This window comes from Mesorhizobium sp. CNPSo 4684, assembly GCF_057784315.1.
On sequence record NZ_JBWLUX010000035.1, the window covers coordinates 1 to 56,161 of the forward strand.

General features: G+C 61.0%; 56 protein-coding genes and 3 pseudogenes (1 of these 59 cut by a window edge). 41 read left to right on the plus strand and 18 right to left on the minus strand.

Annotation, left to right across the window (positions count from 1 at the left end; all coding sequences use genetic code 11):
* The coding region (locus tag AC04SG_RS26640) for a TCP-1/cpn60 chaperonin family protein (RefSeq protein WP_488553471.1) at positions 1–732 on the plus strand (732 nt) is incomplete at its 5' end.
* Between the two features lie 311 nt (positions 733–1,043).
* Here the strand turns inward: AC04SG_RS26640 and AC04SG_RS26645 are convergent.
* The 11 genes from AC04SG_RS26645 to AC04SG_RS26695 form a co-directional block, all read right to left on the minus strand.
* Positions 1,044–1,202, minus strand: coding sequence for a hypothetical protein (locus tag AC04SG_RS26645; protein ID WP_488553472.1), 159 nt, complete (start codon positions 1,200–1,202; stop codon positions 1,044–1,046).
* A 994-nt stretch (positions 1,203–2,196) separates the two neighbouring features.
* Positions 2,197–2,649, minus strand: a complete 453-nt coding sequence (gene panD, locus AC04SG_RS26650; RefSeq protein WP_488500030.1) for an aspartate 1-decarboxylase — start codon at positions 2,647–2,649, stop codon at positions 2,197–2,199.
* Between the two features lie 55 nt (positions 2,650–2,704).
* The gene (locus tag AC04SG_RS26655; RefSeq protein WP_488553473.1) at positions 2,705–3,688 is read right to left on the minus strand and encodes a beta-ketoacyl-ACP synthase III; all 984 of its coding nucleotides are present in this window, start codon (positions 3,686–3,688) and stop codon (positions 2,705–2,707) included.
* Positions 3,685–4,950 (minus strand): adenosylmethionine--8-amino-7-oxononanoate transaminase, encoded by a 1,266-nt coding sequence (locus AC04SG_RS26660; protein WP_488553474.1) that lies wholly within the window; start codon positions 4,948–4,950, stop codon positions 3,685–3,687. The genes AC04SG_RS26655 and AC04SG_RS26660 overlap by 4 nt, the downstream gene beginning before the upstream one ends.
* Positions 4,950–5,585 (minus strand): dethiobiotin synthase, encoded by a 636-nt coding sequence (bioD, locus tag AC04SG_RS26665; RefSeq protein WP_488553475.1) that lies wholly within the window; start codon positions 5,583–5,585, stop codon positions 4,950–4,952. The genes AC04SG_RS26660 and bioD overlap by 1 nt, the downstream gene beginning before the upstream one ends.
* Positions 5,582–6,736, minus strand: coding sequence for an 8-amino-7-oxononanoate synthase (locus AC04SG_RS26670; protein ID WP_488553476.1), 1,155 nt, complete (start codon positions 6,734–6,736; stop codon positions 5,582–5,584). Before AC04SG_RS26670 ends, bioD begins: the two co-directional genes overlap by 4 nt.
* A complete protein-coding gene (gene bioB / locus AC04SG_RS26675) occupies positions 6,733–7,674 on the minus strand; it encodes a biotin synthase BioB (protein WP_488553477.1) in 942 nt (313 codons plus the stop codon). The genes AC04SG_RS26670 and bioB overlap by 4 nt, the downstream gene beginning before the upstream one ends.
* A gap of 153 nt (positions 7,675–7,827) precedes the next feature.
* Complete coding sequence (nadC, locus tag AC04SG_RS26680; RefSeq protein WP_488553478.1) at positions 7,828–8,682, minus strand: carboxylating nicotinate-nucleotide diphosphorylase; 855 nt, start codon at positions 8,680–8,682, stop codon at positions 7,828–7,830.
* Positions 8,682–10,223 carry an L-aspartate oxidase gene (locus tag AC04SG_RS26685; protein WP_488553479.1) on the minus strand — a complete coding sequence of 514 codons (1,542 nt, stop codon included), beginning with the start codon at positions 10,221–10,223 and terminating at the stop codon, positions 8,682–8,684. The genes nadC and AC04SG_RS26685 overlap by 1 nt, the downstream gene beginning before the upstream one ends.
* Complete coding sequence (gene nadA / locus AC04SG_RS26690) at positions 10,220–11,194, minus strand: quinolinate synthase NadA (RefSeq protein ID WP_488553480.1); 975 nt, start codon at positions 11,192–11,194, stop codon at positions 10,220–10,222. Before nadA ends, AC04SG_RS26685 begins: the two co-directional genes overlap by 4 nt.
* A 67-nt stretch (positions 11,195–11,261) precedes the next feature.
* Positions 11,262–12,230, minus strand: coding sequence for an NUDIX hydrolase (locus tag AC04SG_RS26695; RefSeq protein WP_488553481.1), 969 nt, complete (start codon positions 12,228–12,230; stop codon positions 11,262–11,264).
* Positions 12,231–12,373: 143 nt separating this feature from the next.
* Here AC04SG_RS26695 and panB point away from each other — a divergent pair, with 143 nt between their 5' ends.
* The 9 genes from panB (at position 12,374) to AC04SG_RS26740 (ending at position 18,853) form a co-directional block, all read left to right on the plus strand.
* Positions 12,374–13,234 carry a 3-methyl-2-oxobutanoate hydroxymethyltransferase gene (panB, locus tag AC04SG_RS26700; RefSeq protein WP_488553482.1) on the plus strand — a complete coding sequence of 287 codons (861 nt, stop codon included), beginning with the start codon at positions 12,374–12,376 and terminating at the stop codon, positions 13,232–13,234.
* Positions 13,235–13,569: 335 nt separating this feature from the next.
* The gene (locus AC04SG_RS26705; RefSeq protein ID WP_488553483.1) at positions 13,570–13,866 is read left to right on the plus strand and encodes a pantoate--beta-alanine ligase; all 297 of its coding nucleotides are present in this window, start codon (positions 13,570–13,572) and stop codon (positions 13,864–13,866) included.
* Between the two features lie 32 nt (positions 13,867–13,898).
* On the plus strand, positions 13,899–14,618 hold the full coding sequence (locus AC04SG_RS26710; RefSeq protein WP_488553484.1) for a LuxR family transcriptional regulator: 720 nt from the start codon (positions 13,899–13,901) through the stop codon (positions 14,616–14,618).
* A gap of 101 nt (positions 14,619–14,719) precedes the next feature.
* Positions 14,720–15,352 (plus strand): acyl-homoserine-lactone synthase, encoded by a 633-nt coding sequence (locus AC04SG_RS26715; RefSeq protein ID WP_488553485.1) that lies wholly within the window; start codon positions 14,720–14,722, stop codon positions 15,350–15,352.
* 22 nt (positions 15,353–15,374) lie between these two features.
* A complete protein-coding gene (locus tag AC04SG_RS26720) occupies positions 15,375–15,758 on the plus strand; it encodes a transcriptional regulator domain-containing protein (protein ID WP_488553486.1) in 384 nt (127 codons plus the stop codon).
* Positions 15,751–16,218, plus strand: a complete 468-nt coding sequence (locus AC04SG_RS26725; protein WP_488553487.1) for a DUF2285 domain-containing protein — start codon at positions 15,751–15,753, stop codon at positions 16,216–16,218. The genes AC04SG_RS26720 and AC04SG_RS26725 overlap by 8 nt, the downstream gene beginning before the upstream one ends.
* A 217-nt stretch (positions 16,219–16,435) precedes the next feature.
* Positions 16,436–17,410 (plus strand): hypothetical protein, encoded by a 975-nt coding sequence (locus AC04SG_RS26730; protein ID WP_488553533.1) that lies wholly within the window; start codon positions 16,436–16,438, stop codon positions 17,408–17,410.
* Between the two features lie 115 nt (positions 17,411–17,525).
* On the plus strand, positions 17,526–17,801 hold the full coding sequence (locus AC04SG_RS26735; RefSeq protein ID WP_488553488.1) for a hypothetical protein: 276 nt from the start codon (positions 17,526–17,528) through the stop codon (positions 17,799–17,801).
* A gap of 362 nt (positions 17,802–18,163) precedes the next feature.
* Positions 18,164–18,853, plus strand: a complete 690-nt coding sequence (locus AC04SG_RS26740; protein WP_488553489.1) for a sce7726 family protein — start codon at positions 18,164–18,166, stop codon at positions 18,851–18,853.
* Here the strand turns inward: AC04SG_RS26740 and AC04SG_RS26745 are convergent.
* A pseudogene (locus tag AC04SG_RS26745) lies at positions 18,794–19,723 on the minus strand (beta family protein); the annotation flags it as partial. The gene AC04SG_RS26740 and the pseudogene AC04SG_RS26745 sit on opposite strands and share 60 nt — an antisense overlap.
* Positions 19,724–20,179: 456 nt before the next feature.
* Here AC04SG_RS26745 and queC point away from each other — a divergent pair.
* Genes queC through queE form a run of 3 tightly spaced genes read left to right on the plus strand, consistent with a single transcriptional unit; the run spans position 20,180 to position 21,965 of the window.
* Positions 20,180–20,878, plus strand: a complete 699-nt coding sequence (gene queC, locus AC04SG_RS26750) for a 7-cyano-7-deazaguanine synthase QueC (protein WP_488553490.1) — start codon at positions 20,180–20,182, stop codon at positions 20,876–20,878.
* Positions 20,878–21,234, plus strand: coding sequence for a 6-carboxytetrahydropterin synthase QueD (gene queD / locus AC04SG_RS26755; protein WP_488553491.1), 357 nt, complete (start codon positions 20,878–20,880; stop codon positions 21,232–21,234). The genes queC and queD overlap by 1 nt, the downstream gene beginning before the upstream one ends.
* Positions 21,231–21,965, plus strand: a complete 735-nt coding sequence (gene queE / locus AC04SG_RS26760; RefSeq protein WP_488553492.1) for a 7-carboxy-7-deazaguanine synthase QueE — start codon at positions 21,231–21,233, stop codon at positions 21,963–21,965. Before queD ends, queE begins: the two co-directional genes overlap by 4 nt.
* A 535-nt stretch (positions 21,966–22,500) precedes the next feature.
* Here queE and hemN read toward each other — a convergent pair.
* Positions 22,501–23,853: an oxygen-independent coproporphyrinogen III oxidase gene (gene hemN, locus AC04SG_RS26765; protein WP_488553534.1), complete on the minus strand. Its 1,353-nt coding sequence runs from the start codon at positions 23,851–23,853 to the stop codon at positions 22,501–22,503.
* Positions 23,854–24,024: 171 nt separating this feature from the next.
* On the opposite strand from hemN, the gene AC04SG_RS26770 reads away from it, so the two are divergent.
* Positions 24,025–24,807 carry a Crp/Fnr family transcriptional regulator gene (locus AC04SG_RS26770; RefSeq protein ID WP_488553493.1) on the plus strand — a complete coding sequence of 261 codons (783 nt, stop codon included), beginning with the start codon at positions 24,025–24,027 and terminating at the stop codon, positions 24,805–24,807.
* Here the strand turns inward: AC04SG_RS26770 and AC04SG_RS26775 are convergent.
* Positions 24,804–25,064, minus strand: a complete 261-nt coding sequence (locus AC04SG_RS26775; protein ID WP_488553535.1) for a ribbon-helix-helix domain-containing protein — start codon at positions 25,062–25,064, stop codon at positions 24,804–24,806. The genes AC04SG_RS26770 and AC04SG_RS26775 overlap by 4 nt on opposite strands.
* Positions 25,065–25,341: 277 nt before the next feature.
* Between AC04SG_RS26775 and AC04SG_RS26780 the strand changes: the two genes are divergently transcribed.
* Positions 25,342–25,692, plus strand: coding sequence for a hypothetical protein (locus AC04SG_RS26780; protein WP_488553494.1), 351 nt, complete (start codon positions 25,342–25,344; stop codon positions 25,690–25,692).
* A 375-nt stretch (positions 25,693–26,067) separates the two neighbouring features.
* On the opposite strand, the gene AC04SG_RS26785 is transcribed toward AC04SG_RS26780, so the two are convergent.
* A complete protein-coding gene (locus AC04SG_RS26785; RefSeq protein WP_488553495.1) occupies positions 26,068–26,295 on the minus strand; it encodes a hypothetical protein in 228 nt (75 codons plus the stop codon).
* A gap of 985 nt (positions 26,296–27,280) precedes the next feature.
* Here AC04SG_RS26785 and ccoN point away from each other — a divergent pair.
* The 9 genes from ccoN to ubiM all read left to right on the plus strand — a co-directional run bounded on the left by ccoN (position 27,281) and on the right by ubiM (position 36,969).
* Entirely contained in the window at positions 27,281–28,912 is a 1,632-nt protein-coding gene (gene ccoN, locus AC04SG_RS26790) for a cytochrome-c oxidase, cbb3-type subunit I (protein ID WP_488553496.1), read from the plus strand.
* Positions 28,903–29,634 (plus strand): cytochrome-c oxidase, cbb3-type subunit II, encoded by a 732-nt coding sequence (gene ccoO, locus AC04SG_RS26795; protein ID WP_488553497.1) that lies wholly within the window; start codon positions 28,903–28,905, stop codon positions 29,632–29,634. The genes ccoN and ccoO overlap by 10 nt, the downstream gene beginning before the upstream one ends.
* A 13-nt stretch (positions 29,635–29,647) precedes the next feature.
* Entirely contained in the window at positions 29,648–29,797 is a 150-nt protein-coding gene (locus tag AC04SG_RS26800) for a cbb3-type cytochrome c oxidase subunit 3 (protein WP_488481539.1), read from the plus strand.
* A 2-nt stretch (positions 29,798–29,799) separates the two neighbouring features.
* Positions 29,800–30,663: a cytochrome-c oxidase, cbb3-type subunit III gene (gene ccoP / locus AC04SG_RS26805; protein WP_488553498.1), complete on the plus strand. Its 864-nt coding sequence runs from the start codon at positions 29,800–29,802 to the stop codon at positions 30,661–30,663.
* 178 nt (positions 30,664–30,841) lie between these two features.
* Complete coding sequence (ccoG, locus tag AC04SG_RS26810; protein WP_488553499.1) at positions 30,842–32,401, plus strand: cytochrome c oxidase accessory protein CcoG; 1,560 nt, start codon at positions 30,842–30,844, stop codon at positions 32,399–32,401.
* A complete protein-coding gene (locus AC04SG_RS26815; RefSeq protein ID WP_488553500.1) occupies positions 32,398–32,913 on the plus strand; it encodes a FixH family protein in 516 nt (171 codons plus the stop codon). Before ccoG ends, AC04SG_RS26815 begins: the two co-directional genes overlap by 4 nt.
* Positions 32,910–35,195, plus strand: coding sequence for a cation-translocating P-type ATPase (locus AC04SG_RS26820; protein WP_488553501.1), 2,286 nt, complete (start codon positions 32,910–32,912; stop codon positions 35,193–35,195). The genes AC04SG_RS26815 and AC04SG_RS26820 overlap by 4 nt, the downstream gene beginning before the upstream one ends.
* The gene (gene ccoS, locus AC04SG_RS26825) at positions 35,192–35,341 is read left to right on the plus strand and encodes a cbb3-type cytochrome oxidase assembly protein CcoS (RefSeq protein WP_488481534.1); all 150 of its coding nucleotides are present in this window, start codon (positions 35,192–35,194) and stop codon (positions 35,339–35,341) included. The genes AC04SG_RS26820 and ccoS overlap by 4 nt, the downstream gene beginning before the upstream one ends.
* Positions 35,342–35,787: 446 nt before the next feature.
* Positions 35,788–36,969 carry a 5-demethoxyubiquinol-8 5-hydroxylase UbiM gene (ubiM, locus tag AC04SG_RS26830; protein ID WP_488553502.1) on the plus strand — a complete coding sequence of 394 codons (1,182 nt, stop codon included), beginning with the start codon at positions 35,788–35,790 and terminating at the stop codon, positions 36,967–36,969.
* A gap of 499 nt (positions 36,970–37,468) precedes the next feature.
* Here the strand turns inward: ubiM and AC04SG_RS26835 are convergent, their stop codons facing one another.
* Positions 37,469–38,521: an ATP-grasp domain-containing protein gene (locus AC04SG_RS26835; protein WP_488553503.1), complete on the minus strand. Its 1,053-nt coding sequence runs from the start codon at positions 38,519–38,521 to the stop codon at positions 37,469–37,471.
* Between the two features lie 770 nt (positions 38,522–39,291).
* Between AC04SG_RS26835 and AC04SG_RS26840 the strand changes: the two genes are divergently transcribed.
* The gene (locus AC04SG_RS26840; RefSeq protein ID WP_488553504.1) at positions 39,292–39,417 is read left to right on the plus strand and encodes a hypothetical protein; all 126 of its coding nucleotides are present in this window, start codon (positions 39,292–39,294) and stop codon (positions 39,415–39,417) included.
* A 106-nt stretch (positions 39,418–39,523) separates the two neighbouring features.
* Here AC04SG_RS26840 and AC04SG_RS26845 read toward each other — a convergent pair.
* Positions 39,524–39,910: pseudogene (locus tag AC04SG_RS26845) on the minus strand (DUF6088 family protein); the annotation flags it as partial.
* A gap of 97 nt (positions 39,911–40,007) precedes the next feature.
* Between AC04SG_RS26845 and AC04SG_RS26850 the strand changes: the two are divergent.
* From AC04SG_RS26850 to AC04SG_RS26865, 4 genes are all read left to right on the plus strand, one after another.
* The gene (locus tag AC04SG_RS26850; protein ID WP_488553505.1) at positions 40,008–40,628 is read left to right on the plus strand and encodes a type IV toxin-antitoxin system AbiEi family antitoxin domain-containing protein; all 621 of its coding nucleotides are present in this window, start codon (positions 40,008–40,010) and stop codon (positions 40,626–40,628) included.
* Complete coding sequence (locus AC04SG_RS26855) at positions 40,621–41,499, plus strand: nucleotidyl transferase AbiEii/AbiGii toxin family protein (protein WP_488553506.1); 879 nt, start codon at positions 40,621–40,623, stop codon at positions 41,497–41,499. Before AC04SG_RS26850 ends, AC04SG_RS26855 begins: the two co-directional genes overlap by 8 nt.
* Complete coding sequence (locus AC04SG_RS26860) at positions 41,496–42,329, plus strand: hypothetical protein (protein WP_488553507.1); 834 nt, start codon at positions 41,496–41,498, stop codon at positions 42,327–42,329. Before AC04SG_RS26855 ends, AC04SG_RS26860 begins: the two co-directional genes overlap by 4 nt.
* A gap of 210 nt (positions 42,330–42,539) precedes the next feature.
* Positions 42,540–42,719, plus strand: coding sequence for a hypothetical protein (locus AC04SG_RS26865; RefSeq protein WP_488553508.1), 180 nt, complete (start codon positions 42,540–42,542; stop codon positions 42,717–42,719).
* A gap of 184 nt (positions 42,720–42,903) precedes the next feature.
* On the opposite strand, the gene AC04SG_RS26870 is transcribed toward AC04SG_RS26865, so the two are convergent.
* The gene (locus tag AC04SG_RS26870; protein WP_488553509.1) at positions 42,904–43,206 is read right to left on the minus strand and encodes a hypothetical protein; all 303 of its coding nucleotides are present in this window, start codon (positions 43,204–43,206) and stop codon (positions 42,904–42,906) included.
* Between the two features lie 713 nt (positions 43,207–43,919).
* Here AC04SG_RS26870 and AC04SG_RS26875 point away from each other — a divergent pair.
* The 12 genes and pseudogenes from AC04SG_RS26875 to rlxS form a co-directional block, all read left to right on the plus strand.
* Entirely contained in the window at positions 43,920–44,882 is a 963-nt protein-coding gene (locus tag AC04SG_RS26875; RefSeq protein WP_488553510.1) for an ArdC family protein, read from the plus strand.
* Between the two features lie 119 nt (positions 44,883–45,001).
* The gene (locus AC04SG_RS26880) at positions 45,002–45,403 is read left to right on the plus strand and encodes a DUF2958 domain-containing protein (protein ID WP_488553511.1); all 402 of its coding nucleotides are present in this window, start codon (positions 45,002–45,004) and stop codon (positions 45,401–45,403) included.
* 91 nt (positions 45,404–45,494) lie between these two features.
* Complete coding sequence (locus tag AC04SG_RS26885) at positions 45,495–47,225, plus strand: ParB/RepB/Spo0J family partition protein (protein ID WP_488553512.1); 1,731 nt, start codon at positions 45,495–45,497, stop codon at positions 47,223–47,225.
* A 538-nt stretch (positions 47,226–47,763) separates the two neighbouring features.
* Positions 47,764–48,087 (plus strand): DUF736 domain-containing protein, encoded by a 324-nt coding sequence (locus AC04SG_RS26890; RefSeq protein WP_488553513.1) that lies wholly within the window; start codon positions 47,764–47,766, stop codon positions 48,085–48,087.
* 828 nt (positions 48,088–48,915) lie between these two features.
* Entirely contained in the window at positions 48,916–49,572 is a 657-nt protein-coding gene (locus tag AC04SG_RS26895) for an antitoxin Xre/MbcA/ParS-like domain-containing protein (protein WP_488553514.1), read from the plus strand.
* A 316-nt stretch (positions 49,573–49,888) separates the two neighbouring features.
* Positions 49,889–51,040: a porin gene (locus AC04SG_RS26900; protein WP_488553515.1), complete on the plus strand. Its 1,152-nt coding sequence runs from the start codon at positions 49,889–49,891 to the stop codon at positions 51,038–51,040.
* Positions 51,041–51,517: 477 nt separating this feature from the next.
* The gene (locus tag AC04SG_RS26905) at positions 51,518–51,913 is read left to right on the plus strand and encodes a hypothetical protein (protein WP_488553516.1); all 396 of its coding nucleotides are present in this window, start codon (positions 51,518–51,520) and stop codon (positions 51,911–51,913) included.
* 311 nt (positions 51,914–52,224) lie between these two features.
* Positions 52,225–52,533, plus strand: a pseudogene (locus AC04SG_RS26910) (DUF736 domain-containing protein); the annotation flags it as partial.
* Positions 52,534–52,704: 171 nt separating this feature from the next.
* Positions 52,705–52,974 carry a helix-turn-helix transcriptional regulator gene (locus AC04SG_RS26915; RefSeq protein WP_488553517.1) on the plus strand — a complete coding sequence of 90 codons (270 nt, stop codon included), beginning with the start codon at positions 52,705–52,707 and terminating at the stop codon, positions 52,972–52,974.
* Positions 52,971–53,519, plus strand: coding sequence for a S26 family signal peptidase (locus tag AC04SG_RS26920; RefSeq protein ID WP_488553518.1), 549 nt, complete (start codon positions 52,971–52,973; stop codon positions 53,517–53,519). Before AC04SG_RS26915 ends, AC04SG_RS26920 begins: the two co-directional genes overlap by 4 nt.
* Entirely contained in the window at positions 53,507–54,196 is a 690-nt protein-coding gene (locus AC04SG_RS26925) for a lytic transglycosylase domain-containing protein (protein ID WP_488553519.1), read from the plus strand. Before AC04SG_RS26920 ends, AC04SG_RS26925 begins: the two co-directional genes overlap by 13 nt.
* A 200-nt stretch (positions 54,197–54,396) precedes the next feature.
* On the plus strand, positions 54,397–56,161 hold the 5' portion of the coding sequence (gene rlxS, locus AC04SG_RS26930) for a relaxase/mobilization nuclease RlxS (RefSeq protein WP_488553520.1). The gene runs 206 nt beyond the window's last position; 1,765 of the gene's 1,971 nt are visible here — the first part of the coding sequence; the start codon lies at positions 54,397–54,399; its stop codon lies beyond the right edge, outside the window.

Sequence of the window (56,161 nt, forward strand, 5' to 3'; positions counted from 1 at the left end):
CTCAACATGCTCGGCCGCGCCAAGAAGGTGTCGATCTCCAAGGAGAACACCACCATCGTCGACGGCGCCGGCAAGAAGGCCGAGATCCAGGGCCGCGTTGCCCAGATCAAGCAGCAGATCGAAGAGACCACGTCGGACTACGACAAGGAGAAGCTGCAGGAACGTCTCGCGAAGCTCGCGGGCGGCGTTGCGGTGATCCGCGTCGGCGGCGCGACGGAAGTCGAAGTCAAGGAAAAGAAGGACCGCGTCGATGACGCCCTCAACGCGACCCGCGCGGCCGTGGAAGAAGGCATCGTTGCCGGCGGTGGCGTGGCCCTGCTGCGCGCTTCGCTGGCCATCACCGTTACCGGCGTCAATTCCGACCAGACCGCGGGCATCGCCATTGTGCGACGTGCTCTGCAGGCTCCGGCCCGCCAGATCGCCTCGAACGCCGGTGCGGAAGCTTCGATCGTTGCTGGCAAGATCCTCGACAACAAGGGCGCGACCTTCGGCTACAACGCCCAGACCGGCGAATATGGCGACATGATCGCCATGGGCATCCTCGACCCGATGAAGGTCGTGCGCACAGCACTCCAGGACGCGGCTTCGGTCGCCGGCCTGCTCGTCACCACCGAAGCCATGATCGCGGAGGCTCCGAAGAAGGAGTCGGCTGGCGGCGGCATGCCTGGCGGCATGGGCGGCGGTGGCATGGGCGGCGGTGGCATGGGCGGCATGGGCGGCATGGACTTCTAAGGTCCACGCAACTCGACGATCACTGAGGGGCGGCAAGCAATGCCGCCCTTCGCGCCCATTGCGCCGGTTTCGGCGGCTTTCAAGCCGGGGTATGCCCGCCAAGGGTTGTGCTCTTTTTTGCTGGGCTGGCTTTGCCGTTGGGCAGTGGCTGCGCGCGCAGCGATGACGGTACGGTATTATTCCGAGACCACTTGATTCCAACTACTCTTTGACAAAGAACCCCCACGTCTGCAGCAGCAACCGATCGAAACCAGCGTGTTTCCGGTTGCGCCATAGGAGCCAGAAAGGCTCGAACTGCGCCGTGCGGCAGGTCACAAGACATCAAACAGGCGCGCATCACGGTCGCCAGTGTTACGCTCTCTTCTTCCGAGCCGCATAAGCCGCTGGTCTGCAAGAACGTCAGCCAGCCCGGCAAGCAACACCGTGTGCTTTGCAAATAGGACCTTGGGCTTCGCCAGAATTTCCACCATCAGAGCGTCGCGCCGTCTTCCCGGATCAGGTTGTCATGCGGTAACTGTTCGCAAAAGGGCTCTCTCGAAGGGCGTGCGACACCGCTGTTTTGGCGTCCTCTGCGCGTCGCCCCTGAACAGGCTGATCCGCGGCAGCATAGGAAAGGGCTGTCGTGACGGGCCGCGCGGCTTGACGACTTATGGATCCTGTAAACCGCGATCGTGCTGGGGCAGCATCCGCACCGACAGCGCCAGCGTCTCTCAGCGGAAAAAGCCCGCCACTCTAGACGGGAGAGTGGCGGGCTTTTTGCAGTGGTACTCGAACTGAATACGCGTTCCCACTGACATTAGCTGTGGATAATTAAGGCAGCATTAACGCGCAAAATCGGGCCATCTAAATCGATCCGAATGCAAGATGCGGCGGGCGCGGAGGGTCCGGCCCTGAGCTGCTGTCGACGACGAATCCATAGCGCGCGAGCTGTCAGAAAATCCGCGCTTGACGTTACGTAAGGTCCCATGTTTTTCGAGGTACTGGGGACGACTTCCAGTCCTAGTCCAGGCGACGAAAATGAGGCAGCGATGGTGGCTGGCGAACCTAACGACGTGCGCGTCAAACGTCGCGGTGGGGGATGGGCCGTTCATATTGTTGAGGACGGCAAACTGACGGTTCATCGGTTCAGCACACAGTGTCCCGCTGAGAATTTCGCCGATGGCCAACGAGCCAGGCTCGGCCTTCCTAGCAAGCCACCGATTGACGAAATCTGATATCTTTACCGAATTGGGGAGACGTCGGATAGCTGGTGAATCGCTGGCCCGGCGCGAAGGGTCTTTTCAATGCTGCTTGCGGCCGTTCGGCTGCCCATATTTGCGATCTCGCGAAAGCCCGCCGTATCGAAAGGCCACGGGACTCGTCCTTTCGAAACCGGAGGGTCAGCGGCTCGGGCAGGTTTAGATACTCTCTTAGCGCCGAGTAAGTTGCAACGGGGGAGAGGCCTGCACATATGTGGAGGCCAAGTCACGCTCCGGAGACCAGGGCAGGAATGGCCAAAGCCTCACCCGCTTCGTCAAGGATCGAGAAACTGTAACGGCCATCGGCGTCGAGATCGACGGAGTAGCTCAGGCGGTCGAGTATGTTGTTGTCCTGGTCGAACGTAACGATCCGCGGCTTCAGCGACGTAATGTGCGCTTCGTCCAGGTAGATGGAGTTGCAGACAATGATCTGGTCGTCCGGCTGGCAGGTACGGGCGGCCGCACCGTTGAGGATACAGCATCGTGAGCCGCGCTCGCCCAGAATGACATAGGTCGAGATCCGCGCGCCGGAGTTCTTGTTCCATATCTCCACGAATTCCATGGGCAGGATCCCGGCTTCTTCGCAGTGGTCAGGGTCGAGCGTTATCGAACCGTGGTAGTTGAGGTTTGCTTCGGTGACGTGGATGCCGTGTAGCTTGCCGGCGACTAGTTTTCGCATTGATCCGTTGTCCTATCCATCGTGAATGACCCGTCCTTATGCAACCCATGCCTGGCTAAATTCCAACGATGAGTGCACCGCCGCTGAGACCCGCACCCGCTGCCGCCAGCAGGATTTTCTCGCCCGGCCGAAACGGCTCCGTTTGATGGGCGAGCGACAGAGAAAGTGGAATCGTCGCGGCGGAAGAGTTGCCGTACTCGGCGATCGTCTTGACGATCGCATGATCGGCAATGCCCAGGTTTCGCCCGACCGCATCGAAAATCCGAGCATTGGCCTGATGTGGCACGAACCTGCCGACATCTTGTGGTTGGACTCCGGCAGCGGCAAGCGCGCTTATCGAGCAATCAGTCATCATCTCGACCGCCTTAGCGAACACTTCGCGGCCGTCGGTCATCGTCATGAGGGTTTGCCCGAGATCCAGGCCGCCACGGAACGGGATGTTGCTTCCACCCGCCGGGATCTGGATCAGCCCGTAGCGCGAGCCATCCGAATCCACGGAAGCGCCGAGAATCCCCCGATCGGCATCCTCGCACGGACCAATCACCACGGCGCCGGCGGCATCGGCGAAAAGAACCGAGCTTGCGCGCTCGGCCGGATTGATGCGGCGGCTGAGGATGTTGGCGGCAATGACAAGGCTCGCCTTGCCGTGTAGGCGGGTGAAGCCGTCCGCGAACATCAGCGCATAGATGAAGCCGGCGCAAGCGCCGGTCAGGTCGATCGCGCCCGCACGCCCCAGCCCAAGCCGATGCGCGACCAGCGGCGCACTGGGCGGCAGGAGATGATCGGGTGTCGAAGTGGCGAGCAACAGCAGGCCGATGTCGCTTCGGTCAATAGCGGCGTTCGCCAGCGCCATCTCGCCCGCCTGCGTGGCAAGGCCCGACAGCGTGTCTTCATCTGTCGCCCAGAAGCGCGAACGAATTCCGGTGCGCCGCTCGATCCAACCAGGTTCGAGCCCGAGATTGTTCTCGATCTCGGCATTCGCCACTTTGCGCCCAGGCGCATGATGGCCAAACCCGAAAATGCGCGACGATCGGTTCACGGCCTCGAGCCAAAGCGTTCGCCGGCCTCCTCGATGGCGTCATAGAGTCCGTCGAGCTCATCGCCGGTGATGCAATAGGGCGGCAGAAGATAGAGGACATTGCCGAGCGGGCGCACGAGCAGGCCTCGCTCGAGGAAGAATGCGCGCAGCTTCGGACCGATCTCGGCGAGGTAGCCGGCTGAGCCGGCGCGCAAATCGAGTGCTGCGATCGTGCCCGTCGCCCGGCTGTCGGTGAAGCGAGGGTTGTCCCGAAAGCGTTGAAGCCCGGCGGCCTGTCGCGCGCTCAGGGCCGCGATACGCTCGGCCACCGGTTCGTCATGCCAGATCTCGACATTGGCGAGTGCGGCCGCGCAGGCTATCGGATTGGCCGTGTAGGAGCTCGAGTGGAAAAACGTCCTTTTGCGGTCCGTCGAATAGTGGGCGTGGAAGATGGCATCGGTGGCAAGCGTGGCGGCCAGCGGGATCACGCCGCCCGTCAGCCCTTTCGAGGTGCAAAGGATGTCCGGAGAGATGGACGCCTGCTCGCAGGCGAACATGCTGCCGGTGCGCCCCCAGCCGGTCATCACCTCGTCGGCGATCAAGAGCGTACCGGAGGCTTCGGCGATCTTCTTCAATTCGGTGAGAACCCAGGCCGGATACATCAGCATGCCACCGGCGCCGAGCACCAGCGGCTCGACAATCAGCGCGGCCGCGTGCCGGTCACGGGAGACTGCCTCGAACCGATCCAGCGTCTCCTGCTCTCGCCCGGCGGCCGGGAAGGGGATGGTGTCGACCTCGAACAGCAAGGGCTCGTAGGCGGCGTTGAACACGCCGCGGGCACCGACGCTCATCGTGCCGATCGTGTCGCCGTGATAGCTGTGCTCCATGACGACAATGCTCGAACGCGGCGCGCCAATGTTGCGGAAATAGCCGAGCGCCATCTTCAGCGCGACCTCGACGGAGGTCGAGCCGCTGTCGGAATAGAACACCCAGTCGAGTCCAGGTGGTGCGAGGCCGACAAGTGCGCTCGCCAGGCGCTCGGCCGGCTCGTGGGTGAAGCCGGCAAAGATGATCTGGTCTAGGCTCGCCGCGGTCGTCTCGATGGCCTTGATGATGCGGGGATGGCGGTGGCCGTGGGTGACGACCCACCAGGAGGAAATGGCATCCAGGATGCGCGTGCCGTCGGCCTTGTGGAGGTAGGCGCCTTCCGTCCGGACGATTTCAGGGATCGCCTTCTCGAGCGCGTGCTGTGTGAAGGGGTGCCAGACACTGGACTGCGACATTATTCGCCTCCTGCGATCGCTGTGAGGTCGAAGCCGGCAACCATCGCATCCCTCAGCGTCTCACTCGTCAGGGGGTCAACGTGTGGCAGCCTGCCAAGCTGCCGCACGCCGCCGAATTCCACGATTGTCCTTTGCGTATCGGCCATTTCATCGCCGATGAAGGCGACGCCAAGGAGCGGGATTGAGCGGACCCGCAGCGCCTCGATCGACAGCAGGGTGTGGTTGATCGTGCCGAGTGTGGTGCGGGCACACAAAATGACCGGCAGCTTCCACTCAGCGAAGATGTCAATGAAGCTTGTGCGCCGGTTGAGTGGCACCATAAGCCCACCCGCGCCCTCGATAACCAGCGGCGTCGGCAGGACCGGAAAGGTAAGATCGGCAGCCTTGATCGCGACACCGTCGATCTCGGCCGAACGATGCGGCGACAGCGGGCTTCGTAACCTGTAGGCTTCCGGCAGCACGCGCTCCGACGGCAGGCCGGCAAGCCGTACAACGACCTCACTGTCAGTCTCGTCGTCGAGGCCCGATTGCACCGGTTTCCAATAGAATCCGTCGAGCTGGCCGGCGAGCCCGGCCGCAAACACGGTCTTGCCAATTCCGGTGTCCGTTCCGGCGATGACGATGCGTTGGGTCATATCGCCCCCGGCCGTGTTTGCGCCAACGCCTCGACGAGCGTCTCGACCATGGCGCAAATGTCCGGCATATCGACGTTGAGCGTCAGCGAAATGCGCAGCCGCGATGTGCCCTCTGCCACAGTCGGCGGACGAATGCCGCGTATGTCGAAGCCGCGCGCCTGCAGTTCTGCTGCCACCGCCATGGTGCGCCTGTTATCCCCGATGACAAAGGGCTGGATCTGCGACCCGCTGGGCTTCACGCCGCAGCGGTCGGCCAGTTGGCGGCCCGCGAAGGCAACGCGTTCCTGCAACTGAATACGGCGCATAGGCTCGTCCGACAGCATGGCGAGCGCTTCGCGGACCGCGACTGCCATCAGCGGCGATGGCGCGGTGGCGTAGATGAATGGCCGGCACCGATTGATGATGTAGTCGCACAGCGTTCGCGGCGCTGTGACCAGCGCACCGGACGCGCCGAGGGCCTTGCCGCATGTGTGGAGCGCGACGATGTTGTCACGGCCCTCGAATGCCGCGGCCAGCCCCCGACCGTCCGGTCCCCAGACGCCGGTGGCATGGGCTTCGTCGACGAGGATGAAAGCCTCGCGCCGATTGGCCAGCGCGACCAGACTTTCTAGCGGCGCATAATCGCCATCCATGCTGTAGAGGCTCTCGACCGCGATCCAGGCGCGCCCGACGCCGCCGTCTGCGCGCCAGCGGGTGATCGCAGCATCGAAGGCATCGACATCGTTATGCGCTGCCAGCTTGAACTCGGCGCGTCCGGCCTGCGCCCCCTCATGCATGCTGGCATGGGCAAGCTCATCGAGGACCAAAAGGTCGCCCTTCTGCGGCAGGGCTGTCAGCAGGGCAAAGTTGGCGATGTAGCCGCCGCCGAAGAATAGCGCGCGTTCGGCCCCGAAGAACGTTGCCGCCTCTGCCTCTAGTTCCTCATGCTCGGGCGCGTTGCCGCGCAGCAGCCGAGATCCTGTGGCGCCGACCGGCGTACCGCGGGCAATGGCGGCCGCGACCGCGTCGCCGAGCCTTTTGCTGCCCGCATGCCCCAGATAGTCGTTCGACGAGAAGTCGAGACCGGCGCGCGGCGCAAGCTGCCGCAGCCGGTCCCTGCGCGCCAGCCCCTGCAGGGTTGCCTCGTAGCGGGCCAGCGGTGCCCCGTTCATTGCGCCTCAAGTTCCATCGGCTCGATGCCGAGACGCCGGAACAGCAGCGTGTCCTTGTCCTCGCCTGGATTGTCGGCGGTGAGCAGCGTGTCGCCGACGAAGATCGAATTGGCGCCCGCAAAGAAGCACAGCGCCTGCATCTCGTCGGTCATGCCGGTGCGGCCGGCGGAAAGGCGGACATGCGATTTAGGCATCATGATGCGCGCCAGCGCGATCACGCGCACAAACTCGATCGGATCGATCTGCCCGGCGTGGGCAAGCGGGGTACCCGCGATCGGGATAAGCATGTTGATTGGAACGCTCTCGGGATGTTCAGGCAAGTTGGCAAGAGTGACGAGCATATCGATGCGATCCATCGGCTCCTCACCCATGCCGACGATGCCGCCACAGCAGACCTTGATGCCGGATTGGCGCACGTTCTCAAGTGTCTCAAGCCGATCGGCAAAGCTGCGTGTGCTGATCACCTCGCTATAGTAGCGTTCCGAGGTATCAATGTTGTGGTTGTAGTAGTCCAGCCCCGCCTGCTTCAGTCTAATGGCCTGCTCACGATCAAGCATGCCCAGCGTCATGCACGTTTCCATGCCGAGCGCCTTGACGCCTTCGACCATGGCCACTACCGCATCCATGTCGCGCGTCTTGGGATTGCGCCAGGCCGCACCCATGCAGTAGCGGGTGGCGCCGGCGTCACGCGCCTTGGTCGCCTCTGCGATGACGCGCTCCACTTCCATCAGCTTCGAGGCTTTGAGGCCGGTTTCGTGATGCGCCGACTGGCTGCAATAGCCGCAATCTTCCGGGCAGCCACCTGTCTTGATGCTGAGCAGTCGGCTGAGCTGAACTTTGTTCGGATCGAAATTCTGGCGGTGAACGGTCTGCGCGAGGAAGAGCAGATTGTTGAAAGGTGCGTCGTGAAGTCCCCGAGCCTTCTCCAGGGTCCACATCCCGCCATCAGCGCATTGTGTCCGCGGCGTCGTGTAAGTCGGATTAGTGTCGTGCATATCCGTCCTTTTTTCCTGGCTCTTCACTTGCCCAAGCTTCTTCGTCCGATTGATACCGCTTCGATTTACAGTCGATCCCCGACCGGTTGGTGGCGATCACGGCGAGTAATAGTCCAGTCCGATGTCGAGAATCGGCGCGCTATGGGTCAGCCACCCGATGGACATCAGGTCGACGCCAGTGGCCGCGATGACGGGCGCGGTTGAAGCGGTGATCCGGCCCGACGCCTCCGTGATCGCCCGGCCGGCAACCATGGTCACAGCCTGGCGAAGCTCATCGATCGGCATGTTGTCGAGCAGGACGGCGTCTGGGGCGAGCGAGAGGGCTTCTTCCAACTGGGCCAGCGTGTCGACCTCGACTTCGATCTTGACGAGATGGCCTATGCTCTCTCTCGCGCACTTGATGGCGGGGCGGATGCCGCCGGCAACCGCGATGTGGTTGTCCTTGATCAGGACGGCGTCGTCGAGGCCGAAGCGGTGATTGGCGCCGCCGCCAGCACGCACGGCGTATTTTTCGACCACCCGCAACCCGGGCGTCGTCTTGCGGGTGCAGGTGATCTTGGCGCGGTGCTCGCCAACCGCTCCGACAATCGAAGCGGTTGCCGTGGCAATGCCGCTCAAATGGCACAAGAAATTCAGCGCCGTGCGTTCAGCGGTAAGAATGGCCCGGGTCGGACCACTCACCGATGCAATTATCTCCCCTTGAGCAACTCTGCTGCCGTCGGCTCGGTTCACATCTAGCTTGATATTTTGGTCGATCAACTTGAAGGCGAGGCTCACCAGATCGAGCCCGGCGACAACACCGTGCTCGCGTGCCGCCAGCACGGTTGTGGCGTGGTGATATTTCGCTACGGTCGCGTCTGTCGTCACGTCACCGCCTCTGCCAAGGTCTTCGAGGAGGGCTGAGCGTACCAGCGGCTCGAGCATCATCGCGGGAAGTGGTGACAGGCTCATCAGGTGGCACTTTCCAGCGTTGGCGAGGGTGTAAGTTCCCGCGCTGCGGCCAAGGCGGCCTCGAGGGTGATCTCGGAGCGTCGTGCAACAGCCGCAGGATGGGGAAAATCCTCGCGGTAATGAGCGCCGCGGCTCTCTCGGCGCCGCAAGGCGGAAATAGCAATCATCAGACCCACAGCAGCCGCATCCGATCCCGCGTCCTGGTTTTCGGCGAGCGGCAACAGCGCCCGTGCGGCCGCTTCCAAGGCTTCGCCGTTGCGCACGATGCCGAGTGCGCGCGACACGAAAGGACGCGCGGGTGCCGGATCGGGTGACGGGTAACTGTCCGCAAACGGTGGCCTTGTTCTGCGAGCAGGCGTTCCGGCCACGCTTTCAGCGACCCAGCGCGCACACACAACGGCCTCCGTCAAGGAATTGCTGGCGAGCCTGTTGGCGCCATGCAGTCCGGTCGAGGCGGCTTCGCCACAGGCCCACAACCCCTTGACCGACGTCTTACCCGAGCCGTCCACGGCGATGCCACCCATGTGATAGTGCTGGGCAGGACGAATAGGAATGAGCTCGCGCACGGGATTGATGCCGTATCCACGACAGGCAGATGCGATTGTGGGGAAGTGTCGGACAAATTCCGCCCCAGGCCGTTGCCGCGCGTCGAGGAAGACCTGATGACCATCTGCCAAATGACTCCAGACCGCGCGTGCAACGATATCCCGTGGCGCGAGTTCGGCGCCCGGCACGCCATCGAGGAAGCGTCGACCTGTCTCATCGATCAGGGTAGCACCTTCGCCGCGGACGGCCTCGCTGACCAGCGCCATAGGGCGTTCGGGGCCATCAAGCGCGGTCGGGTGGAACTGGATGAACTCGAGGTCGGCAAGGACAGCTCCCGCGCGGGCCGCAAGCGCCAAGCCCTGTCCGCAACTGCCCGAAGGATTGGTGGTATCGAAAAACAGCCCGCCGATCCCACCGGTGGCAACGACGACCCGGCGTGAGCCGAAGAAGACAGGTCCTAACGAACAGCTCGCCCAGACGCCTTGGATCGCATTGTCCCTGACAGCCAGACGACGCGCTTCCACGCCCTCAACGACGACAATCGAGGCAGTTGAGCGCACGGCCGCGATCAGCGCACGCATGATCTCACGCCCGCTGCCGTCGCCATGCGCATGAACGATGCGACGCCGGCTGTGCGCGGCCTCCAGGCCGAGACACAATGATCCCTCTGGCGTACGGTCGAACGGAACCCCCAAGCCCGCAAGCCCCTCGATTGCGCTGGGCGCGGCTTGGAGGATGCGGCTCGCCATATCTGGGGCGCACAGACCACCCCCGGCGGCAAGCGTATCGGCCAAGTGCAGATCCGGATCGTCGTCTTGGCCCAAACTTGCAGCCAGTCCCCCCTGAGCCGAGGTGCTCGACGAGTCAGCTCCCAGTAGCGTCCTGGACAGAAGAAGCACCGGCTCCGGCGCTAGTTGAAGCGCGGTCATCAGTCCGGCGATGCCGCCGCCGATGATGATGGGTCGCCCAAAGAAGCTGCGGACACAGGCGCTCAAATTGCCAGCATCCGTTCGACCGCGAGCCGCGCGCGCCCAGCGATGCTGGGCTCGATCGTGACGACATGGCGGTTCTGCTCAAGCGCCATGCGGATGTTGGCGAGCGTGATCCGCTTCATGTGCGGGCACAAATTGCAGGGCCGGATGAAGTCGACTTCTGGATGCGCTACCGCGACGTTGTCGCTCATTGAGCACTCCGTCATCAGCACGACGCGCGACGGCTTTTGCCGTTCGACATAGTCGGACATGGCTGCGGTCGAGCCCGAAAAATCGGCTTCAGCCACAACGTCGGGCGGACATTCAGGATGGGCTAGCACCGTCACGCCGGGATGGTTTTCGCGCAACTCGCGGATATCGGCCGGTGTGAAGCGCTCATGCACTTCGCAATGGCCTTTCCAGGCGATGATCTCAACGTCGGTTTGGGCGGCGATATTGTGGGCCAGATATTCGTCTGGCAACATGATCACCCGGTCAACGCCAAGGGATTCGACGACCGCCTTGGCGTTGCCCGAGGTGCAGCAGATATCCGACTCGGCTTTCACTTCAGCCGACGTGTTGACATAGGTGACGATCGGCACGCCGGGATAGCGGTGGCGCATCAAGCGTACGTCTTGTGCCGTGATCGAATCAGCCAGCGAGCAGCCTGCGCGCAGATCTGGAATGAGCACCGTCTTGTCCGGATTAAGCAGCTTGGCCGTTTCGGCCATGAAATGCACGCCAGCCAGCACGATGACTTGCGCCTCGACCGTCGCAGCCTTGCGGGCCAGCGTCAAGCTGTCGCCGACGATATCGGCCACGCAATGGAAGATCTCAGGCGTCTGATAATTGTGCGCCAGGATGATCGCGTTGCGCTCGCGCTTCAGTGCGAGAATGGCCTCGATGTCCGGGCTGAAAACCGCCCATTCCCCGGGCGGAATGACACGCCAGACGCGCCGATACAGAGACGCCGCCGAAGATAACGCCCCGTTCATGATCGGCGCCCCCAATTATAATCCATTTGACTATAAGGGGTATATATCCACGTTGACTATAAGCGTGTCAACCCTTGGCGACCGGCAATTTTGTGCCGACTATCGCCGTTTCGTCGAGGACCGCGTGGCGGAAGCGATAGAGTCTTGCCGGGCGCCCGCCCGTGTCGACCGAAGTCTCGCCAGTCTCCTCGACCAGCTCCTGCTGCTCTATCAGGCGACGAAAGTTCGGCTTGTTGATCAGCCTGCCGACAAGCGCTTCGACGGTTCGTTGCAGCTGCAGCAAAGTGAAATACTGCGGCATCAGCTCAAAGACGACCGGCCGGTATTTGATCTTGGAGCGCAGTCGCGCAATACCCGTCGCCACGATGCGGCGATGATCGGCCACCATGGACTTGCTGGGCACAAGCGAAGGCAGCGCCCAGTCGGGTCCGCCTTCAGCCTCTTGGACCAGGCCTGCTTCGTAAACCAACTCATAGCGTTGAAGCGTGAGTTCCTCGTTCCAATGCCGCCCGTCTAACCCGAAGGCTATCGCTACCCGCCGCCGTCGTTCACGTCTCACGGCTGCGTCGCTGATGCTGTCTGCCCATTCAATCAGGCGCGGTCTCAGCACGTCCAGCACCACAGGCGGAGTGCCGGAGCGGTGGTCTTCCCATGGAAAATATTCATACCAGCTTCGCCATCCGCACTTGGCCGAACCCGCTGCCTGTTCCTTGCGGGTCAGTGCGAGATAGCTGATGGAGATTGCGCGCTGCCGGCGCTCGGCGCCGGCGCGGTCCCGATCGGCGAAGGTGTAGAGCTGCTCAATGTAGCCCAGCGGATGGCCAGTCTGCTGCTCGACCCAGCCCCTCAAACCCGCTTGCAGCGATCGGTGCTCAAGCGCAAATGGCCCAGAAGGCAGTGTGTCCGCCTGCCCGATGGTGAGGACACAGGGTTCATTGTCGTTTACGGCGACGACAAAGGCGATCAGATCCACTTTGACTTCGTCGGCCTCGACGGCGCTTCGATCTTTCCTGATTCCTTTTGCCTGATTGTCCATGTCCGCGAAGGTGGTTGGCCAGGCTCGGAGGGCCTGAATCGATTTAATTTAAGCGCGCCTCACTGCACGTCAACACAGCGCTTGCACAAAAACGCTCCAAACGCGACACCTGCGGTGGGTCACGCTAGGGAAGGAGGCATGCGTTGAGCACAGCTGTTTTTTCAAATGGGATTACACCGCCCGATATTCGGGCGCGTAAGGGTGGTCTCCCGCTCGTCTGCCTCACGGCCTATACGACGCCGATTGCAAAGCTGGTCGATCGACATTGCGACATCGTTCTTGTCGGCGACAGCGTCGGCATGGTGCTGCACGGCCTGCCTTCCACGGTTGGCGTCACGCTCGACATGATGATCATGCACGCCAAGGCAGTGCGCCGTGGCCTGGAGCAGGCCCTGATGGTCGTTGATCTGCCGTTCGGTTCCTACGAGGAGAGTCCCGAGCAGGCGTTCCGCAACGCGGCTCGCTTGATGGCTGAGACCGCTTGCGCGGCTATCAAGCTGGAGGGGGGCGAGGCGATGGCTGCTACTATCCGTTTCCTCACAGCTCGTGGCATTCCTGTCATGGCCCATATCGGCCTGACGCCGCAGGCAGTCAACGCTATCGGCGGCTACCGCGTGCAGGGCAGGGGAGAGGACGCCGAGCGGATCAGGCGCGACGCGATATCGGTCGCGCAAGCGGGCGCCTTCTGCGTCGTGCTTGAAAAGATACCAGAGCAACTCGCGCGGCTGATTACCGGCGAGATTGAAATCCCCGCTATCGGCATCGGAGCCTCACCGGCCTGCGACGGCCAGATCCTGGTCAGTGACGACATGCTCGGCCTGTTCTCCTCGTTCAGGCCGAAATTCGTCAAGCGCTACGCCGAAATCGGCGATCAAGCCGGCGCCGCGATCGCGGCCTACGCGGACGAGGTGCGCAAGCGGCGCTTCCCCGCTGCCGAGCACGTCTTTATCGATGCACCCACCGGCGCCGAAGCCCGCGTCACAAGAAGCGGAGAAGCGCCATGAGCCTGCCGATTGTCAGGACCCAGCCAGGCTTCGCAGATAGTCGCGGCATGGCGCCATGACGGCTGCGAACATCGCCGCAATGCCCGAGCGTGGGCGCAGGCATTTGGGCGTCGTGCGTTCCGGCCTCCAGACCGCAGATCGTGTGACCGCGACGCTGTTCGTCAGTCGGAAGTAATTCAACAGTGCCGCCGACCTTGCCGCCTGTCGCTGCACGGAAAACGACAATGCCGCAAAGCTCGTGCCCTGGGAGAGCATCTGCTCTATGTCCCGCATGCAAAACATATCTCCGGCAGCCCTCGCAACGACTGTTTAGGGGGCCTGCGTCTGCGAGGCCTATGCGGCGCCTTGATGGCTTGGCGACAGTTGTCGCCAAGCTCTTCCTGCAGACGGGCGCTGGTATCGCCCCGGATTCCAATATTCCAATCACCATCGTTGCCTGTCCGACAGTCCGCGAAACCGATAGTCTTGCATTGTCATCGCGCAATGTCCTGCTCTCGCCAGCCGAGCGCTGTCGCGTCTCCAAGCCATTTCTTCGCTCAGAAGCAAGACGTGATCACGGTGATGATGGTGAAAAGATCGGGCGCGCTGCATCGGTTCGGGATCGAGTAGTTCAAGCCTCTGTCCGGCATTAGGCACCATTCATACGGAGGTCATGCAAAGCGCAATGCATCGCCTGTTCGAAAACTTTGTCGAGCAACTGTCAGCAAGTGTTGATGCTGTCGATCTCCGTGAGGCGATGGTGGCCGCTGCTGCGGGCTTCGATTTTCCGCTCTTCGCCTACTTCAGTTACCCGACGATGTCCGGGGGCGCCCCTCGACTGATCTCGAATTATCCGTCCTCCTGGACATCACATTATCTGCAACAGCGATATGACCGCGTTGATCCGGTCATCCTGCGTGGGCTGCAGGGCTGGGATACCTTTCATTGGGGGCTCGAGCGGGGTCGGCAGCGTTTGCCGATCTCGCAGCAACAAATTCTGGAAAGGGCGGCTGAGATTGGCATCCGCGGCGGGCTGACGATATCCATGCATGATCATCGCGGCCGGTTTGCTGCCCTGACTTTTGCTTCGGACGAGTCCTGTCCGCCACTTTTGCGGTCACTGGCACGCTACGAAAAAGCATTGCAACTGATTGCCATCAACTTTCACATCCATGCCCGGCGCAGGCTCGCCGACGATCACGTGGTGGACGGTGTGACGCTCACCCCACGGGAGTTTGAGTGCTTGAAATGGGCGGCGCGCGGCAAGTCGGCTTGGGATATCAGCCAGCTACTCGGCGTTTCAAAGCGCACCGCGACTTTCCATCTCGAAAACGCCAAAGCAAAGCTTGGCGTTCGAACGACCAACCAGGCCGTTGCACGGCTGGCCGCCTCCGGCCGGGCGTGACCCTAGTCTAATCTTCGGCCACGATACCTGTAAACGTCTACAGGATGCGTCGCGGTCAGCTTTGCCCTTCGATGACGGAGTACATTCCGCAGGAGGCGACCATGATGCAGCTGATAACGCCAGAACTTTACTGCGAGTTCGCAAGCGAGCTCAAAGAGATGCACGGACTCAGGTACCGAGTGTTCAAGGAAAGGCTCGACTGGGACGTTGAGACCAACGACCAAATGGAAATCGACGCGTTTGATGGCCAGATGCCTGTCTATCTGCTTCTCAAGGGATCCGATTGGCGAATTCGCGGTTGCGTGCGTCTTTTGCCCAGCACAGGACCCACAATGTTGCGCGATACGTTCCCAGCGCTGCTGGGCGCCGATGCCGTGCCCTCGACCCCCGAGATATGGGAAAGCAGCCGTTTTGCGCTCGATCTTCCCGCGTCAGCGCCCAACTCAGCTGGCGGAGTAGCCCAAGCAACCTACGAGCTCTTCGCCGGCATGCTCGAGTTCGGCTTGGCCAAGCATCTCACCCAGATAGTAACGGTGACCGATACGCGCATGGAACGGATCCTGCGCCGCGCGACGTGGCCATTGTCGCGCATCGCACAACCCAAGCCCGTCGGCAAAACGCAGGCGGTGGCCGGATTTCTCGAGATTTCCCACGCGAACCTTCTGCGCATCCGCCACAGGGGACGTCTGGGTGGGCCGGTCCTTTGGCAGCCGGTCTTAGGCCAGTCGGCATAGCGCCCGCTGCGGATCCCGACCCGTGAAGAATGCTCGTCTGCTCAGGGAAGCAACGGTTGGCCGCCCGTGCTGGCCGGACTGGCGTCTTCACGCAACTTACCACTATGCCAGTCGACTGCCCCGTACTGCCTGGGCCTGGGAATTTCTTCGGCGTAATCCGCTATTCCAGCGCGAGCACGCCAAAATCGCAACGCCGGGCTCCGCTGCGGGAACCCGCACCGATACCAATATAGTCGAGTTGACGAGTGGATCATCTTTCCTCAGCCATTGGAGCCTCCTTTTTCGCGGACGATCCACAATTGGACGCCGGGTCGGCAAGGGTCTTTTGGGATCCGCGCGACTGCGCCCGCGTCCTGCGAGCCAGGGCGGAGACGGTTGGGCTCAACCACGATTTTCAATTGCTTGATCTTGCTTCGCTGTCATGCCGCAAGGACATCTTGCTGACCCCATCCGGTGTGCAGCACGTATTGCTGAGGCAGGACTGCCGGGCTCTGCAGATCGCGGTTTCCGGCGCCTCGGTTCTGCACCCGTTGCGGCTATTTGTGGATGCAATCGTGCCGCCGCGGCACTTGAAGTTCCATGTCGCCGCCCTTCAGTTCCTGAATGATATCGATGCAAGCGGCCGCCTGGCAGCCGCTTGCTTTCCGCCGGAACCCCGCGGAAAGCGTTTGAGTGTCGTGCTGCAGGCATTAGATGGCTCGCTCGCGGGAGCCTCCCATCAGGAGATCGCAATTGCCCTGTTCGGGTCAGCGCGTGTCGAACAAGATTGGGCTCATCCGGGCGGTCATCTTCGCGACCGGGTTCGTCGTGCCATCCAACGTGGCCGCCACCTGATGGGCGGCGGCTATAAGCAGTTCCTGATGTAGTTATTAAGCAGTTCCTAATTTAATTATGATGACAGCTTCGAAAACTTATTTCGACACGCGCAGGGACCCGGCCGCATTTGCCGGCGAGGTAATTGTGCGTTGCACAAACTTTGAAGCGCGGTTAGTTCTTCCGCTGCGGGAATCGGGTTTGGGTAATACGGAACGAAGCAACGAGACCAATGCTTCGTTGATAGTGCATTCATACCTGAGGATCCTGATGACCGTTACGAGTACCGACAAAGCCGGCGCTGCAAGCCTCGAATCGATCGCGCGAAACGGCAGCGTGCTACGCCGAATAGCCGTACGCATTCCGACCTACCTGTCGGATCTTCGCGAAAATCCAGCGTGGCTGCCCATGTTCGTGCTCGCCCGCACCATGCCGGCACGGAGAATGCACTGGCGTGGTGCAAAGCCTGTTCGAGCGTCGCAGAAAGCACAGGATACGATGTTCATCCACGTCGATCGCCAGGAGGTTGTCGATGCGCTGCAGTGCGATGGGTTTTTTCCCGGCCTCGTTTTGCCGAAATCTATCCATGAGTCGATCGCAGCTTTCGTGCGGTGCACACCTTGCTTTGGCAATTTCGATCGCCATCTCGAATTCTTGCCGACGGAGCATGCGGAGGCTGAAGCACGGTTCGGTCGTCCCTTGCTGAGCGGCCATTATTTCGAGCGCATCCTCGACTGCAAGGCGGCACTCGCCGTCCAAAACGATCCGCTGCTCATGGATATCGCTGCGCACTATCTCGGCGGCCAGGCAAAACTGATTACCACGCGCGTCTGGTGGAGCTTCCCCACCGGCCAGGCATCCGACGCCGACAAAAACCTGGCATCGCTCAACAAATACCACTTCGACCTCGATGACTGGCGGATGTTAAAGTTCTTCTTCTATCTACTGCCGGTCGACGAGGGTACCGGTCCGCATGTCTATGTCCGCGGCAGCCATAGGCGGCGCGCGCTCAAGCACCAGCTGACGCTTCTCGTCGGCCACCCCGCGAAAGAGATTTTGGACGTCTATGGCGAGCAAAGCCCCGTGATGCTTACTGGAGAGGCGGGGCTTGGCTTCGTCGAGGATCCGTTCGGCTTCCACATGGGCACGGTGCCGACACATACGCCGCGGCTGATGATGGAAGTCGGTTTCGGCGTTTCACCGCCCTCGCGCCGACGCTTCCACGGCGAGCCGGTTATTCGCTGATTTCGAAGGAGTCCCGGAACAGCTTTTCCCAGGCCGAAACCAGTGCCCCGTAGGCAAATTGGTTGCAGGCTATCCGCCTCATTGTGCTCGTCAAAGAAGAGTACTAGCCCACCGGATGCACCGCATTCTGGAGCGCACTTACAAGGTCGCGTGGTTCCTGTGCCATCTCATCCGCGAAGCCATGCGACTTGTCGCTGTCGTTGGTCATGTGGTCCAAGTTCCACATGTCGACCACATGCGCGTGGAAATCGACAAGCTGCTCACCATTTATCTAAAAGAACTCGTCAATCAGATCTCGGAAGATCGAGACGTTATGCTGCGTGATGTTCTTCCACTGAAGTCGCCCAAGGTACGGCATGCGTTCCTGGTATCGCGTGAGAATCGAAAATAGTTCGGGAACGAACGCCGTCCTGCATGTAATGCCGCAAATAATCATGTACCGTGCGGTGATGTCGCTTTCGTCGGGGAAGCTTGAATATTCATTCAGCGCCGGCCCTCAAAGGACTCGTTATGCAGCGCAAGAACTCAGAAATGCCTGATTCGAAAAACAAAAAAATCAGAAATTTAAAGATGCAGCCCGTGGACTAGAGGCTGACGAGTCAGAAGAAAATTTTGACCGAATAGTCAAAAAGATCGCGAAAGCCAAACCTGAGCCAAGAGGCGCACAAGCATAGCGATTCTTGACCGCATGGTAAAAATTCGTTAACGTCTTCGCCATTACGCTTCCGAAACGAAGCAGCGGTTGGATAGGGAATGCGTGACAGCGACGTCCGGGCCGCCGTAAAGGCTCACCTTAACAAACTCCATAATGGCGATACGGACACTCGCATCGTTGAAGAGATGGGCGTTTGGTCGGGGTCTGTCAGAATCGACATCGCTGTTATAAACGGCGAACTGACTGGCTTCGAATTGAAGTCTGACCGCGACACACTTCAACGTCTACCTGCGCAGGCCGAAGTTTACAGCCGCGTTTTCGATCATGTCACGTTGGTCGTTGGCGAGCGTCACGCCGACAAGGCGATCGACCTAATCCCCAACTGGTGGGGCATCATGTCGGCGCGGGAAACACTGGAAGGCATTGCCCTTACCAATGTCAAATGCGGCACGCGCAATCCTAACCCGGACCCATATCTGATTGCCGATCTTCTATGGAAGGACGAAGCGCTCGCCATCCTTGACGCGCGCGGGCTCGCCCAAGGTTGGCGAGGGAAGCCAGCCAAGATGGTCCACCAACGGCTAGCTTCCGAGTTATCATTTTCAGATTTGAGCGATGAGGTGCGGCGAGCCCTCAAATCGAGGATAGCGCGGCTAAGGCAACCTGTCCGCGACATGCGCGACATGTCGGTTAAGCAGCACAGCGGCCCATTGCCCCCGCCCCCCAGCGCCGCCGTGGGTGGTAGCGTAATGCTGGATGCGCCCGTCGCCCCAACTTGGTATCGCTAGGCCTGCAAAATCGGGGTCAACCAGCAAGGTCTGCGCATGGCCTCTGTATTGTGTCCCCATCGCGATGCCGTTTGCGCCACTTGTCTTGACGCCTTTATGAATGATCCATTGATCATCGATCGCGTATCGGACACTTACCGTCGCGTTCGCCATCGCATATCCCGGCACTTCATCAAGCGACGGATGCACGTGGCCTGAATCAGAATAGTCAAGTTGGAAGGGAACCGAACCCCTGACCAATTGCCAAATCTGCCAGTCGCGGCGGGCTATATCATTGCGACCGGGGTTCAAAGGCCCGTAATCCTTTGGAGCACTCCAGCCGTGGAGGGTTACCGACCTCCAAGGATGATTTGCCGCTAGCGAAGCATTGATCGTGTGCGCGACATAGTTGGCATAGGGAGCAGGGGCGTGCTCTGCCACACCCCCGACGTCTATCAAGACATCGATCTGACTGGGATCCCATGCCGCAACGCCGGCCACCCATGGCGCAAAGTGGGGCAAATCGGCTAACGGAACGTGCAATACAAAACCAGCGCCGAATGTGCCTATCAGTGCAGCGGCGGCGTTGTTGTAGGCCGGCTGAGCCCTAATCGACAAGGTCGGAATAACCGGGACGCCGCCTTGGCCAAGTCCATTGAAAAGAGCTGTGTAAGCTACGGTTCTACCGGTGACCTCGAAGTTGTAGATACCATCGAGCGCGATAGGAAAACCCGCCGCACTGGCAATCATCTTTGGCAGGAACGTCGCGGGAATCGTCCCGGCAAGTCTCACCAAAGGAAAGACGCGTGCCCTTGTTACGGCGTCCAAGTTCCCAAGTGCGTCGGCTTCTCCGGCTTTAGTTCGTACAATAGGTATGTAGCGATATGGCATTTGGTACCCCCTGTTTCCACTCGCGGAGTGCTAGCATCGGGAGACATCTAATGGAAGCCGGGGTTGTCAAATATATAATCGCCACGCCGCAAGTATGGCATATCGGTGCGACGTTCATACGTGGCGCAGGGCATCGAGATGTCGGAAGCCAAACGACCGAAGGCGCTTGAGGAAGACAACGCGAAGAAGTGTTGAAGTTGATGTGGCTGAGGCTAAGCAGATGGCCCATCTGACGCGTCGGGGGCGTTATCACGTTCTTTGCGCGGTAAAAGCGAAACGCGCCGTCTGTTAACGACGTTCGGCTTCGTTGCAGGGTCCGCCTGAGAGCGATTTATTTGCAGCGGCACATCAGCGCATCAGACTCGGCCTCGTTCACAAACGAGACTCTCCCGAGTAATGGGAGTGCAGAGAAATCTCCGGTCGCAGCCTACCCGGTCAAAACAGGATCCCCTAACAATGAAGACTCTCGTCGTCTGCTCCGGCGGACTGGACTCCGTTTCCCTTGCTCACAAAGTGTCGGCGGAGCAAGAACTCGCCGGCCTGCTATCTTTCGATTACGGCCAACGGCACAGCAAGGAATTGGGCTTCGCCGGTCTTTGCGCGGAGCGTCTCAACGTCCCGCACCGCATCATCGACATCCGCGACATCGGCCGCGGCCTTTCCGGCTCCGCGCTGACCGATAAAGTCGACGTGCCCGACGGGCATTACGCCGAAGATACGATGAAGGTTACAGTGGTACCGAATCGGAACGCCATCATGTTGGCCATCGCCTTCGGCTTCGCCGCCGCGCGCCACGCTGACGCGGTGGCGACGGCCGTGCATGGGGGGGATCATTTCATCTATCCGGACTGCCGTCCGGCGTTCATCGAGACTTTCCAGATCATGGAAGACCACGCGCTCGACGGCTACGCAAACATTCGCCTCTATACGCCTTATGTGAATCTCTCTAAGGCGGACATCGTTGAGGATGGAGCACGACACGGCACGCCATTTGCTCAGACCTGGTCCTGCTACAAGGGCGGCAAGCGTCACTGTGGACGGTGCGGAACCTGCGTCGAGCGGCGCGAGGCGTTTCATCTCTCCAGGCACCCGGATCCCACCGACTATGAGGACGCCGACTTCTGGCTCGACGCGCTGCGGAGGAGCAGCGTGTAATGTTCCGCATCACCAAGGAATTCCACTTCTCGGCCTCGCATCAGCTCACGTCCTTGCCGCCTGACCACCAATGCGCGCGCCTGCACGGGCATAACTACATCGTCGAAGTGGAGCTTTCGGCGAAAGAATTGAACGAGAACGGCTTCGTGCGCGACTATCACGACTTGGCGCCTTTCAAACGCTATATCGACGAGAGCTTGGACCACCGACATCTCAATGACGTGCTGGGGCATGAGCAAGTCACGGCCGAATATCTAGCCCGACATTTTTACGAATGGTGCAAGGCACGCCTACCCGAAACCTCGGCGGTGCGGGTGAGCGAAACGCCGAAAACATGGGCGGAGTTCCGGCCATGACCGATGCCCATCCCGCAATCCGCGTGAGTGAGATTTTCGGGCCGACAATCCAGGGCGAGGGCGTGCTGATCGGCCTGCCGACGGTCTTCGTCAGAACCGGCGGGTGTGATTATCGCTGTTCCTGGTGCGACAGCCTGCATGCGGTGGACAATCAATTCCGCCATGAATGGGAAATGATGTCCACTGGCGCGGTGTGGCAAAACGTGGTCGCGCTTTCCGGTGGCCATCCGTTGATGGTATCGCTGTCAGGCGGCAATCCTGCGATCCAGCCTTTCGGTGCGCTTATCAACCGAGGCCATGACGAGGGCTACCGTTTTGCGTTGGAAACGCAAGGTTCCGTGGTCAGGGAATGGTTTGCCGATCTTGACGTGCTGGTCCTCAGCCCGAAGCCGCCTTCAAGCGAAATGACGACCGATTGGGCTGCTATCGAGGCCTGCCTCCAGGCGGCTCAGGACAAGCCGCAGGTCGTGTTCAAGCTCGTCATTTTCCACGAACGTGACTATGCCTACGCGAAAGAGGTCGCCGCTAGATTTCCGCGGCTTCCAATCTACTTGCAACCCGGCAACCACACACCACCACGCCCCGGAAATGAAGACGCACCTGTCGACCTTGACGGAATAATGAAACGCATGGAGTGGCTGGTTGATCGCGTGACCCGCGACAGATGGTTCGAAGCCCGCGTGTTGCCGCAGCTGCACGTCATGCTCTGGGGTAATAAGAGAGGCGTCTAGCCAGCGCACAACCTCGGGCATAGCCATAGCAAGATTTCGACCATCAAGGCGTCCTGATTGCAGCCTCGCAAAGAACTTGCGTCGACCGCCTTCGAGCGACACTCGAAGCGCCGCGATGGAAGCCCGCGAAGGTCGGAACCACCTCGATCCAACCGTTGCGACGGGGATCGCGGTATGAACGAGCTCCAGAAGGGAGGTCTATTTCCTCGCCTACCGGACGCTCACTCTTATGGTCGGCCTCGTCGTCTCAATGTCGTTCAATCCGGTGCCGGCCTCAGCCTCAATCCTCCTCGCTCGACGTCGAGGCCGTGGATACCCATGCCGCAAAAACCCCACGAGCAGTCCGGGACAGGCTTCCTGATGAACATCATCCCGGCCTTCGCGGAGCTCGCGTGACGCCGTTCGGGCAGGGCGCCAAGCCGTCACAGAGGAACCGTCAGCTGGGTATCATAACCATGAGCCACCGCGCATCCTGTACTGCGGGAACGGCTTGGCAATCCATCACACGCAATGGCCCAGTCTTATGCCGAAACAATCAGACCGCCGCTGAGTGCCTGGCGGCTTTGCCTTCGAAATATTTGTCAAACTTCACCGCAATGCTCCTCACGAAGGGACGACTTTCCGCCGGCACGACGAACTTGTCGCCTCGCAGTTCAAGCAGTCCAGCAGGATCGTTAAGGGCAATGGAGCTTGACTGAAGAAGGAGCTTTTGGCCGGCTTCCCCGAAGCTCTCCACCAGGTCGATCGCTGAAAAGGCGAAATCGCACATCAGCCGCTCGATTATCCAGCCCCGGACTCTATCGTCGTCCGAGAGCACGATGCCGCGCACAGCCGTCAACCCGCCGTCTCCAATCATGCGGCCGTACTCGCCGGTCGAAGTCGTGTTCTGCACGTAGCCTTGGCGAAACCGGCTGATCGACGAAGGGCCAAGTCCGATTAAGATCTCGCAACGATCCTCCGTATAGCCCTGAAAATTGCGATGCAAAGCCCCCGCGCGTGCCGCTACAGCCAGCGAATCGCCGGGCTTCGCGAAATGGTCGAGTCCAATTGATTCGTACCCCTTGTCCACAATCGCTCGCGCAGCTAGTTGCGATTGAGCGAGTCGCTCCATCGGTTCGGGAAGCCATGCCTCGTCGATCATCGTCTGATGTTTCTTAAACCAAGGCACGTGAGCGTAGCCGAACAGCGCCATCCTGTCCGGTTCCAGCGTGAGCGCCCGCGCCAGGGTGGAACACAGGCTCTGCCTGGTTTGATGCGGCAGGCCATAGAGCAGGTCAAGGTTCACGGAATCCACTCCGCGGGAGCGAATGCCATCGACAACTGCCTTGGTCTGCAAAAAGCTCTGCTCACGGTTGATCGCCTTTTGCACTTTCGGATCGAAATCCTGCACGCCGAGGCTCGCCCGCGTCATGCCTATTTTGGCAAGCGCGTCGAGGCGGCCTTCGTCCATATCGTTCGGATCGATCTCAACGCTGATCTTTACATCGTTGAAAAAGTCGAAATTGTCCCGCAGCACCGCTCCCAAGGTCACCATATCCTGCGGCTTCAGCATCGTCGGCGAACCGCCGCCCAGATGAACCGCGCGAACTCGACAACCCTTGCCGCTGACAAGGCCGCCAACCGTCGCGATCTCCGCATGCAGCGAGCGCAGATAAGCGGCCACCGGCTCGTAGTTGCGCGTCTGTTTGGTATGGCACGCGCAGAACCAGCAGAGCCTGTCGCAATAAGGGATATGCAGGTAAAGCGATATCTCGCCACCGCCTTCGAGCGCCTCCAGCCAGCCGCGGTAAACGACCGCATCGATGCCCGGATGGAAATGCGGCGCGCTCGGGTAACTGGTATAGCGCGGGACGTTCTCGCCAAGTTTGTGAGCTAGCTCGGGGCGCATATCGTGGTCCATTTTTTTGCGTCGCCGGGACTCTGGACGCTAATATGAGCCAAAGCCCTGATTTCGATCAGGCTGCGGAACGACAAACTGCCGCAACGATTTTTCTACCGTGGATTGTTATCTTGCCGGCGCTTGGGACCGGGAGGGCGATCAGATCGGGAGAGCGATCAAATGACAGGACAGCAAGACATCCGCAGTTCCGACATTCCCTTTTATTGCCTGTCTTGCCAGGCACGGCACCGCGGCGTCTGCGGCGCGCTGCATCCAGATCACTTGGCTCGGCTCGCCAAGACGTCGTCGCGGCACAGGATCGAAGCTGGGGTCGAGCTGATGGGTGACGCCGAGGCCGTCGACAGCTATTCAAACCTGCTTTCGGGCGTTGTGAAGCTGACGAAGAGCCTTTCAGATGGCCGCCAGCAGATAGTCGGTCTCCAGTTCGCGCCGGATTTTCTGGGACAGCCGTTCAAGCTGAAAAGTGCGATCAACGCGGAAGCGGCAACAGCTGTCTCTCTGTGCTCGTTTCCGCGGGCGGCCGTCGAACAAATGATGAAGCAATCACCCGAGCTCCAGCACCGCCTGTTCAAGCAGACGCTAAACGAGCTCGACGAGGCTCGCGAATGGATGGTGACCCTGGGATGCAAGACCGCACCGGAGAAGGTGGCGAGCTTTCTTCTCTTGATCGCCCGCAATATCGATTCCCGTGGTGGCCGGGCCGAGTCGGCGTGCTTCGATCTGCCGCTGACGCGTGCCGAGATCTCTGATTTCCTTGGAATTACAAACGAGACGGTGAGCCGTCAGCTGACCAGACTGAGAATGGACGGCGTGATCCGGATCGAGAACAACCGACGTGTCACCGTAGACAGCGTTAGCCGCCTGGAACAGCGCTGCGGCGGGCGACGGCCGAGGCCCATTGGGGAGCCAAGATCACGCCGGCAAGAGGGATTTACAGGCTAGGCGCTGCCGTCCGTTTCGTTGTCCTCTTCGCCCATCCGAACGGGCAGATATACGTTCGTTTCCAGCCATTCGCGAACGATGTTGCCGATGAGATCCGAGCGGGTAACTTTCATTTCGGCGGCGATCGAGTCCAACGCGTCTTCTGTCGCAGGCTCAAGAGGCACGCCGGTGAAGTTCCGGAGCATCAGGGCCGCGCGCCGAAGGGTAATCTGCAGATCCGCCCGCGACATCCACCCGAGAAGCGTGGACCTCCAGATCGTGGCGGCGGCGCAGACTTGCGAGCCCGCCCGACATAAAGTCTGTTCATAAAAATGCGCTCGTCTGAGACGTAAAGAACGCTTCTCGATCAAGAACCGACTGCGCTACGAGCTAGGGGTGTGGACGAAGAGGGTGACGAAGCCGGCGAGGAGAGCGACGGCAGCGACGCTGGCGCTCTCCTCGGTCTTGACTTAATCGGCGGCGATGTACAGGGACTCGCGAGAGCTGAATCATAACCGCGCATACACCTGCTGCGCCTGATGGAAGGGAGGGCCCTTGGACGATCCGGAGAAAGAGCAGATCGAGACGATTTTCCGCAACGGTACCATCACCGTCGTGGGAATCTTGCTTGCCTTTTCGCTCGGCTTCGTCACGCATTGGGCTGCCAATCCCATGCCGTGGGGACTTTACGACCTGATTGCCGTTGTGCCGATCCTGTCCGGCATCGCGTTGCAGATGCGGGCGCTGTCCATGCTGCTCGACATGAGTTCGCTGCGCCGACCCATTTACGAGCGCGCTAACCGCATCTTTATGGCGGGCCTCATCCTGACCGCATGCGGCGTGGGGCTGGCGATCCTGATAGATGTTTTCGAAATGTCGGCGAAGGGTTCGCTGCCGGGCGCTTGACGGCGCTGCGTGCACCGCCGAACTGGAGCTCGACCTCATGGTGACCACACCTATGGGACGCCATCGACGTTTCGAAGCCGGACATGAACTTCGCAATGCGAAGGCCCCTGGAGCGTCTCGAGGAATGCATCGCCGAAATTCCCGAAAAATGTAGGCGCTAACGGTAGCGTCGCCGCTTTCAATCCCTGTAGCGCGGAGTCGGCTGGCCGGCGGCGAACAGATGTCGACTCTCGGCTAACTCGTCGCCGCGCGTCCACATCGTAGGCGGGGTGGATTGTCGCGCTCTTCCCGGCGCCTGAGGTCGCGGAGATTACCGTATGCCGTCGCGCGACGAGCCGTTTTGGACCTTTCATCGAGCGCGATACCTGGGGTAGCTCAGCCTGCCCGCCGCAAATTCTGATGCCGCATCCGAGCTACGCTGAGCAGGCAGGTCTCGTCGCTAACTCCGTCTTGGAAAAGTCGAACGAGATCAGAGGCAAGGTTCTCGGCTTCTGGTGACCCTGGCTGGATCTGGCACTCCTGGCAAACCTGGTCGAAAACCGACTTGAGGCTTTCCAAATCACTAGGATAGAGGGCTGGGTTAAGGTTGAAACGATCGATCATCTGGGCCTTCCTGGGGCTGCGATACTGAACGAAACAGAGGGCGGAGACGAGGAAACCCGCCGACACGCGAAAATGAGCCCGCCGAAAGGGGTTGTCATTAAAAAAAGTTGTCGGGTGACGGCTTGGAGAATTTTGACATCCCGATGTAGGTGGCCACGGATGCCTGTGCAGCGTTTTGGCCTGGCAGTCTTCAGCAAAATAGGATCGAAGGCCACGAGCCTGGGTCATTGTCGCGCTTCGTCATCGGGAGGAGCCACCCACCACAGACGTATGTCCGGCGCAAGAATTGTCTTTCCCGGGCCAGGGATGAATGACGCCTTGGTCAACATCCGACCAGCCAATCTTCCCGACCTTCCAATCCCGCGAGATCGGCCGACGGGCAAGGCGGACGCGTCGGAGCATCGCAGCCGGCGGGGCGAACTCTGATGATAGCTCTGGTCGGATCGACCGTTGTTTAGATAACACCGTTGAGGAGGTTATAAAATGGAAGGTTCGAAAGGCCCCCGGACCCTCGCAAGAGTTGGACCAGACCAGCTCGCCGAGCTCCGGGGTCACAGATAACCATCGCCCGCAATCGCCGCTCCAAGTGACAAGGACCTGATCATCGGCGAAGGCAGAAGTAGTTGGACTCCGTTAGGCTCGAGCCCTGCGTGAAGGGCATCAAGCCATACTTCGAGACTTGCGGCGTCGGTGAGCGGGACAGCAGGCCGGTCGGCGGCATACTGGGCGGTCGGGAGTTAGCATCACGCGTCGGCCGACTTGCTCGGCGCGGACGAGCCCTTCCGCTGCAGGGGCGGCTCGACTCGCATTGTCCGGGAAGGGCAGCCAGAGAGTTGCCCGAGCCGGATACCCAACTTTGAGTGTAGCGCCAGCTGCAGGCAAAAATCCTGAGGCTCTGATCTGGATCAGGGCAAACAGGCCGGGACTGCGCAATCAATGCGTTGCGGATTTGGCGTCCGCCGAAATTTTCAGATCGGGACTTGCGATGAAATTCGGCACAGAGATCGTCCTTCTAAGCCTGTTTGCCTTTTGTGCCCTTGTGGCCGCCGGCTTTGGCGTGGACGGACCTTTTCGCCAGCACATGTGGGTTTTGTTCTTCGCCGCTACGGGCTTCACCGCAATCCTGCTACGCAACACGGATTTCAAGCCGGCCGTTCCGGTCGATCCTTCCGCCTATATGGATGGTCCGATCCGCTATGGCGCCATCGCGACGGTATTCTGGGGCGTCGTTGGCATGCTGGTCGGCGTGATCATCGCGCTGCAGCTTGCCTACCCGGATCTCAACATCCAGCCCTGGTTCAATTTTGGGCGCTTGCGTCCGCTGCACACATCCGGCGTCATCTTCGCCTTCGGCGGCAACGCGCTGCTCTGCACGTCCATGTACGTGGTCCAGCGCACCTCGCGCGCGCGCCTCTTTGGCGGCAATCTCGCGTGGTTCGTGTTCTGGGGGTATCAGCTCTTCATCGTCATGGCCGCGACCGGCTATCTGCTCGGCATCACCGAAGGCCGTGAGTATGCCGAGCCGGAATGGTATGTCGACCTTTGGCTGACGATCGTCTGGGTCGCGTATCTCATCCTGTTCCTTGGCACCATTTTGAAGCGCAAGGAACCGCACATCTACGTCGCCAACTGGTTCTATCTCTCCTTCATCGTCACCATCGCGATGCTGCATGTCGTCAACAATCTGTCGATACCGGCGTCATTCCTGGGATCGAAGAGCTACTCGGCCTTTTCCGGCGTTCAGGATGCGCTCACCCAGTGGTGGTACGGCCACAACGCCGTCGGCTTCTTCCTGACCGCCGGTTTCCTCGGCATGATGTATTACTTCGTGCCCAAGCAGGCAAACCGGCCGGTCTATTCCTACCGCCTTTCGATCATCCACTTCTGGGCGCTTATCTTCCTCTACATCTGGGCCGGCCCGCATCATCTACACTACACCGCCTTGCCCGATTGGGCGCAGACGCTGGGGATGGTGTTCTCGATCATGCTGTGGATGCCCTCCTGGGGCGGCATGATCAACGGCCTGATGACGCTGTCGGGCGCCTGGGATAAGATCCGCACCGATCCGATCATCCGCATGATGGTTGCGGCAGTCGCCTTCTACGGCATGTCGACCTTCGAGGGTCCGATCATGTCGATCAAGACGGTCAACTCGCTGAGTCATTACACCGACTGGACCATCGGCCACGTACACTCCGGCGCGCTTGGCTGGGTCGGCATGATCTCGTTCGGCGCGATCTACTACATGGTGCCCAAGCTCTGGAACCGCGAGCGGCTCTATTCGCTGCGGCTTGTCACATGGCACTTCTGGCTGGCGACGCTTGGCATCGTTGTCTACGCCGCTGTCATGTGGGTGTCCGGCATCATGCAGGGCCTGATGTGGCGCGAGTACGACGAGCAGGGCTTCCTGGTCTACTCCTTCGCTGAAACCGTCGCCGCGATGCACCCCTATTATGTCATGCGCGCCATCGGGGGGGCCATGTACCTCTGTGGTGCGTTGATCATGGCGTGGAACGTCACCATGACCATTCGCGGCTACCAACACGAGGAGGATCCGATGCCGGGCTCCGCGCCCGCCCTCGAGCCTGCCCAATCAGGAGCCAGAAAATGGGCTTGATGGACAGGCACGCGACCATTGAGAAGAACGCCACGCTGCTTCTTGTCGGATCCCTGCTGGTCGTGACCGTCGGCGGCATCGTCGAGATCGCGCCGCTCTTCTATCTCGACAACACGATCGAGAAGGTCGATGGCATGCGGCCTTACTCGCCGCTCGAACTTGCCGGGCGCAACATCTACGTGCGCGAGGGCTGCTACCTCTGCCACAGCCAGATGATTAGGCCGTTCCGAGACGAGGTCGAGCGCTATGGACACTACAGCCTGGCGGCCGAGTCGATGTACGACCACCCGTTCCAGTGGGGGTCCAAACGCACCGGACCGGATCTCGCGCGCGTCGGCGACCGCTACTCCAACGCGTGGCACGTTCGGCACCTTACAGACCCGCGTTCCGTCGTGCCGGAATCGATCATGCCGCGCTACGCCTTCCTGACTGACACGCTGATCGAGGTGAAGGACTTTTCTACGCAGCTCGTCGCCAGCAAACGCGTTGGCGTCCCATACACCGATGACATGATCTCGCACGCCAACGCCGATCTGATGGCACAGGCTGATCCCAATGCCGACACATCGGGCCTTGAGGCCCGCTACCCGAAAGCCAGGATCGGCGACTTCGACGGCAATCCGCAGCAGGTGACCGAGATGGACGCCCTCGTCGCCTATCTGCAGATGCTCGGCACGCTCGTCGATTTCAAGAACTACGACGAAGCCGCTGGCTACCGCTGAGGAGAAACAACCGATGGATTACAATTTGACGCGCGAATTCGCCGACAGCTGGGGCCTGCTCGCCATGGTGCTCTTCTTTGCTGGATGCGTCGCCTTCGCGCTCCGACCGGGTGGTTTCAGCCAGGCTGACGAAGTCGCGCGCATCCCCTTCAAAGACGACTGATCATGAGCACACAGTATATCGATGATATGTCGGGCATCTCGACCACCGGTCATGAATGGGACGGCATCAGGGAGCTCAACAACCCCCTTCCGCGCTGGTGGGTGTTCACCTTCTACGTCACCATCGCATGGGCGATCGGCTACACCATCGCGTATCCCGCCTGGCCGATGCTAAGCTCCGCCACCAAGGGCGTCCTGGGCTTTTCCAGCCGCAACGCGGTCAAGTACGAGCTGGCGGCGGCAGAGTCCGCCCAGGCTGAATATATCGCGGCGATACAGTCCAAAACCGCTTCGGAAATTGCGGCCGACGACACATTGCGCGAATTCGCCGTTGCTGCCGGCTTTGCGGCGTTCCGGGTCAATTGCGTGCAGTGCCACGGCTCCGGCGCGCAAGGGTCCAAGGGTTTTCCCAATCTCAATGACGACGATTGGCTGTGGGGCGGCAAGGTCGAGCAAATCCAGCAGACGATTTCACACGGCGTGCGCTTCACGACAGACCCGGATACGCGCGTGTCGGAAATGCCCGCTTTTAGCGACATCATTACGGCTGAGCAGATCACTCAGGTCAGCGCCTATGTGGCGAGCTTGTCGGGACCGGTCAAAGACGCCAGCATGGTCGAGCCCGGCGCCAAGGTCTTCGCGGACAACTGCATCGCTTGTCATGGTGAGAATGCAAAGGGTGACAAGAAGTTAGGCGCACCCGATTTGACCGATGCAATCTGGCTCTACGGACCGGGCGAGACGGCCATCGCCGCCCAGGTCCGCACCCCGAAACAAGGCGTAATGCCGGCCTGGATCGAGCGTCTCGGCGAGATCAAGGTCAAGGAATTGGCTGTCTATGTCCATTCGCTTGGCGGCGGAGAATAGGCGGCGGCCTATTCTCGACCCTCCCCGCGCCAAGCGACGAGGCCCGGCGTGAGCCGGGCCTCGACCATTGCGATAACCGGCGGGATGCTGTGTGCAATGGCGGCAAACCTTCCCCCACGCCAGCCAGAACCATGGTCGGCGTCGGCTGCGAAATCGTCGCTTGTGACTGGAGCTTTTCGTGCTTGACAACAAGCAGATAGGACGGCTGAAAGCCGAAGCGGTCAATTCCGCAAAGACACGACAGCCGCTTTACGCCGCGCGCAAGAAGATCTTTCCGAAACGCGCCTTTGGCCGTTTCCGCCAGTTCAAATGGCTGGTGATGGCGATCACGCTCGGTATCTATTACCTGACCCCCTGGCTGCGCTGGGACCGGGGCTACTTCGCCCCCGCCCAGGCCGTTCTCATTGACCTGGCCAATAGCCGTTTCTACTTCTTTTTCATCGAGATCTGGCCGCAGGAGTTCTACTACGTCGCCGGCCTGCTGATGATGGCGGGCGTCGGCCTTTTCCTGATCACATCGACGGTCGGCCGAGCCTGGTGCGGGTACACCTGCCCGCAGACCGTCTGGGTGGACCTGTTCCTTGTGGTGGAACGGGCGATCGAAGGCGATCGCAACGCCCGCATCAAGCTCGACGCCGGGCCATGGACGGCACGCAAGCTGGTGCTGCGTGTATCCAAACATGCCATCTGGCTGGTCATAGCGGCAGCCACCGGCGGCGCCTGGATCTTTTATTTTGCCGATGCGCCGACGCTGATCGGCAACGTCTTCGATGGCAGCGCCGCTCCGGTCGCCTATGTGACCATCGCCGTGCTGACGGCGACCACCTACACGTTCGGCGGGCTGATGCGGGAACAGGTCTGCACCTACATGTGCCCGTGGCCGCGCATCCAGGCCGCCATGCTCGATGAGAATTCGCTGACGGTGACGTATAATGACTGGCGCGGCGAGCCGCGTTCAAGACATGCCAAAAAGGCCTCGACCATCGGGCAATCGGTCGGCGACTGCGTCGATTGCAATGCCTGCGTCGCCGTCTGCCCAATGGGCATCGACATCCGTGACGGCCAACAGCTGGAATGCATCACCTGCGCGCTGTGCATCGACGCCTGTGACAGCGTCATGGACAAGCTCGGCCGGGAACGCGGGCTGATCTCCTATGCAACGCTGGCCGACTACAACGCCAACATGGCGGTGGCGACCGCGGGTGGGACAAGTTCAGTCAATCCATCGCTGATAAGAACAACGAGCGGCGCTTTCGTCGACGGCCTGGCGCATTTTCATCTGGGCAAGATCTTTCGCTTGCGCACCTATGTCTATCTCGGCGCATTGTCGGCCATCGGCCTGGTGCTCGCCCATTCGTTGCTGACGCGCGAGCGGCTTGAGCTGAATGTGCTGCATGATCGCAACCCGCAGTTCGTGACACTCTCCGACGGCTCGATCCGCAACGGCTACACGGTCAAGCTGCTCAACATGATAGCCCAGCCGAGAACGATCGAGGTCGCGCTACAAGGTCTCGAGGGCGCTGAGATGAGCATCGTCGGCCTCGACCAGCGCCCAAGTCGCTCGTTCTCGATCGCTGTCGAACCCGACCGGCTGAAGATGCTCAAGATCTTCGTCAGGCAACCCGCGGACCGCATCAAGGAGCCGGTGCAGAGTTTCCAATTTCGGATCGTCGACAAGGCGAGTTCCGAATCCGCCGAATACACCGCCAGTTTCAACGCGCCGGAGAACAGCAGATGAGCGCCGAAATGCGAAAGCCGCGCGAGTTCACGGGACGGCATATGCTGATCTCCATTCTTGTCTTCTTCACCGTCGTGATCGGGGTCAACGTTATGTTGGCCACGCTCGCCCGGAAGAGTTGGACCGGGTTGGTCGTTGAGAACACCTATGTCGCCAGCCAGCATTTCAACGAGGAAGCGAGGAAGGGAAGGGCACAAGCCGCACTAGGCTGGACAGGCAAGCTAAGCATCGCCTCGGGCGTGGTACGCTACCGGCTTGTCGACAGCCGGGGTAAGCCGGTGCCGTTGCATGGCGTCAGGATGCTGTTCCGCCACCCGGCTTACGAAGCCGAGGACGAAGCCGTGACACTTGTCGCATCGGCCGGCGGTGCGCCTGGGAACACGCAGGAGTTTGCCGCCCGGCACACGCCGAAGGATGGCGTCTGGATCCTCGAGATCGATGCCGACGCCGGACTGACGTCGCCGTTTCGTGACGTTCGCCGCGTCATGGTTTCGAAAGGAGGCCTGCAATGAGCTGCTGCGCTCCGGGCGGCGAAATGGCGTTGGAGGTCGCCGCCCCGGCGTCCTCATCGCCGTCGAGCGACGAGATCAAGCTGGCCAGCCGCTCCCTGGGCAGCGACATTCACCAGACCGACCTGTCGGTGCCGATGGTCCATTGCGGCGCTTGCATCCAAGCGATCGAGGCTGCGCTCGGCAGGGTCGAGAACGTTGAGTCCGCTCGCGTCAACCTGTCGACGAAGCGCGTGTCGATTCGCTGGCACGGAGACAGCGTCCCGCCATTCTTTGCCGTGCTCGGTCGGCTCGGCTATCAGGCGCACCTATTCGACCCGGAAATTCACGAGAAGGACAAAACGCTTTCGGAGTTGATCCGCGCCGTCGCGGTGGCAGGCTTCGCGGCCGGCAACATCATGCTGCTGTCGGTGTCGGTGTGGTCCGGTGCGGAGGGCCCAACACGCGATCTGTTTCATTGGCTCTCCGCGCTAATCGCCATTCCGGCCCTCGCCTTTGCCGGCGGTATTTACTTTCGCTCCGCGGCGAACGCGCTGCGCCACGGCCGAATGAACATGGACGTGCCGATCGCGGTGGGCGTTTCGCTCGCCTACGCGATGAGCCTCTATGAGACCATCAGCCACGGAGAGCACGCCTATTTCGACGCTTCGGTATCGCTGCTCTTCTTCCTGTTGATCGGCCGAACGCTGGACCACGTCATGCGTGAGCGGGCGCGAACCGCGGTCAATGGCCTGTCGCGGCTTGCAGCGCGTGGTTCCATTATCCTGCGGGACGACGGAACACGGGAATACGTGCCCGTCGCCGAGCTCGCGCCGGGAATGCGCCTTCTGATTGCGGCCGGCGAACGGATACCGGTCGACGGCGATATCATCAGCGGCAATTCCGACCTGGATTGCTCGATCGTCTCGGGCGAGAGCGCGCCCAAAACCGTGAGTGCCGGCACACATGTTCAGGCCGGCACGTTGAACCTGACGGGCCCGCTGACGATTCAAGCAACCGCCGCCGCGAAGGATTCCTTCCTGGCGGAAATGGTAAGGCTTATGGAAGCCGCCGAGGGCGGCCGCTCGCGCTACAGGCGCATTGCCGACCGGGTATCGGCACTTTACGCGCCCGTGGTCCATTTGGCGGCCTTTGTCACATTCCTCGGCTGGATGGTTGCGTCTGGCGATTGGCACCGCGCCATCACCATCGCCATCGCCGTGCTCATCATCACCTGCCCCTGCGCGCTCGGCCTCGCGGTTCCGATCGTCCAGGTCGTGGCAGCCCGGCGCCTTTTCGACGCTGGCGTCATGGTCAAGGACGGTTCGGCCATGGAGCGTCTGGCGGCGCTCGACGCGGCTGTGTTCGACAAGACCGGGACACTGACGCTGGGGCTGCCCAGACTCGTCAACGCTGCATCCATCGATCCGGCTATGCTGGCGTTCGCGGCCGACATGGCTCCTCATTCCCGCCACCCATTTTCAAAGGCGCTGGCGGCATACGGAAGTGCTCGTAGCCGAGCCGGATTCGACCGCGTGCAGGAAGAGCCGGGCTTGGGCATCGAAGCGTTCGCCGACGGCGACATCTGGCGCCTCGGCCGGCGCGGCTGGGCAGGTTGGAAAGCCCGTACGGGCGGCGAAGGAAAATATGGCGGCCTTGGCGGCACGGTCCTTGCCAGGAATGGCACGATCGTCGCTTGCTTCGCCTTCGAGGACGCCATTCGAGCCGATGCTAAGGCGGCGGTGGAAAGCTTGAAGAGCGCCGGCATCCCGGTGGAGATGCTCTCGGGCGACACTGCGAGGGCCTGCGCCGAGGCGGCGGGGATCCTCGGCATCGAGAGCTTTGTGCCGGCCCTGTTGCCCTCAGGAAAGGTCGAGAGGATCGAGGCGTTGGCCCGCGCCGGCCGCAAGGTGCTGATGGTGGGCGATGGCCTCAACGACACGCCGGCGCTGGGCGCCGCGCACGTCTCGATGGCTCCGGCGACCGCGGCCGACATTGGCCGCCAGGCCGCGGATTTTGTCTTCCTGCGCGAAAGCCTGCTGGCAGTGCCGCTCGCCCTGGATGTATCGCGCAAGGCCGGCCGGCTCATCCGCCAGAACATCACGATCGCGATCATCTACAACGCATTCGCCGTTCCCATCGCCATCCTGGGTCTTGTGACGCCGCTCATCGCGGCGATCGCAATGAGCGCTTCCTCGCTGATTGTGATCGCAAATGCGTTGCGGCTTCAGGCGACTGCGAAGGCGGTCCCTGCGACGGGACCTGCCAGGGGCCGCGCCGACGTCATCGAAGCGGCCCATCCATGACCACGCTCGTCTATCTTATTCCGGTAGCGCTGTTCCTGGGGGCGCTCGGTTTGTCGGGCTTCCTATGGGCATGGAGGAGTGGTCAATACGAGGATCTTCAGGGGGCCGCTGTGCGCATCCTTCTCGACCGGGACGACAAGCCCTAATCCTGACCCAGATCACTGTGCCGACGATTGTGCCCGTGATCAGCCGAGCCGGCGCGGTGTGGAACAACCTGCTGAGGCTGGCCGCACCGAAAGGTAACGAGCTACCTCAAAATAACTTGACCGGACCGACGCAAGATCTCTGGCGAGCGACCAGCCGACCGTAAACCCGCCGTTGCCGGCTTTGTCATGTCTGGCTGATCCAGATCAAGGCTATCTTCTCATCGGCGTGGTTTGGTCGCCGACCTTTCAAGGGAGAACGCCATGTCTAACAGACAGTTTGGTCGTCAGCATCAGCGAACCGTCGACTTGCGAATGTCACTTGTTGGCTGCCGATCTCCCTGGCTGGACGTATCCAAGGGCCGGTTCTATCAGCCATGTTCCCGGCTGCCCGGAGTAATCGGTCCCCAGTATCCAACGCAGATGGCTGACGCGATGGCGGCGCGCTGATGGCCGGCTGCGTCGACAGTTTCGACATCATTGTGGCCGGAGCCGGGCCGATCGGACTTTCCTTCGCCGCATCGTTGGCAAAGAGCGATCTCAAAGTGGCAGTGGTCGAACAGCAGGCCCTGGAAAGGCTGGCGAATCCGCCTTTCGATGGTCGCGAGATCGCGCTGACCTACGCCTCGATCAGGATCCTTCAAGAGCTCGGCGCCTGGGATGCGATCTCCGCTTCGCACAAATCCCCCGTGCAAGGCGCCCGCGTGCTCAACGGATCGAGCCCTTTCGCTCTGTGTTTCGATCCTCCAAGAGGGTCTGCAGAACCACTCGGATTTCTCGTCCCGAATTGTCGGATCCGCGATGCCCTGTTCAAGATCATCCGCCTGCACGATCATGCCCAGCTGCTATGCGGCCACTCGGTCGTCGGTGTAACAAACAGCCACAAAGGAGCGGTCGTACAGCTTTCTGACGGGAGGCGGTTGACGGCTCGGCTTCTGGTTGCGGCGGATTCGCGTCTGTCGCGCACGCGCGACCTGCTCGGCATTGCCGCCGACATCAATCGGCTAGGCAGCTCGATGCTGATTTGCCGGGTGAGGCACGAGCGTGCTCATAACCAGGTCGCAATCGAATGGTTCGATCACCATCAGACGATAGCGATGTTGCCGCTGATGAAAGGCTTGTCCTCGCTGCTTCTCACATTGCCCTCAAAAGAGGCCGATAGACTTGTTGCTTTCGACGACGATCTGTTCGTGACGGAATTGACGGACCGCTGTCGAGGGCGCCTCGGAAAAATGACCCTGGCCAGCACACGCCATTGCTATCCGCTGGTCACGACGTGGGCGCACAGGTTTTGGGCTCACAGCGCTGCACTCATCGGCGACGCTGCCATTGGCATGCACCCGGTGACTGCGCATGGCTTCAACATTGGCCTCGGCGGCCAAAAGCAACTCGCCCGTAGAATCCTGGCAGCCCGTCACGACCGACGTGACATTGGCGATCCCGGCATGCTCCACAGATATGAAAGCTGCCTACGCCTCTCGGCTACACCGCTCTATCATGCTACCAATCTTCTCGTCGGACTCTACTCGGGCGAACACGCGGCAGCACGGCTTGCAAGACATGCCGGCCTTCGCCTTGCCCAGTATTTTCCCTTTGTGCGCCACGGCATTTCGGCCATGCTGAGGCGGTGAAACAGAGGCGTGGGAATGGTAAGGCCTCTCCAAACGCTGCCGAAAATACGCCAATCTGCACCGCCCTTGAGCGGCTGAAACCTAAAGCAAAAATCTACAAGGTTGCTGACCGTGAATGGCATGTACGTCTGCGTCATGCCCCGTGGCGCGATCGCGCGCGCAGCTCGACGCGGCCGCAGTCTGTCTCGAGGGTCTGGTGGGCCCCTTTGGAACCCTGTTCCTCAAAATTACTCTAAATAAATCAACACCTTAATCTATTGTTGGACCCGATGTTGGAACCGTCGGAACAATCTTTGCAACGTGTTGCACCTCTAAGCAACTATCTGCCTCAGATGCGCGAGCGTGAGCAATGGATCCGCCTCGCCTCTTCATCGCAATCTCGGCTTCTAGGGTAGCGAAGATCGGCGCGTAGATAGCGTCTCCCGCCAGAACCTTCGCCACCGTTTCAAGGGCGGCCTTGAACGGGCTCAGCGCGAGCCGTAGGAAGGATTTACATCGCCTAAATGTTAGAGGCACCCGACAGGAGCGCTTTTGCGATGGTATTCGTTGTTCGGAGGTCACCATCTTGTTCACAGAATAACCAATTCCCTGAGACGTTAGCCTCTAAAAAAGTGAAGACCCCATCGGCACTGAGGATAAGGTCGCACGCGGCGAAGCGAAGCTGCATTGCCGACACGAGGTTGACCAAGCCTTGAGTCACATCGTTCGGAAGCTCTATGGGCTGGACCCGAGAAATCTCATTTAACCGAAAGTCGACATTCACAGCGTCGCCTTGAAGAAGCGCGTAGGCGAGAACGTTCGTGTCCACAACAATGGCACGGACATCGAAAACCTTTTCCACTTTGGCCTGAATAAGGCTCGGAGTGTCGTCCATCTTGAGCGTAGGCAACGTTTCGAGTCGTAGCTCTTGGGTATATGGTGCCAAAAAATTGGATGAGGGGATTGGACGTTCAAAGTAAAACTCATTCCCTATCAACGCGAGACTAGCATCCGAAATTGACTTGATCACCAATGACGGATGGCCTTTAGAAAACTCAATTATATCCTGCACTGATCCCGAAACTATCTGCTCCGGCGTTTGCAATCCAAGCCGTGCGGCAATGTGCGTTTGGTAAAGCTTGCAATCGGCTCGGGCTTCATGCCACGGATCGTTTATCCAAATCCGACTGTCTAAACATCGGAAGGCCGAAAGTGCTGCTTGAAGACGTTCGGTCAGTGCAAATCGCTCAATGTCCGGTAGTTCCCTACTAACAGTCAGCCTGTCCAACGCATAGCGACAAAAAACTGATCGCACCTGATGTGTGGAAAGTACCCGACCATCGGGCCATTCCAAAACAGCACGTTCCGGACTTAGCCACCTAAGTGTAGGCACGCCATCGTCTTCACTTGGATCGAAGAAGAAGGTCGGAACACCTAGTTCGCCCAACCTCGTGCACACCGCTGTGACATGCGCATCTTCCGTCAAACCAATTAGGAGAACCGTATCTAGATCACTTCCCAGCACGCTTGTCCATCTTAGCAGGGATGTACTTGGATGGTAGATATTTGCCATTACTGTTGTACCCGCCCGGACGCGTTTTACCTGGCGTCATCGTCGAAGTCGGGGGAGTTCTGGACAGAGCCGCGAATAGCGTGCGAGGATCGGACTCTGCGTCATCGTTCTGCGATTGTGGAAGGTCCATTTCCGGATAGAGATTATCTGGGTACGCTGACAAGAAAAAGGTAACCAATGGACGTTTTTCGTGAGCATTCAATTGTGACATGACTTCCCCCTCCCACGAACATAGCAATATCGTCGCCGCCAAGTTTGTCAATCGACCCATGACTTAAAAAAGACGAACAAGGCGGCTCCTCTCGACGTCTATGCCGTCGCTCGCTTGGCAAGCCTCGCCAGCGTTGAACGGGAACACCCTGTGGCAGAGGTGTTCCAACTTTGCCCGCCTTTGAGCCTCGGGGCGACCCCGGTATTTGCCTTCATCCCTAGCCTTTGCGATGCCCTGCAACTGTCTGCGCCGTCTGTCGTCATAGTCTTTCCGTGCAATCGCTGCGATCATGTCGAGCATCATGTTGTTGATTGCGTCCGCCATACGGGATGTGAACTCGTCGGCATTCTCGGATGCCACCCCCCAAGTGTCGGAAGGTCCAGGGCGACAACCTTAATACGTCGATCTCTAATCACGCCCTTTAGCTTGTTCCAATCTGCGCTATTCAACCTGCTGAGCCGATCCACCTGTTCGATCAACAGAATGTCTCCCAGACGCGCTGGAAGCCTGCGAGTTTTTCGAGATTCCTGAGGCCGAGGCACGGGAGACGATCCGGACAATGGCGCAGCGTATTTCGGATGGATGGCGAGAAGCTCTGCGCCAGGTGGGTCTCTCGGGCGCGCTGGCCCGCGACTATGAGCCAGCCTTCGTCAATGACCAGATAGCGACATTGATCGAAATGTAATTATATCTGACGGGTTATGGCGCATTATCTGTCAGATATGGCGATAACCCGTGAGGGTTGATACAAAACGGTATCAAAGACACTTGGAATGGCCGGCTGCCCGAAGCATCAGATGCTTTGGCGACGCATGCCAAGATCGACCACGCATTTGCCGATGACCACACGCCGTGATGGACCATCGGTGAGATAGGTGCTCTTCGCCGACACTTGCGTCGTAAGCCCGAGCGCGTTTGCGGCGCGCGTGCCCGCTATCTGAACCTGCGACCCGGTCTCGCGCGCCAAAGCATGCGTGACGTCGTCGGGAGCCGGCGAGAGTTGATCGAGCTGCGGGTGAACCTTCGGGAAATCGTGGAGACCTCGCGCGAGCCGACGCAACTTGTCGGCCTTGACCAGCCTGGACCGGGCCTGGTCGACCGTCGCGCGCGCCGCAACGTCAAGCAAGTCGTTGGGTGTGTAGACGCCGCCGCGAACCGGCTGCCCGGGCACGCTTCATAATTCAACCTGGAACTAATGCGACGACTGTGTGTGCCGCAGGGATGACGCGTGACAAAACCTCTGATAATATCGCGATCAATTAGAGGATTTGTCACATGCCATCGGGGCAACATCCGCAAAAGGCGAAGCTCAGAAGCCTGCTCAATGCGCGCAGCATGATGCATGCGCATGAACTGCGTGAGGCTGGCATCAGCGCGCAAACGATCGCGCGCGCGGTCGAGAGCGGTGAAATCGAGCGAATCTCACGCGGAGTTTATCAGAAGCCTGACGCGGAAGTCGAAGAGAACCAGATCCTTGCTGAAGCTATCATGCGCGCGCCCAAAGGCGTGATCGCTCTGGTGTCGGCGCTCGCCTTCCACGGACTGACCGACCAGATGCCGCGGCGCGTTTGGATGGCGATCGGGACGAGCGATTGGGCACCCGTGCAGTCCTATCCCCCGCTGCGTATGGTCCGCTTCACGGAGCCATATCTGCGACAGGGCATCGAACATCATGCAATCGCCGGCCTTGACGTCCCGATCTATTCGATCCCGAAGACCCTTGCCGACCTGTTCCGAAATCCCAAACTGGTCGACCGATCAGTCGCTGTAGAAGGCTTGCGCGCTGCTCTCCAGCAACGCAAGGCAACTCCGAGCGCAATCGCCCAGGCCGCGAAGGCCGGCGGCGCCTGGAAGGTGATGCAACCCTATCTAGAGGCGCTCACCTCCAATGGCTAAAGCACCAACTAACATGGCGAAGTCGGTCAAGGACCGGCTGCTCAGTATGGCCCGCAAAGAAGGTCGCGCATTCGACGTCCTGCTGGTGCGGTTCGCGCTCGAACGGCTACTCTATCGCCTGTCGATCTCAGCGCATAGGGACCGCTTCGTCCTGAAAGGCGGCATGCTGGTCACGGTCTGGGTGGCCGACGACAATCGGGTGACGCGGGATGCGGACTTTCTCGGACATGGGCGCGCCGATCCTGACCGCCTGATCGCCGACTTCGGGGAGATCATGGCGATCGAGAGTGACGATGGCCTCGCCTTCGATATCGGCGCGCTCGCTGCGACGGTTATTCGAGAAGAGATGGAATATGGCGGCGTTCGCCTCAAAACCGCAGCCTATCTCGAAAGGACGCGCATTCCCGTCACCATCGACATCGGTTTCGGAGACGCTATGGCCGATGCGACGCAGCGGCTCGACTATCCGACCTTGCTGGATTTTCCCACTCCGCAGGTTCGTTCCTATCCGCCTGCCACCGTGATCGCCGAGAAATTCCAGGCGATGGTGGCGCTTGGCGTTCTCAACGGACGCATGAAGGATTATTACGACCTGTGGGCGATCCCGCGCGCGATCGACATTTCCGCTGAAAACCTGGATGTGGCTATCCGCGCGACGTTCGAGCGCCGGCGGACGCCAATCCCGAAAGAACGCCCACCAGGCCTATCGGCCGAGATGTTTGGCGACGAAGGGAAGCAGCGGCAATGGCGCGCTTACGCCGCATCGCTCGAACTCGACGCTGTTTCGCTGGAATCGATCATCGAAGGGGTTTGGGAGTTGGTCGGCCCGTCATGCGCGCGGATCGTAGCAAGAAATGAGAATGAGGCATGACCGAGGGCGTCGTCATCATTGACGTCTGGGACGTCGAAACCTTCGACAGCGAGTTGCGCGGCGACCTCGACGCCCACACCGATGTCATCCGCGACTACATGCTCGCGTCGCGCCGCCAATGGCTGGAGCGTGAAGCCTCCGATCGCATCATGCCCTATCCCGAGAATCCTTACGCGGGCGAGTTCATGTGGGTGAAGGAGCATATTATGCGGCTAATGGAAGTCCGCACGATCCGCGCTTGGCACTATACCCGCCTGACCGACGCGGAAGTCGACGTTCTTGGACAGGGCGGCATTTATCCATCTAGGCTCGACACCATCCGATCACGCTTCGCGGCGCAAGTCGCTGCTGGCGCATTCAGCCAAGAGGTCGCAGATCGCTTGTTCGCCGACAGCCCGTACCAAAGCGATCAGCTCGACTCCCGCTCCGACAAGTTCTGGATGATCTCGCATCCCGTCGACGTCGAATACGGCGGCGTTGAATTGCTCCTCGAGAGCTGGGGCGGCGAGTCAGCCTATTTCTGGCAGCGAGATGCGGCACTTAAGGACATGCTGAAGCAGATCGGTCGGCCGCGTGTCCTGGAGATTGCCATGCCGCTCGTCCATTCCCGCCATGGTTACTCGGCGGCTGAGGCCGTCGTTGCCACTTATGGCCGATTGCTCGGCTGCCGGCCGGACAAACATGCGTTCGACCTCTACACTCATCAGCCGCTCGGTCCTGAGCATGTCCTCGCCGTTCATAGCGAAGGCGAGCCCAATTTCGGCGTCATGGCTCGGGGCTACCCGGCCGGCTTCGTCGACGTGAACCTCGGCCGGTGGGACGAGGAATGAGCGGAGCGGACACTGCCCCCGACGCGATAGCCTTCCTGCGCGGGATCGCCGGAGAACTCGCTGAGATCCACGAGGCAGCGACTATTCACTCTGGCGCGGCGAGGCGAAACACCGCGTCGATCATTATCTCTGCGGCGCGGAGCCGTTCTCCGATTTCGCGACGTGTTGGGTGTTCAAACGGCGGCGGCTCTGGGGTCCGGGGCCGCTTCAATGAATGGCGATCGACCGGCTCGTCGAAAAATGGCACCGGAAGATATCGTCGCACTTTTTATGGACAAAGTAGCGCGGAATGCCGCGGTCTACGAGGATGTTTCGCCGGTGCTTGGTATCGAAATCAACGAGCCCTGTGAACTCGGCGATCGTGTTCGCCTTGTGCGGCCGACGGCCTAAATCTTCAGTGCGTTCGACTACCCTTGGCGATATTCCTGGCCGAGCATACTCACCGGATCGAGCCTGGGGCGCCACCGATGAAATCCGCGGCGGATAGCGTCCGCGCCGCATCTCTCGGCAGACCCGATCTTCTAACCCGATCTTCTAAAAAGACGCCATTTTGGTGCGGCAATCCCTCAATGGATCATGCTGCACAACTCGTAGCTGCGTCATCGTGGTCACCCTGTAGAAGCCGGCCTGACCTCCCGACCGACGGGTCGATAACGATGATCGCCTCTGGAGAATAGTTCTCGTTGTCGAGCGTGGCGGTCTCCACAGACTTGCCGTGCTCTACCCTTTGCCAATGGCCGGCGCGCGGCCGGGCGATCTCAAACGCATCGCAGGCCCGCGCTACATGCTGGTCCCTGACGCCATACAGCCTTGCGATCTCGGTCATCGGCTTCGACCAGACCAGCTCATGAAGCTCGGCGCGTGTCATTCTCAGCACGTGTCTTCCTCTCGTATCAATCATCAGTAATGCCAGCCTGCCTGCCGCATGTTTACAGGCTCCCGGGCCGTACCTGCACGACGTGAAGATTTTGTGGATACGCTCGGCTGGCGCCATCCCCGCCCTGGGTCTAACGCCCCACTATGGCGCGGCTCCCGTAGCCGCACAAGTCGCCGAAGCATTTGAGGTTCGGCATTTCCTCTGTGTCGTAAATTTTGCAATCCGAATTGCTGATGACGTTTGTACGGTGGGCACTTGCCGCCCGCAGGGTCGGCAACGATATCACTGCCGCAAGGGGGCCGGGCCTCCCGCTGATGAAGCTCGGCATGCATTGCTTGCAAGAGACGGGCGGGTGGGCGCCTGCGCGCCTGAAGGCGCGCACCGGGTGCTCGTAAACCGAGCCCGCTTTGCGGTCTCGGCCATTAAGGCTTCGCCCCCTGGCGCGGACAGCCCTTGCGGGCTGTGACGGTCGCCGCCCTTTGGGCGGCGCTGTCTTTTGGGTTGGCCTTCCCGGCGGCGCGGTGTGGGCGGCTCTCCCTTCTAGGCCCGCCGCGGCGGCCCGCAACCCTTCCGCTCGCGCTCCGGGTCCTCCACTGGCGTTCCGGTCCTGCGGATGCAGGCCGCCTCTGACGGCGGGCCTTTCCGGTCGTTTTTCGCCGCCCACCCCGCTTTCCGGGGAAGGGCGCAGCGAGATTGGCGAGCGGAGAAAAGTCATGCGCAGAAACGGCAAACGCAGCGCTAGCGGAGAAGTGCTGGCCAGGAAGGGCGAGGCCCCGAGGGCCAGCCTTTACTCGGAAATCACTGACCGCATCATCGCCGATCTGGAGCGCGGTTCGGTGCCTTGGGTGAAGCCTTGGGACAAGGCGAAAGCCTTCCTTGGACTGCCGAAGAATGCCGCCACAGGGCGGACCTATTCCGGCATCAACATCCTGATCCTGTGGGGCGCGGTGATCGAGCGCGGCTATCCCGGCCAGAACTGGCTCACCTTCCGGCAGGCGCTTTCGCTTGGCGGCAATGTTCGCAAGGGCGAACACGGCACCACCATCGTTCACGCCGATCGCTTCATCCCGAAGACCGAGAAGGAGCGCGCGAGGGAAGAAGACACCGAACCGCAGGCGGTGCCCTTCCTCAAACGCTTCACCGTCTTCAATGTCGCGCAATGCGAGGGCCTGCCCGAAGAGTTTTACAGCCAGCCCGAGCCGCTGGCCGAGCGCCAGATCATCCCCCAGGCCGAGGCCCTCATTCGGGCCAGCGGTGCCGATATCCGCATCGGCGGCGACCGAGCATTCTACATGCCCGCCGCCGACTATGTGCAGCTGCCGCCGCAGCCCGCATTCTTCGAACAGGTCAATTATTACCGCACCGCTCTGCATGAGCTGGGCCACTGGACCGGGCACCCGACGCGGCTTGCGCGTGATTTCTCCGGCTCGTTTGGCACCAAGGCCTACGCCCGCGAGGAATTGGTCGCCGAGATCACGGCCGCCTTCACCTGCTCTAGCCTCGGCATCGAGCCGACAGTGCGCCATGCCGATTATATCGCCTCATGGCTTGCCGTGCTGCGCGAGGACAACCGCGCCATTTTCCGCGCCGCCAGCCTTGCCTCGAAAGCCGCCGATTTCCTGCTGGCGTTTCAGCCCGATGCGCAAAGCAAGCGGCTGGAAGGGATCGCTGCATGAGCGGCCGCGATCGCGTTCCGCTGCACAGCGAGCCGACGCCGGCAGCAGCCGCTCGATATCGGCCTCTTCGATGACGCCAGACGCAACCAGCCCGACCTGTTTTGAAAAGGAGTTTTGCCATGATCCTGATCACCCACGATTTGCGCGCCCACCTGCTCGCCAATGGCGCGGCCGAGGTCGAAACCGACCATGTCCCGGTCGTGAAGTTGTTCAATCCGGTCGGCGCGGCGACCTGGCTTCTGACCGAACTCGACGCCGACGGCGATACGCTGTTCGGCCTTTGCGATCTCGGCTTCGGCTTTCCCGAACTTGGCAGCGTCAGCCTTGCCGAACTGCAAGCGACCAAGGGCCCGCTCGGCCTCGGCATCGAGCGCGACCTCTACTTCAAGCCCCGATTTCCGCTCTCGGTCTTTGCCGAGGCCGCGCGGATTGCCGGCCACATCACCGAGGCCGAGCAACTTTTGCGGCAGGCCGCCGCCGCGCTTTCCCTTCCAGAGCTTCCGCCCGATCGGGCGGAATGACCGCGCCCTGAGGCGCAAAACCAGCCCGTGCCGCTCGGCCTCCGGCCTCGCGGCGGGGGCTATTTCCCCCGAAAGAAAAGGAGAGTTAGCCATGCAGCTTGCCCATGTTTCCATCGACCAGTTGAGTGTGTCGGCGCTCAACATGCGCCATGCCAAACGCGCGCCCGACATTTCCGATATCCTGCCGTCCGTTCGCGCGCGCGGCGTGCTGGTGCCGCTGCTCGTCCGGCCCAACGGCACGCCCGACACCTTCGAAATCGTCGCCGGGCGGCGGCGCTTCTTCGCGGCCAAGACGGTCGCCGACGAGCGCGGCGAGGCCGATCCGCTACCATGCGCCATCATGGAAGACGGCGATGACGCCGACGCGCTGGAGGCCTCGCTCATCGAAAACATCGCCCGCCTCGACCCCGACGAAGTCTCGCAATGGGAAACCTTCACCCGTCTCATCAGGGAGGGGCGCGGCATTGCCGATATCGCCGCAACCTTTGGGCTGACCGAGCCTCAGGTGAAGCGCATTCTGGCCCTTGGCGATCTGTTGCCCAAAATCCGCGAAGCCTATCGCCGCGAGGAGATCGACACCGAGACGGTGCGTCATCTCACCATGGCCTCGAAAGCGCAGCAGAAGGATTGGCTGTCGCTCTATGCCGATCCCGAGCAACGCGCGCCGCGCGGATGGCAGTTGAAGCAGTGGTTGTTCGGCGGCCAGTCGATCTCGACCAAGGTGGCGCTGTTCCCAACCGAGGACTATCCCGGCCTCATCGTGTCGGACCTGTTCGGCGAGGACAGTTTTTTTGCCGATGCGGACCTGTTCTGGCAAAAGCAGAACGAGGCGATTTGCGCCAGGCGCGAGGCCTATCTGGAGGCCGGTTGGGCGGAAGTGGTGCTGCTCGACCCCGGCCAGTATTTCCACTCGTGGGACTACGAAAAAACGCCGAAAAAGAAGGGCGGCAAGGTCCTCATCACCGTCTCGCAACGCGGCGAGGTCGAGTGTCACGAAGGCTATTTGTCGCGCAAGGAAGCGCGCCACGCCCGCGCGAGTGGCGAGGCGACGGAGGAAGCCGAGGCACCGGCCAAGCCGTCGCGACCCGAGCTATCCGGCCCGCTGCAGAACTATGTCGATCTGCATCGCCATGCCGCCGTGCGCGCCGCCTTGCTGGACCATCCAGGCGTCGCGCTGCGCCTGATGGTGGCGCATGCCATTGCCGGGTCGAGCCTGTGGACGGTGCGCGTCGAGCCACAGCGCGCCGCCAACGCGGCGATTGCCGAAAGCGTTGCGGCATGCAGCGCCGAGGCCGCTTTCGTCGCCAAACGTCGCGAGGTACTGGCATTGCTTGGCACGGTGGACGAGGACGGCACGGTCGCCGGCGGCCACGGTGATGATTTCGCACTTGCCAGCGTCTTCGCCCGGCTGCTGGCGCTGTCCGACGACGATGTCGCGCGCGTTCTGGCCCTCGTCATGGCAGAGACGCTTGGCAATGGCAGCGCCATCATCGAGGCGCTCGGCAATCACCTTGGCCTCGACCTGCGCACCTGTTGGCAGCCGGACGATGCCTTCTTCGACCTGCTGCGCGACCGGGAAGTCGCCAACGCAATGCTCGCCGAGGTGGGCGGCAGTCACGTCGCCGAAGGCAATTCTTCGGAGAAGGTGAAGACGCAAAAGAAGATCATTCGCGACTTCCTGTCAGGCGAGAACGAGAGGCAGAAGGTTGACGGCTGGCTGCCGCGCTGGATGGCCTTCCCGGTGTCCTGCTACACGGATCGCAGCGGTTTGCGCACCGCCGACCAGTGGGCAAAGATTAAGCCGCTGTTCGTGTCGCAATGATCCTGGCCAATTCGGGCGGCGGCGACTTGAACGCCGCCGCTTGGTCCACCTGCCGGGGCGACATTGGGTCTCGAGTCCAGTGCCAGAGCCTTCGCGCCGCCCCGGTTTTTTCAGCCGCGCGCACCGGCCGACCAACTTCCGCAAACACCCGGCCCGATTGGCAATTTGGCGCTTTCTGCCGGAGCACGATTGTCGTTGTCACGGCACCGGAGCGTCTGCTGTCCTGTCCTCGCCTTGACCTTTGCCTGTTACGGCGACCGCGTCTAGAGGCCGTCTCTTCGGCTCTCGCCAGGACCATTCCCCTGCCGCTGGCTTGATGACCTATGGGCGGATCCGGCCCGCCCGAAACCCTCGGCCGTCAGCTTTTTTCCCCGCCGCCTGCGGCGGCTCCTCGCGCCGCTTACGCTTCAAAAAAGCTGCCCGCTCGGGTCCTCCGCTGCCGCTGCGGCCCTTACGGGTTCGGGCGGGCCGGACGCGCCCATCACGGTCAGCCATCGCAGGGGAATGGTCCCCGGCGACAAGCAAAAAGGAGACTAACATGACCGCGATCGGATACGTCACCAAGCAGGACAATGGCGGTTACAAGGGCCAGCTCAAGACGCTCAGCGTCCGCGCCGACATCGCCATCGTGCCCAACCAGTCAAAGAGCGCCGACACCCATCCCGACTTTAGGGTGCTGACGCAAGGCGTCGAGGTCGGCGCCGGCTGGATCAAAACCGGCGAAGCATCCGGCAAGGACTATGTAAGCCTGTCGATCGCCGCCCCCGAGTTCGGCCCGCGCAAACTCTACGCCAATCTCGGCCGGGCCGCCGGCCAGGATGATGACGACACCTACGCCATCATCTGGAACCCGGCCGACTGACCGGCCGCTCCGAAAGCCTCGCGCCGGAAACGGCGCGGGGCCGCCTTCAGGGGGCGGCGAAAACTCACGACCCGATTCTTCGCCCATCCCGCGAGCGCTCCCGCTCGCCGATCCTCGCATCCTTCCTTCCGAAACCGATGCGAGGACGGTCACGGACGACGAAAACGAACGCGCAGCCCGCGCCAGAAGGGCAGGCCGTTCCTCAACCTCGATGAGGAGCGCGGGAACCAGGTCATCTCGAACTCAGATGGCCACGATATAAACACTGCATTTGACTCAGAGACCAGATGCGCCTGATGCTCGAATGAAAGAAGCGGAGGTGACACCAGATTGTTATGGAGCGCCAAAAACAACGCACTACGTGACATCCTGGTTCGTCGCTGAACGCACTCCGCTCTGAGCGGATAAAAAAACAAGGGAACAAGATCAGCTCCTAATTGGATTGCAGACATTTCATGCAAATGAGATCGTCTCTTATCGCAATGTTGCCGATGAAGTCTCGTTAGGGGCACTTCGGCGCAATCGCAATGTATCGCTGCAATTGATGGTCTAGAATACTGAAAAATATGTGCGCGCAACCGCGCGAGCTACGTCACAGCCGAATTGGAGCCGATGGTCCTTGGGGGAGCAGCATAACTGGCGGATGGTGTTCCCGTAGGCGCGCTGTCAGTGATCCATGTTCTCCCTTTCTTGTTCAGAGCCATAAGTTAGAACCGCGAGATTGCCGATAATCGCGGCATCCGGAAGCGACGCATCGCGGTCCTTCAAACTCCATGTCTTCAACGCTCTTTCGGCGGCTTGCTGAGGGAATTCTACTGGGAAATGCCAATGTCCGGGTCGAGTGATCTTGGGGATGAAAGGCGCCACACCGAGCTTTCAAGCTTTGTCATGAGGGAAGTGCAGCGCATTCTTGCCCAATGCGATGAGGCGAGGCAGGGCGACAAGCCAGCTGTTGCCCCTTCGGGTTCTCCTTCCGGCGATTTGACCGCGGTGGCTGCCGAATTTCTTGGTAGGCTCGAGGCGGAAGCCGCGCGACGGCTAAATGCCCAGGCGTGTGAGATCGCTTCGCGACCCCGGCCAGCCGATCATCCGCTCGCGCATCCGGTTCAGAAAGATTGCCCGAGAGAAGGAGCCCGCGTTGCGGAGTGGGCCGGTCCGGTTGCGGGCTCGACGCATCTCGAGAGACGTTTTGGAATACCGCGGTCGACGCTGCATTGGTGGCAGCGGCATAATGATGTGGTTGCGTTTCGGCGAGGCTCCCGCAAGCATGTATTTCCCCTGGCTCAGTTCATCGACGGCAGGCCTGTGCCCGGAATCAGGCAGGTCCTTTCCTCGATCTCCGAACCCAGATTGGCTTGGCTGTGGCTGATCAGCCCATCGCCTCTTCTCGAGGGTCGCGTTCCTATCGAATTGCTCAGAGAAGGTATGAACGCAGAAATGGTCGCATCCGCCGCCCAGGCTGTTTCTCTGATCGGATCTATCTGACGATTGGCCGGGATGTTGGTGGCTGTTTACGCACATTCCATACGCGCCCAAACAGCCGATGTACCAATTGTGCGGTTTGTACAAATGTATAGTTGTCCAATTTGTCCAAGTAATATTGGGTATTTAGTGATAATAATGCAACGGATACTTCTATATGTGGTTGGCAAATCAGATTTTAACTTGCACTAATCCGTTCGGTGGATAGCGTTCGATCCGGGAAGGATGCATCGCGATGCGCATCTTTTTCGATCGTGGGGACAGGGAGCGGTTCGTCCATCGACGTCCTCGCCCCTTTCAAATCAAATGGAGATCAAGCATGAACATCAAGAGCCTTCTTCTCGGCTCAGCTGCGGCTCTGATCGCAGTTTCCGGCGCCCGCGCCGCCGACGCGGTGACCGTCGCCGAGCCGGAACCGGCTGAATACGTCAAGATCTGCGACGTCTACGGCTCGGGGTACTTCTACATCCCCGGCACCGAGACCTGCCTGCGCATCGGCGGCTATGTCCGCTACGACATCGGCGTCGGCGACGTTGGGTCCTACGACGGGGCGCGGACCCACGACGTCCAAGACGGCAGCGACCAGGGCACCTGGCGCAAGAACGCTCGCTTTGACCTAAGGACTTGGACCGGCCAGGAAACCGAACTCGGTACTTTGAAGACATACACCGAGACCAAATTCAATTTCGGTAACCGCAACGCCTATTCGGGTCCCGACAGTCCCCAAAACTATGCCTTCAACAAGGGCATCACACTGAACTTCGCCTGGATCCAGCTTGGCGGCCTGCGCGTCGGCAAGGACGAATCGGCCTTCGATACGTTCATCGGCTATGCCGGCAACGTCATCAACGATACGCTCGTTCCCTATGGCGATTTCGACACCAACGTCGTCCAGTACTACTTCGACGCCGGCAATGGCTTCTCCGCCGTGGTGTCGCTCGAAGAGGGTTCTGGCGTCGTCGGCACGATCGACAGCTACGTTCCGCATGTCGTCGGCGGCGTGAAGTACACGCAGGGCTGGGGCGCCATCAGCGGCGTCGTGGCCTACGACAGCAACTACGAAGAGGTAGCCGGCAAGGTCCGCTTGGATGTGAACGCCACCAACGAACTGTCGCTGTTCATTATGGCTGGCTATGGGACCGACGACAACCTAACCGATGGGACCTACGCTATTCCTGCCGGCGGCCGCGGCTTTTACAAGCAGTGGGGTGGCAACTGGGCCGTCTGGGGCGGCGGCACCTACAAGTTCAACGAGAAGACCTCTTTCAACCTTCAGGCAGCGTATGACGAGTGGAAGAACCTCGGCATTGCCGCCAATGTCGCCTACGATATCGTTCCTGGTCTGACGATCACGGCCGAAGTCGACTATCTCCACGCTGGCAAGTTCGGGGATGTGGACTTCTCTAACTGGACCAATGCCGACAAGAAGAACAGCATCGGCGGCCTGCTCCGCTTCCAGCGCTCGTTCTGAGGATTGAAGAGCACGTTGCCGCGTGCGAAGCGGACCTGGGAGCCGGCCTCTAATTTGCCGCTCAACCATGGTGGTGAGGCTTGAAGGGTCGTCGGGCGAATTGCTTGACTTCCTACCCAAGCATTTCGTCGATGAGAAGGGCGCCCCGTTCCCGGGCGCCCTTTTCAAACTTATCGATCGGGGGTTTGGCCGTAACCATTCGCCCGGGGCCGCAGTGACTTGATTTCGGGCGAGGGTTTTTGCGGTTGGTTTCGTCGGCGCGTAGCTCCGAGCGACGATATGCCAAAGTTTGTCGATGCCGTCTTCTGTGAAGACGACGATGGGTTGCTTAGAGCGCCGAGCATTCTGACTGAATTCAAGGGATCGCGGAAAGCGAGATTTGAATATCACATAGGGGAAAATTGTTTGTCTGCAGAGCGATACCGTGGCTTGGGATTTCCACAGTCATTCCTCATTCTTTGATTGCTGAAGCGGATGATGGACATTGTTGCCGGAGAACCGAATGACGTGCGAATGAAAAATGTCGACGGCCAATGGATGGTTCAGGTCGTCGAAAATGGCAATGTAACTCGGCATTTATTCAACGCTCAAGCCGTTGCCGAGAGCTACGCCGAATTCCAGCGAATTCGGCTCGGCCTGCCTGGAAAGCCACCAATTTGGGAGGAGAACCCGGTGGATGAGCGCCCTGGGCGCGAAATATCTGACTTCATCATCAACGATGTTCTCGACCTCGCCGAGTACTCTGATCGCGGCATTGTCACTACCCTGGTTGATACATGCGGCGTTCGCCTTCGTCTCCACCTCACAGCCGTGACGTCAGAATTGCTTTGCGAGCGAATTGCCAACGCCCTGGAGCGCCGGTACGGGCAATAGCGAGCTAAGCTAGACTGCTTGCGTGGACCGACAAGCCCAAGCGGCGGTGCGTTCGCGTGTCACCGCTTGGCGATTTTTCCAGGCCACCGGCTCCCATTCGACCATCTGTCCAGTCCAAATCGCGCGGAATCCGGGCGCCATTCTGCGCTATTTCGACAGCCCCGGACCACGCCGACCCGCTTGCCGAGGCGCTCTATGTGCATAGGCATGGCTGCCTCTGGTGACGGTGTCTGAACCTCCGCAACGCCACATTCCGCCACGCCGCTTGGCTGTCGTGCCGGTCCATCGCGCGGCCAGTCTCCTCTGGGCGGATCCGAACCGATTACGTCACGAAGCAGGAAAACGGCGGCTATAAGGGCCCGCTCAAGACGCTCAGCGTCCGCGCCGACATCGCCATCGTGCCCAATCAGGTAAAGACAACCACCCCGACTTCCGGGTGCTGACGCAAGGCGTCGAGGTTGGCGCCGGCTGGGTCCGGACCGCGAGGCTCCGGCAAGGAGTATGTGAGCCTGTCGATCGCAGCGCCCGAGTTCGGCCCGCGAAAGCTTTACGCTAATCTCGACCGCGCCGCCGGCCAGGATAACGACGACACCTACGTTATCATCTGGAACCCGTCCGACCGTCCGACTGATGCGAAAGCCCCGCCCCGCGGCCGGAGCGGGGCTTCTTCAATCGCTCTCGAGCCGCCTTATGGGCGGCGAAAACTCCCACCCGACTCTTCGCCCGTCCCGTGAGGGCTCCCGCTCGCCGATCCTACGCCTCCGTCTGAAGCCGACGAAACGAGGATCATTATGGACGACGAAAACCAACGCGCCGCCCGCGCCAAGAAGGGCAGCCCGTTCCTCAACACCGCGCAGGCCGCCTTCTATGTCGGGCTGTCCCAGCGCACCTTGGAAAAGATGCGGCTCACCGGCGCCGGCCCGCAATTTAGAAAGCACGGCCGCTTCGTCCGCTACCACATCGACGAGCTCGACGCCTGGTCGAAAGGCCAGCCGCATGCCGCGCACTCCGTCGCTGACCGGGCCGGTTCCGCCAACACAAAAGACGGAGGCCGCTCATGATCGCGCGGCCTTCTGTCACTCTTATCGGCAGCCGTTTGCGGCGCGTTCGCGCCCGCAAGGCGCTTGCCACCGCAGCCGTCGCCCTTGTCCTGATTGGCTTCACCGTATTCGCCAGCCCGTCGCCTTTACTGGTGTGGAACGCCTCGGCCAGCGCGCCGGTCGGGCTCTATGGGCTTGGCTTCGGCGCGCCGCGCAGGGGCGATTTCGTGCTTGTCCGCCTGCCGAAAATGGTCGCCGCGCTTGCCGACCAGCGCGGTTATCTGCCTCGCAACGTGCCGCTGGTGAAGCACGTCGCAGCCCTGCCGCGCGAGCATGTCTGCGCCTTCAATGACGTCATCATCATCGGCGGCCAGATTGTCGCCCGCCGCGTTCCAACCGACGAGCAAGGCAGAACCTTGCCGTGGTGGAACGAATGCCGCGCGCTTGGGCCCGACGAGATCTTCCTGATCAATGGCGAGGCTCCCGGCTCCTTCGACAGCCGCTATTTCGGGCCGGTGCCGGCAGCAAAAATAATCGGGAGGGTCGTGCCGCTATGGACCGAGTGACCCTCCTGATCTTGGGCATGGTGTCGATCGCACCATGCGCCTGTTCCGCCGCGACCGGCGCGCAGCCGGCCGTTCTCTCCCAAGGTCCGCAACTTGCAAAATGGCGGCCCTTTGTAGTCGAAGCAAGCCGCCGCTTCGGCGTTCCACAGGCTTGGATTTATGCCGTCATGGACGCCGAAAGTCGTGGCCAGACGACGCTACATGGGCACCCAATCACCTCGCGGGCGGGCGCCATCGGGCTGATGCAGGTGATGCCAGAAACCTATGCGGAGCTGCGCGGCGAGCTTGGCCTGGGTGCTGATCCGCACGACCCGCGCGACAATATTCTGGCCGGCACCGCCTATCTCAGCGCCATGTATGACCGCTTCGGCTTCCCCGGCCTGTTCGCCGCCTACAATGCTGGACCGGAGCGTTACGAGGCCCATGTGCAGCGCGGACGGCCGCTGCCGAAAGAGACGGTTTTGTACCTGCAAAAGCTAAAAGCCGCAGGGGTTTCTGCGGCCGACATGGACGTGTTCAAGGGCCATCATCCTCGTCCTCTAAAGGTGCCGAGAATCCGCTCCGGGCAAGAGTTGTTTTTCCTGAAAGACGGCGTGTCCGCGAGCGGTTCGCGCGGCGGGATTCTGGTGCCGCTGGGATCCCAGCGAGCTGGATCGGCGCGGCCGGGCAGCAAGTAGGGCAGGGGGCGCTTCCCGGTCGGGCGGGCGGCCGGGAGGCGAATTAGCGGGGGGGCCGCGGAAGGCAAGATAAAGACACCGCCTCCGCGAGGCGGCAAAGTGTTTGTCTGCACATCGTTTTTCCCGGAGGCCGTCTCCTGAGTCAGGAGAGCTGATCGGCGCAACTCACTCATTCAGCTCAAGATTAACCGGAGGCTATGATGCCAGATGATGAATTCCGTCCGAGTCTGGGTAAGATCGGCTCGCGCGGCTCGAAGGCAGGCAAACGCTTCGTCGGCCAGCTCCGCGCCGCAATCAATCGCGCCGGCGGCAGGACTGGCCGTGGCCGCCGCTTCACCGGCAGTCGCACAGGGCGCGGCGGGGCGGCTGCCGCGGTGCTGAAATCGCGCGATCGCCATGCCGCCTTTCGCCAGCGGCGGGTGGTCGTCAAGGCGCGGATCGTGAAGCTGGCCGGCAAGGGTGGTGACGGGGCGCGCGCGCATCTGCGCTATCTCCAGCGCGACGGCGTCACGCGGGAGGGCGAGCCGGGTGAGCTTTATGGCGCCGACAGCGACCGGGTAAGTGGCAAAGACTTCCTCGATCGTGCCGCTGGCGACCGGCATCAGTTCCGCTTCATCGTCGCCCCGGAAGATGGGATCGAGTATGACGACCTCAAGCCACTGACTCGGCGGTTGATGGCCCAGATGGAAGGGGATCTCGGGACGAAACTCGACTGGGTTGCCGTCGACCATTTCAACACCGGCCACCCGCACACGCATATCATCGTCCGTGGCAAGGACGATCGCGGCGACAATCTCGTCATCACGCGCGACTACATCTCTTCTGGCCTGCGCGAGCGCGCGGCCGAGTTGGTCAGCCTGGATCTTGGTCCCCGCACCGACCGCGAGATTGAAGAGCGCCTGCGCCAGGAGATGGAGCAGGAGCGGTTCACCAGCATCGACCGACAGCTGCTGCGCATGCGCGACGAGGACGGACATGTTTCGCCGGCCGGCCGCGACGCCTTTCGCCAGACGCTTCATCAGGGACGTCTGCGCAAGCTTGAGCGGATGGGCTTGGCCAAGGAGGCGAGCTCGGGCTGCTGGCGCCTCGATGCCGAGCTTGAGGTGATGCTGCGCGGGGTCGGCGAGCGCGGCGACATCATCAAGACCATGCATCGCGAGTTGACCGGCAAGGGTCTCGCCCGCAGTCCTGCTGATTACGTCGTCCATGGTCGACCCGAAACGCCGATCGCAACTATTGTCGGTCGCGTGGTCGCGTGCGGTCTGGCCGACGAGATCAGCGATCGGCACTACCTCATCGTCGACGGTGTGGATGGGAAAAGCCATTACGTCGATATCGGCAAGGGAGGGGCGACGGAGCCGACGCCCCATGGCTGCATCGTGCGTGTCACGTCGAGGAACACCGGGCCTAAGCAAGTCGATCGCACGATCGCCGACATCGCCGCTGACCATGGTGGTCGCTACTCGATCGACATTCACCTCAAGCATGATCCCTCCGCCACCGATCGCTTTGCCGAAACCCATGTGCGGCGGCTGGAGGCAATCCGCCGAGCGACCGGCGGCGTGGAGCGCGAGCCGAACGGGACATGGCTCATCGCGCCAGATCACCTCAACCGTGTCGCTGAGTATGAGCGCCAGCGGGCGAGGGCCGAGCCTGTCGTCGTCGACAAGCTCTCGTCAATGCAGCTGGAGCGACAGGTCGGTTTTGACGGCGCCACCTGGATCGACGGCGCGCTGGCCTCCGAGGAGCCCGAGGCTTTGCGCAACTCCGGCTTCGGCCGTGAGGTGCGGGAGGCGCAAGCCCGCCGACGGCAGTGGCTGATCGCGCAAGGCCTTGCGCATGAAGAGCAGGACCGGATCGTCTATCGCGCCAACATGATTTCGATCCTGCGCCAGCGCGAGCTGAACCGTGTCGCCGGCCAGCTGTCGGATCAGCTCGGTCTCCCGTATTCTGAAGCGCGGCCTG

Excerpts from the sequence above, each read along its gene's own strand:
- AC04SG_RS26645 (WP_488553472.1), bottom strand. The coding sequence starts at position 1,202 with ATGGTGGAAATTCTGGCGAAGCCCAAGGTCCTATTTGCAAAGCACACG.
- panD (WP_488500030.1), bottom strand. The coding sequence starts at position 2,649 with ATGCGAAAACTAGTCGCCGGCAAGCTACACGGCATCCACGTCACCGAA.
- AC04SG_RS26660 (WP_488553474.1), bottom strand. The coding sequence starts at position 4,950 with ATGTCGCAGTCCAGTGTCTGGCACCCCTTCACACAGCACGCGCTCGAG.
- bioD (WP_488553475.1), bottom strand. The coding sequence starts at position 5,585 with ATGACCCAACGCATCGTCATCGCCGGAACGGACACCGGAATTGGCAAG.
- AC04SG_RS26670 (WP_488553476.1), bottom strand. The coding sequence starts at position 6,736 with ATGAACGGGGCACCGCTGGCCCGCTACGAGGCAACCCTGCAGGGGCTG.
- bioB (WP_488553477.1), bottom strand. The coding sequence starts at position 7,674 with ATGTGGACCCTGGAGAAGGCTCGGGGACTTCACGACGCACCTTTCAAC.
- nadC (WP_488553478.1), bottom strand. The coding sequence starts at position 8,682 with ATGAGCCTGTCACCACTTCCCGCGATGATGCTCGAGCCGCTGGTACGC.
- nadA (WP_488553480.1), bottom strand. The coding sequence starts at position 11,194 with ATGAACGGGGCGTTATCTTCGGCGGCGTCTCTGTATCGGCGCGTCTGG.
- AC04SG_RS26695 (WP_488553481.1), bottom strand. The coding sequence starts at position 12,230 with ATGGACAATCAGGCAAAAGGAATCAGGAAAGATCGAAGCGCCGTCGAG.
- AC04SG_RS26705 (WP_488553483.1), top strand. The coding sequence starts at position 13,570 with ATGCGGCGCCTTGATGGCTTGGCGACAGTTGTCGCCAAGCTCTTCCTG.
- AC04SG_RS26710 (WP_488553484.1), top strand. The coding sequence starts at position 13,899 with ATGCATCGCCTGTTCGAAAACTTTGTCGAGCAACTGTCAGCAAGTGTT.
- AC04SG_RS26715 (WP_488553485.1), top strand. The coding sequence starts at position 14,720 with ATGATGCAGCTGATAACGCCAGAACTTTACTGCGAGTTCGCAAGCGAG.
- AC04SG_RS26730 (WP_488553533.1), top strand. The coding sequence starts at position 16,436 with ATGACCGTTACGAGTACCGACAAAGCCGGCGCTGCAAGCCTCGAATCG.
- AC04SG_RS26735 (WP_488553488.1), top strand. The coding sequence starts at position 17,526 with ATGCACCGCATTCTGGAGCGCACTTACAAGGTCGCGTGGTTCCTGTGC.
- AC04SG_RS26740 (WP_488553489.1), top strand. The coding sequence starts at position 18,164 with ATGCGTGACAGCGACGTCCGGGCCGCCGTAAAGGCTCACCTTAACAAA.
- queC (WP_488553490.1), top strand. The coding sequence starts at position 20,180 with ATGAAGACTCTCGTCGTCTGCTCCGGCGGACTGGACTCCGTTTCCCTT.
- queD (WP_488553491.1), top strand. The coding sequence starts at position 20,878 with ATGTTCCGCATCACCAAGGAATTCCACTTCTCGGCCTCGCATCAGCTC.
- queE (WP_488553492.1), top strand. The coding sequence starts at position 21,231 with ATGACCGATGCCCATCCCGCAATCCGCGTGAGTGAGATTTTCGGGCCG.
- hemN (WP_488553534.1), bottom strand. The coding sequence starts at position 23,853 with ATGCGCCCCGAGCTAGCTCACAAACTTGGCGAGAACGTCCCGCGCTAT.
- AC04SG_RS26770 (WP_488553493.1), top strand. The coding sequence starts at position 24,025 with ATGACAGGACAGCAAGACATCCGCAGTTCCGACATTCCCTTTTATTGC.
- AC04SG_RS26785 (WP_488553495.1), bottom strand. The coding sequence starts at position 26,295 with ATGATCGATCGTTTCAACCTTAACCCAGCCCTCTATCCTAGTGATTTG.
- ccoN (WP_488553496.1), top strand. The coding sequence starts at position 27,281 with ATGAAATTCGGCACAGAGATCGTCCTTCTAAGCCTGTTTGCCTTTTGT.
- ccoO (WP_488553497.1), top strand. The coding sequence starts at position 28,903 with ATGGGCTTGATGGACAGGCACGCGACCATTGAGAAGAACGCCACGCTG.
- AC04SG_RS26800 (WP_488481539.1), top strand. The coding sequence starts at position 29,648 with ATGGATTACAATTTGACGCGCGAATTCGCCGACAGCTGGGGCCTGCTC.
- ccoP (WP_488553498.1), top strand. The coding sequence starts at position 29,800 with ATGAGCACACAGTATATCGATGATATGTCGGGCATCTCGACCACCGGT.
- AC04SG_RS26815 (WP_488553500.1), top strand. The coding sequence starts at position 32,398 with ATGAGCGCCGAAATGCGAAAGCCGCGCGAGTTCACGGGACGGCATATG.
- AC04SG_RS26820 (WP_488553501.1), top strand. The coding sequence starts at position 32,910 with ATGAGCTGCTGCGCTCCGGGCGGCGAAATGGCGTTGGAGGTCGCCGCC.
- ccoS (WP_488481534.1), top strand. The coding sequence starts at position 35,192 with ATGACCACGCTCGTCTATCTTATTCCGGTAGCGCTGTTCCTGGGGGCG.
- ubiM (WP_488553502.1), top strand. The coding sequence starts at position 35,788 with ATGGCCGGCTGCGTCGACAGTTTCGACATCATTGTGGCCGGAGCCGGG.
- AC04SG_RS26835 (WP_488553503.1), bottom strand. The coding sequence starts at position 38,521 with ATGGCAAATATCTACCATCCAAGTACATCCCTGCTAAGATGGACAAGC.
- AC04SG_RS26840 (WP_488553504.1), top strand. The coding sequence starts at position 39,292 with ATGGCGCAGCGTATTTCGGATGGATGGCGAGAAGCTCTGCGCCAGGTG.
- AC04SG_RS26850 (WP_488553505.1), top strand. The coding sequence starts at position 40,008 with ATGCCATCGGGGCAACATCCGCAAAAGGCGAAGCTCAGAAGCCTGCTC.
- AC04SG_RS26855 (WP_488553506.1), top strand. The coding sequence starts at position 40,621 with ATGGCTAAAGCACCAACTAACATGGCGAAGTCGGTCAAGGACCGGCTG.
- AC04SG_RS26860 (WP_488553507.1), top strand. The coding sequence starts at position 41,496 with ATGACCGAGGGCGTCGTCATCATTGACGTCTGGGACGTCGAAACCTTC.
- AC04SG_RS26865 (WP_488553508.1), top strand. The coding sequence starts at position 42,540 with ATGAATGGCGATCGACCGGCTCGTCGAAAAATGGCACCGGAAGATATC.
- AC04SG_RS26875 (WP_488553510.1), top strand. The coding sequence starts at position 43,920 with ATGCGCAGAAACGGCAAACGCAGCGCTAGCGGAGAAGTGCTGGCCAGG.
- AC04SG_RS26880 (WP_488553511.1), top strand. The coding sequence starts at position 45,002 with ATGATCCTGATCACCCACGATTTGCGCGCCCACCTGCTCGCCAATGGC.
- AC04SG_RS26885 (WP_488553512.1), top strand. The coding sequence starts at position 45,495 with ATGCAGCTTGCCCATGTTTCCATCGACCAGTTGAGTGTGTCGGCGCTC.
- AC04SG_RS26890 (WP_488553513.1), top strand. The coding sequence starts at position 47,764 with ATGACCGCGATCGGATACGTCACCAAGCAGGACAATGGCGGTTACAAG.
- AC04SG_RS26895 (WP_488553514.1), top strand. The coding sequence starts at position 48,916 with ATGTCCGGGTCGAGTGATCTTGGGGATGAAAGGCGCCACACCGAGCTT.
- AC04SG_RS26900 (WP_488553515.1), top strand. The coding sequence starts at position 49,889 with ATGAACATCAAGAGCCTTCTTCTCGGCTCAGCTGCGGCTCTGATCGCA.
- AC04SG_RS26905 (WP_488553516.1), top strand. The coding sequence starts at position 51,518 with ATGGACATTGTTGCCGGAGAACCGAATGACGTGCGAATGAAAAATGTC.
- AC04SG_RS26915 (WP_488553517.1), top strand. The coding sequence starts at position 52,705 with ATGGACGACGAAAACCAACGCGCCGCCCGCGCCAAGAAGGGCAGCCCG.
- AC04SG_RS26920 (WP_488553518.1), top strand. The coding sequence starts at position 52,971 with ATGATCGCGCGGCCTTCTGTCACTCTTATCGGCAGCCGTTTGCGGCGC.
- AC04SG_RS26925 (WP_488553519.1), top strand. The coding sequence starts at position 53,507 with ATGGACCGAGTGACCCTCCTGATCTTGGGCATGGTGTCGATCGCACCA.